48 protein-coding genes (2 of these 48 running past the window's edge) are annotated in these 57,671 nt (G+C 44.8%); 26 read left to right on the plus strand and 22 right to left on the minus strand.

Features of this window, described 5'->3' with window-relative positions:
* From FDF36_RS14570 to FDF36_RS14590, 5 genes are all read right to left on the minus strand, one after another.
* A protein-coding gene (locus tag FDF36_RS14570; RefSeq protein WP_475647111.1) for a glycoside hydrolase family 2 TIM barrel-domain containing protein crosses the window boundary here: on the minus strand, positions 1 to 800 show its 5' portion. The gene continues 2,755 nt to the left of window position 1, outside the view; the window shows 800 of its 3,555 coding nt (coding positions 1–800); the start codon lies at positions 798 to 800; its stop codon lies off the left edge, out of view.
* Positions 801 to 917: 117 nt separating this feature from the next.
* The gene (locus tag FDF36_RS14575) at positions 918 to 2,369 is read right to left on the minus strand and encodes an alpha-L-fucosidase (protein ID WP_220391826.1); all 1,452 of its coding nucleotides are present in this window, start codon (positions 2,367 to 2,369) and stop codon (positions 918 to 920) included.
* Between the two features lie 28 nt (positions 2,370 to 2,397).
* Positions 2,398 to 3,351 (minus strand): discoidin domain-containing protein, encoded by a 954-nt coding sequence (locus tag FDF36_RS14580; protein WP_220391827.1) that lies wholly within the window; start codon positions 3,349 to 3,351, stop codon positions 2,398 to 2,400.
* A 21-nt stretch (positions 3,352 to 3,372) separates the two neighbouring features.
* Positions 3,373 to 5,055: a RagB/SusD family nutrient uptake outer membrane protein gene (locus FDF36_RS14585; RefSeq protein WP_220391828.1), complete on the minus strand. Its 1,683-nt coding sequence runs from the start codon at positions 5,053 to 5,055 to the stop codon at positions 3,373 to 3,375.
* Positions 5,056 to 5,068: 13 nt separating this feature from the next.
* Positions 5,069 to 8,254 carry a SusC/RagA family TonB-linked outer membrane protein gene (locus FDF36_RS14590; RefSeq protein ID WP_220391829.1) on the minus strand — a complete coding sequence of 1,062 codons (3,186 nt, stop codon included), beginning with the start codon at positions 8,252 to 8,254 and terminating at the stop codon, positions 5,069 to 5,071.
* A gap of 466 nt (positions 8,255 to 8,720) precedes the next feature.
* On the opposite strand from FDF36_RS14590, the gene FDF36_RS14595 reads away from it, so the two are divergent.
* Positions 8,721 to 8,903 (plus strand): hypothetical protein, encoded by a 183-nt coding sequence (locus FDF36_RS14595; protein ID WP_147346474.1) that lies wholly within the window; start codon positions 8,721 to 8,723, stop codon positions 8,901 to 8,903.
* Positions 8,904 to 9,034: 131 nt separating this feature from the next.
* Here the strand turns inward: FDF36_RS14595 and FDF36_RS14600 are convergent, their stop codons facing one another.
* The 4 genes from FDF36_RS14600 to FDF36_RS14615 all read right to left on the minus strand — a co-directional run bounded on the left by FDF36_RS14600 (position 9,035) and on the right by FDF36_RS14615 (position 16,359).
* Positions 9,035 to 11,701, minus strand: coding sequence for a Kelch repeat-containing protein (locus tag FDF36_RS14600; RefSeq protein ID WP_220391830.1), 2,667 nt, complete (start codon positions 11,699 to 11,701; stop codon positions 9,035 to 9,037).
* Positions 11,702 to 11,741: 40 nt separating this feature from the next.
* Positions 11,742 to 14,027, minus strand: a complete 2,286-nt coding sequence (locus FDF36_RS14605; protein WP_220391831.1) for a GH92 family glycosyl hydrolase — start codon at positions 14,025 to 14,027, stop codon at positions 11,742 to 11,744.
* Positions 14,028 to 14,177: 150 nt separating this feature from the next.
* The gene (locus tag FDF36_RS14610) at positions 14,178 to 15,350 is read right to left on the minus strand and encodes a hypothetical protein (RefSeq protein WP_220391832.1); all 1,173 of its coding nucleotides are present in this window, start codon (positions 15,348 to 15,350) and stop codon (positions 14,178 to 14,180) included.
* A gap of 7 nt (positions 15,351 to 15,357) precedes the next feature.
* Entirely contained in the window at positions 15,358 to 16,359 is a 1,002-nt protein-coding gene (locus FDF36_RS14615) for a M28 family metallopeptidase (RefSeq protein ID WP_220391833.1), read from the minus strand.
* 102 nt (positions 16,360 to 16,461) lie between these two features.
* Between FDF36_RS14615 and FDF36_RS14620 the strand changes: the two genes are divergently transcribed.
* The 4 genes from FDF36_RS14620 to FDF36_RS14635 are packed head-to-tail and all read left to right on the plus strand — an operon-like array spanning position 16,462 to position 18,402.
* On the plus strand, positions 16,462 to 16,884 hold the full coding sequence (locus FDF36_RS14620; protein WP_220391834.1) for a phospholipase: 423 nt from the start codon (positions 16,462 to 16,464) through the stop codon (positions 16,882 to 16,884).
* 38 nt (positions 16,885 to 16,922) lie between these two features.
* Positions 16,923 to 17,732: a metal ABC transporter permease gene (locus tag FDF36_RS14625; RefSeq protein ID WP_005784764.1), complete on the plus strand. Its 810-nt coding sequence runs from the start codon at positions 16,923 to 16,925 to the stop codon at positions 17,730 to 17,732.
* Between the two features lie 14 nt (positions 17,733 to 17,746).
* Positions 17,747 to 18,166 carry a tRNA (adenosine(37)-N6)-threonylcarbamoyltransferase complex ATPase subunit type 1 TsaE gene (tsaE, locus tag FDF36_RS14630; RefSeq protein WP_220391835.1) on the plus strand — a complete coding sequence of 140 codons (420 nt, stop codon included), beginning with the start codon at positions 17,747 to 17,749 and terminating at the stop codon, positions 18,164 to 18,166.
* A gap of 11 nt (positions 18,167 to 18,177) precedes the next feature.
* Positions 18,178 to 18,402 (plus strand): immunity 17 family protein, encoded by a 225-nt coding sequence (locus tag FDF36_RS14635; RefSeq protein ID WP_005796270.1) that lies wholly within the window; start codon positions 18,178 to 18,180, stop codon positions 18,400 to 18,402.
* Here FDF36_RS14635 and FDF36_RS14640 read toward each other — a convergent pair.
* The 6 genes from FDF36_RS14640 to FDF36_RS14665 form a co-directional block, all read right to left on the minus strand.
* Entirely contained in the window at positions 18,394 to 19,704 is a 1,311-nt protein-coding gene (locus FDF36_RS14640) for a DUF58 domain-containing protein (protein WP_220391836.1), read from the minus strand. The two genes, FDF36_RS14635 and FDF36_RS14640, sit on opposite strands and share 9 nt — an antisense overlap.
* A 2-nt stretch (positions 19,705 to 19,706) precedes the next feature.
* Positions 19,707 to 20,702, minus strand: coding sequence for an AAA family ATPase (locus tag FDF36_RS14645; RefSeq protein WP_005784757.1), 996 nt, complete (start codon positions 20,700 to 20,702; stop codon positions 19,707 to 19,709).
* A 63-nt stretch (positions 20,703 to 20,765) separates the two neighbouring features.
* On the minus strand, positions 20,766 to 22,013 hold the full coding sequence (locus FDF36_RS14650; protein WP_220391837.1) for a DUF4350 domain-containing protein: 1,248 nt from the start codon (positions 22,011 to 22,013) through the stop codon (positions 20,766 to 20,768).
* Entirely contained in the window at positions 22,010 to 22,633 is a 624-nt protein-coding gene (locus FDF36_RS14655) for a DUF4129 domain-containing protein (protein ID WP_220391838.1), read from the minus strand. The genes FDF36_RS14650 and FDF36_RS14655 overlap by 4 nt, the downstream gene beginning before the upstream one ends.
* A 10-nt stretch (positions 22,634 to 22,643) precedes the next feature.
* A complete protein-coding gene (locus FDF36_RS14660; RefSeq protein WP_220391839.1) occupies positions 22,644 to 23,576 on the minus strand; it encodes a hypothetical protein in 933 nt (310 codons plus the stop codon).
* Positions 23,557 to 24,519, minus strand: coding sequence for a stage II sporulation protein M (locus FDF36_RS14665; RefSeq protein ID WP_008658488.1), 963 nt, complete (start codon positions 24,517 to 24,519; stop codon positions 23,557 to 23,559). Before FDF36_RS14665 ends, FDF36_RS14660 begins: the two co-directional genes overlap by 20 nt.
* A 920-nt stretch (positions 24,520 to 25,439) precedes the next feature.
* Here FDF36_RS14665 and FDF36_RS14670 point away from each other — a divergent pair.
* A complete protein-coding gene (locus FDF36_RS14670; RefSeq protein WP_220391840.1) occupies positions 25,440 to 26,171 on the plus strand; it encodes an RDD family protein in 732 nt (243 codons plus the stop codon).
* A 231-nt stretch (positions 26,172 to 26,402) separates the two neighbouring features.
* Here FDF36_RS14670 and FDF36_RS14675 read toward each other — a convergent pair whose 3' ends face one another.
* The 3 genes from FDF36_RS14675 to dnaE are packed head-to-tail and all read right to left on the minus strand — an operon-like array spanning position 26,403 to position 30,934.
* The gene (locus tag FDF36_RS14675; protein ID WP_005784743.1) at positions 26,403 to 26,738 is read right to left on the minus strand and encodes a hypothetical protein; all 336 of its coding nucleotides are present in this window, start codon (positions 26,736 to 26,738) and stop codon (positions 26,403 to 26,405) included.
* Positions 26,739 to 26,764: 26 nt separating this feature from the next.
* Complete coding sequence (trxA, locus tag FDF36_RS14680) at positions 26,765 to 27,079, minus strand: thioredoxin (RefSeq protein WP_005784741.1); 315 nt, start codon at positions 27,077 to 27,079, stop codon at positions 26,765 to 26,767.
* 60 nt (positions 27,080 to 27,139) lie between these two features.
* Positions 27,140 to 30,934 (minus strand): DNA polymerase III subunit alpha, encoded by a 3,795-nt coding sequence (gene dnaE / locus FDF36_RS14685; RefSeq protein ID WP_220391869.1) that lies wholly within the window; start codon positions 30,932 to 30,934, stop codon positions 27,140 to 27,142.
* Positions 30,935 to 31,097: 163 nt separating this feature from the next.
* Here dnaE and FDF36_RS14690 point away from each other — a divergent pair, with 163 nt between their 5' ends.
* The 3 genes from FDF36_RS14690 (at position 31,098) to FDF36_RS14700 (ending at position 32,854) form a co-directional block, all read left to right on the plus strand.
* Positions 31,098 to 31,784: a phosphatidylserine decarboxylase family protein gene (locus FDF36_RS14690; protein ID WP_005784739.1), complete on the plus strand. Its 687-nt coding sequence runs from the start codon at positions 31,098 to 31,100 to the stop codon at positions 31,782 to 31,784.
* Between the two features lie 9 nt (positions 31,785 to 31,793).
* On the plus strand, positions 31,794 to 32,504 hold the full coding sequence (pssA, locus tag FDF36_RS14695; RefSeq protein ID WP_220391841.1) for a CDP-diacylglycerol--serine O-phosphatidyltransferase: 711 nt from the start codon (positions 31,794 to 31,796) through the stop codon (positions 32,502 to 32,504).
* 62 nt (positions 32,505 to 32,566) lie between these two features.
* Complete coding sequence (locus FDF36_RS14700) at positions 32,567 to 32,854, plus strand: DUF4834 family protein (protein ID WP_220391842.1); 288 nt, start codon at positions 32,567 to 32,569, stop codon at positions 32,852 to 32,854.
* Positions 32,855 to 32,870: 16 nt separating this feature from the next.
* Here the strand turns inward: FDF36_RS14700 and FDF36_RS14705 are convergent, their stop codons facing one another.
* Both FDF36_RS14705 and FDF36_RS14710 read right to left on the minus strand, forming a co-directional pair.
* Positions 32,871 to 33,308: a nucleoside deaminase gene (locus FDF36_RS14705; RefSeq protein ID WP_220391843.1), complete on the minus strand. Its 438-nt coding sequence runs from the start codon at positions 33,306 to 33,308 to the stop codon at positions 32,871 to 32,873.
* Positions 33,309 to 33,312: 4 nt separating this feature from the next.
* Positions 33,313 to 33,546 (minus strand): hypothetical protein, encoded by a 234-nt coding sequence (locus tag FDF36_RS14710; protein WP_005784731.1) that lies wholly within the window; start codon positions 33,544 to 33,546, stop codon positions 33,313 to 33,315.
* Between the two features lie 82 nt (positions 33,547 to 33,628).
* On the opposite strand from FDF36_RS14710, the gene FDF36_RS14715 reads away from it, so the two are divergent.
* From FDF36_RS14715 to FDF36_RS14730, 4 genes are all read left to right on the plus strand, one after another.
* Complete coding sequence (locus tag FDF36_RS14715; protein WP_005810543.1) at positions 33,629 to 33,994, plus strand: YraN family protein; 366 nt, start codon at positions 33,629 to 33,631, stop codon at positions 33,992 to 33,994.
* A 5-nt stretch (positions 33,995 to 33,999) separates the two neighbouring features.
* On the plus strand, positions 34,000 to 34,356 hold the full coding sequence (locus FDF36_RS14720; protein ID WP_220391844.1) for an MmcQ/YjbR family DNA-binding protein: 357 nt from the start codon (positions 34,000 to 34,002) through the stop codon (positions 34,354 to 34,356).
* Positions 34,340 to 35,095, plus strand: a complete 756-nt coding sequence (locus FDF36_RS14725) for a biotin--[acetyl-CoA-carboxylase] ligase (protein WP_220391845.1) — start codon at positions 34,340 to 34,342, stop codon at positions 35,093 to 35,095. The genes FDF36_RS14720 and FDF36_RS14725 overlap by 17 nt, the downstream gene beginning before the upstream one ends.
* Positions 35,096 to 35,164: 69 nt before the next feature.
* A complete protein-coding gene (locus tag FDF36_RS14730; RefSeq protein ID WP_220391846.1) occupies positions 35,165 to 36,478 on the plus strand; it encodes a zinc-dependent metalloproteinase lipoprotein in 1,314 nt (437 codons plus the stop codon).
* 23 nt (positions 36,479 to 36,501) lie between these two features.
* Here FDF36_RS14730 and FDF36_RS14735 read toward each other — a convergent pair whose 3' ends face one another.
* Positions 36,502 to 37,185: a tetratricopeptide repeat protein gene (locus FDF36_RS14735; RefSeq protein ID WP_220391870.1), complete on the minus strand. Its 684-nt coding sequence runs from the start codon at positions 37,183 to 37,185 to the stop codon at positions 36,502 to 36,504.
* 137 nt (positions 37,186 to 37,322) lie between these two features.
* Here FDF36_RS14735 and FDF36_RS14740 point away from each other — a divergent pair, with 137 nt between their 5' ends.
* The 13 genes from FDF36_RS14740 to FDF36_RS14800 all read left to right on the plus strand — a co-directional run bounded on the left by FDF36_RS14740 (position 37,323) and on the right by FDF36_RS14800 (position 56,983).
* Positions 37,323 to 38,642, plus strand: a complete 1,320-nt coding sequence (locus FDF36_RS14740; protein WP_220391847.1) for an MATE family efflux transporter — start codon at positions 37,323 to 37,325, stop codon at positions 38,640 to 38,642.
* A 73-nt stretch (positions 38,643 to 38,715) separates the two neighbouring features.
* A complete protein-coding gene (gene pyrH / locus FDF36_RS14745) occupies positions 38,716 to 39,426 on the plus strand; it encodes a UMP kinase (RefSeq protein WP_220391848.1) in 711 nt (236 codons plus the stop codon).
* An 817-nt stretch (positions 39,427 to 40,243) separates the two neighbouring features.
* The gene (gene grpE, locus FDF36_RS14750; RefSeq protein ID WP_220391849.1) at positions 40,244 to 41,092 is read left to right on the plus strand and encodes a nucleotide exchange factor GrpE; all 849 of its coding nucleotides are present in this window, start codon (positions 40,244 to 40,246) and stop codon (positions 41,090 to 41,092) included.
* Between the two features lie 37 nt (positions 41,093 to 41,129).
* Entirely contained in the window at positions 41,130 to 42,719 is a 1,590-nt protein-coding gene (locus FDF36_RS14755) for an Hsp70 family protein (protein ID WP_220391850.1), read from the plus strand.
* A gap of 27 nt (positions 42,720 to 42,746) precedes the next feature.
* Positions 42,747 to 45,542 carry an SH3 domain-containing protein gene (locus tag FDF36_RS14760; protein ID WP_220391851.1) on the plus strand — a complete coding sequence of 932 codons (2,796 nt, stop codon included), beginning with the start codon at positions 42,747 to 42,749 and terminating at the stop codon, positions 45,540 to 45,542.
* A 10-nt stretch (positions 45,543 to 45,552) separates the two neighbouring features.
* On the plus strand, positions 45,553 to 46,107 hold the full coding sequence (locus tag FDF36_RS14765; protein WP_220391852.1) for a L,D-transpeptidase: 555 nt from the start codon (positions 45,553 to 45,555) through the stop codon (positions 46,105 to 46,107).
* A gap of 7 nt (positions 46,108 to 46,114) precedes the next feature.
* A complete protein-coding gene (locus tag FDF36_RS14770) occupies positions 46,115 to 47,173 on the plus strand; it encodes an SH3 domain-containing protein (RefSeq protein ID WP_220391853.1) in 1,059 nt (352 codons plus the stop codon).
* A gap of 126 nt (positions 47,174 to 47,299) precedes the next feature.
* Positions 47,300 to 47,860, plus strand: a complete 561-nt coding sequence (gene frr / locus FDF36_RS14775) for a ribosome recycling factor (protein ID WP_005775374.1) — start codon at positions 47,300 to 47,302, stop codon at positions 47,858 to 47,860.
* Positions 47,861 to 47,955: 95 nt separating this feature from the next.
* The gene (gene rsgA / locus FDF36_RS14780) at positions 47,956 to 48,888 is read left to right on the plus strand and encodes a ribosome small subunit-dependent GTPase A (RefSeq protein ID WP_220391854.1); all 933 of its coding nucleotides are present in this window, start codon (positions 47,956 to 47,958) and stop codon (positions 48,886 to 48,888) included.
* Between the two features lie 727 nt (positions 48,889 to 49,615).
* On the plus strand, positions 49,616 to 50,698 hold the full coding sequence (locus tag FDF36_RS14785; RefSeq protein WP_220391855.1) for an efflux RND transporter periplasmic adaptor subunit: 1,083 nt from the start codon (positions 49,616 to 49,618) through the stop codon (positions 50,696 to 50,698).
* A 14-nt stretch (positions 50,699 to 50,712) separates the two neighbouring features.
* The gene (locus FDF36_RS14790) at positions 50,713 to 53,748 is read left to right on the plus strand and encodes an efflux RND transporter permease subunit (RefSeq protein WP_220391856.1); all 3,036 of its coding nucleotides are present in this window, start codon (positions 50,713 to 50,715) and stop codon (positions 53,746 to 53,748) included.
* Positions 53,745 to 55,070 (plus strand): TolC family protein, encoded by a 1,326-nt coding sequence (locus FDF36_RS14795; protein WP_220391857.1) that lies wholly within the window; start codon positions 53,745 to 53,747, stop codon positions 55,068 to 55,070. Before FDF36_RS14790 ends, FDF36_RS14795 begins: the two co-directional genes overlap by 4 nt.
* A gap of 257 nt (positions 55,071 to 55,327) precedes the next feature.
* Complete coding sequence (locus FDF36_RS14800) at positions 55,328 to 56,983, plus strand: amino acid permease (RefSeq protein ID WP_005775365.1); 1,656 nt, start codon at positions 55,328 to 55,330, stop codon at positions 56,981 to 56,983.
* Between the two features lie 83 nt (positions 56,984 to 57,066).
* Here the strand turns inward: FDF36_RS14800 and FDF36_RS14805 are convergent, their stop codons facing one another.
* A protein-coding gene (locus tag FDF36_RS14805) for an alpha-N-acetylglucosaminidase (protein ID WP_220391858.1) crosses the window boundary here: on the minus strand, positions 57,067 to 57,671 show its 3' end. Its footprint extends 1,552 nt past the window's final position; 605 of the gene's 2,157 nt are visible here — the last part of the coding sequence; its start codon lies off the right edge, out of view; it ends in the stop codon at positions 57,067 to 57,069.

A 57,671-nucleotide genomic window follows, 5' to 3' on the forward strand; every position in this document is an offset into this window, starting at 1 on the left:
GAAGGAACCGGAATCTCTTTCCAGGCAGACACGTCATAGCCCGGTTTATAGAAATCCACCGGACGTTCAGAAGGTTGCTTTACCCAATGAAACTTCCAGTCACCATTGAGCAACAGATAACGGGAAGAGTGATTGCGTATCCAAGGACGGGTGTACGAAGGATCGCCCTTCATCTCTTCCGTATCGGCAAAGGGGACAAACGTGGAACGCCCTTCTTCTTTGTTAACGGCAAATATCCGTTCATTCTCCCAGTCATTATCACTTCGGGTTTTAAAAGCCTCAGCCACCACTTTCAGATTCGATTTCACGATTTTCCATTGCTGGCTTATTTTCTGCGCATCCGGTTTGAGCTGGTAAACCGGCTCGGCCACAAGGCCGGCATCCGGGAAGCCCAGATTATAACCACTCGCTACACTGGTGAACAAATAATTCCCATTGGGTAAAGCCGTGATACGCCATTGCTGATTGGGATTTTCTTTATTTGGGTCCCATTGGATGACCGGACACTCCTTGCTCCCATTGCCGCTATTGTCGATTCCCAGTTCAGTGAGCGGACTGACAATGGAATAGCAGCCATTACCGCAAGGAATCAGATTCCAGACCTGCGACTCTTTATGGGGTTCCTTTTTAGAAATAAATATCTTACCACCTAAATCCAGACTCTCCTGATTGTCCAGGACAAGCCCGTTCTGGGTATGGATCTCGTAGCTTTGCTTCGGATCGAACTCCTGGGCACGAACCATTCCTACTGTCGACCACAGAGCAACGCTTACCAGAAACAGATGTTTAAAATTTAGCATACTATTGATATTAAGAAAAGGCAGGGAAGAAAACCAAGGGCTGTATCCGCCAACAAAACGTATGTCTGCCTGTGTGATACAGCCCAAACCTATATTCAACCCAACTACCTATTGTTTTTACTGAAATAAAGCCGATTGTTTGTACACTCCGAATGTATGGATAGCAGGACAGGCAAATCCGTCGAGGATACGAAGACGTACCTGTTTGGCTTTTACCGGTTCGAAACGTACGATCCATTTATACCCCACCGTCTGCTTATCGGTTGCTTCCGGTATCGGGGTCCAGTTACGGCCATCATTAGAGTACTCCACACTCCACTTCGTCGTGCGGTGTCCCAATTCGATCACTTCCTGAATCATCAGGCAGTCAAACTCTGTCTGCCGGGAAAGGGTGAAAACGATGTCCGAGGTCTTGGCTCCGTCCCGGCCGGCAAAATAAGTTTCCTTATTGTTGTCCGTCAGGAACTCCGGACGGAATTTACCTCCGCGTCCGTTCGTTGCTTTCACCTTGGCCTTAGCCAGCAGATTGTTCCCGAAGGTTTCGTCCAATCCCTGCTTCAGCAAGGCAGCATGAAGTGAATCGGTAGGATGAATCAATCCGCGACGATCAGGTGGGAAGTTGAGCAGCAACACGCTGTTGTGACCGACAGAAGTGCAATAAATGTCCCAAAGTTCCTTTACGCTTTTCACGCGGCTGTCTTCCTCTGCATGATAAAACCAACTGGGACGAATGGATACATCGGTCTCGGCCGGGATATAAGCGTCGCCGCCTTTTACTCCCTCGTTCAGTCCTTCGTAATTTTTCCACTCATCTTTGATGCATACAGAGTCGGTAGTCGACCAGCAAGGATCACCGGCTTTGCCCGATTCGTTCCCCATCCAGCGCACATCTGCAAAAGGATACGAGTTCTTGGTCCCGAAAATGACACAGTCCGGTTGCTTCTCTCGCACAATCTTATACCAATGAGTATAGACGGGAGTAGTCAGTTCGTCTGCTCCGGCACCGTCCCACCAAGTTTCCCAGACTTTTCCATAGTCACCCATCAGCTCTTCCAACTGGTGACCATAATACTGCTTGTACTTCTCCGTAGTATAAAGAGGAGAAAGATGTTCGTGCCGGTCGTGCGGACCCAGATAGATGCCCGCTTTGATGCCATACTCCTCGCAAGCATCCACAAACTCGCGCACAACGTCTCCCTTTCCATTCTTCCAGGCAGAGTTCTTCACCCCATAATCCGTATATTTACTGGGCCAGAGGCAAAACCCATCGGCATGTTTGGCTGTAATGATGGCACTGGGGATACCGGCCGACTGAAGGGTACGCATCCACTGCCCGCAATCGAGGGCCGTAGGATTGAATATAGCTGCCGGAGCACGTCCGTCCCCCTCGTTTACATACTCCTCAAAGGTATTGATCCCGAAGTGAAAGAAAGCGATCATCTCACGGTTATACCACTCTACCTGTCGCGCACTGGGAGTCAGTCCGTAGGGTTCGGGAGCTTTTTGCCCCCATACAGGTCCCGCTACAGCAGCGATTCCCGCCGCTAAAAAGAAATTTCTTAGATTCATGTGTTCGTCTATTTTACAGTTTTGTATATCAGAATAAATTAAGTTCGCTGACCGTCACATGTGGTCCGCCGTTCACGGCCGTAATGGTCACTTTCAGGTAGCGTCCATCTACAGCAGCGGGCAGGAAGGATCGGAACTCACCCTGTGCCGGAATATCTTTAAACTTAGCGGCTACCGTCCAGGTGGCATTATCATCGCTCACTTCCACAGTCACCTCTTTCGGCCCGTCATATCCCTCTTCACGTGCCTGGCAAGCAAATCCCTGGATATGGGTTGTTTTCTTCAGGTCAATAACAATCCAGTGAGGTGGTTGCGGATGCTGAGTGCTCCAGTCGGTACCCCAGAAAGTATTCAGATCGCCATCCAGACAAGCTTCTTTCAGTCCGCTGTGTCCCCAATCGCCCTCTTTCGGTTCTTCGGACGAAGCACTCAATGCTTCCCATCCGGTGCGGTCGAGCAACTCCATATTGCTGGCATCCATCGATCCTCTGAAGATGAAGTAGATGGTCTGGCAACAATGATCGGCTGCCGCTCCCTCCACCGAAGTAATGCTTATGGGCAACAGATACTCCTTGAACGCCTCGATGTTACCTTTTGCATGAACCGTGATTGCGGCGTCCTCAGACTTCGGTGTCCCGGCTTTTACCAATACTTCTTCAGTCAGGTCGTAAGCGGCTTCCGGCAGCAGTTCATATTCGGTTCCGTTCTTCGCGTTATACTCGTCTACCTTACCCGGATCGGCTTGCAGATGTACCACAGCATCATTAGGCAGCCCGTATTCGGTCAGTTGCGGATAGGTTTCGGGAGTAACGGCCACATTAAAGATCTGCACATACGGCTCGTCTTCAATGTAGAAATTGGCTTTCACGGCAGTTCCCGCATCGGGTATGTAGATGGTCAGGTCGCTGTCATTGTCACTGCATCCCACTGTGCAGCAGAATCCGGCAGCCAGAATGGCTGCCTTCAGTATGTTCTGTTTCATGATTCTTCTCATTTTAAATGTTTATTCCCATCCGGGATTATTGGGTAACAAATTCGGATTCATCGTTGTCTCGTCGATAGGCAACGGATGCAGATAAAGTTTATCGTCCCATTTGCGGGTTGTCCTGTCCGGATAAACAATCAGCAGATTGTCCTGCGTCAATTCACGAGAGAAGGAGTCATACTGCTCTTTCAGCTTATCCGATACTTTCATTCCAAGCATACTCTTCGGTGCTTCCAGCAGCTTGCCGGCTTTCCAGCGTACAATGTCATCCCAGCGGAAACCTTCGCCTACCAACTCGACTGCACGCTCGCGACGGATTTCATAAAGCAACGGAGAGAGTTCATAACCATAATCCGGCCAGTTCGGATCGGTGAAGCCGACATTTACTTTCAGATGCGGCATCTCCACACGGTCTCTCAGCTCATTGACAGTCAGGTCCAATACCTCCTGCGTGCATTCACCCAGTTCGGCTTTCGCTTCGGCATAGTTCAACAGCACCTCGGCATAACGGAAGATAAACACATCCAGTGTAGACTGCCCGATGTTCCACTGTTCGGGATCGGTAGAGTGATACTTCATCACGTAATATCCGGTAGTACAATATTTGGTATCTATTATGGGAAGGGCATTGAACTGCTCCGTACCGTCGCTCAGCACCTTAAAAGGAAGTTCCGGATTATCGATCGTCTGGCGCAGGCGCGGATCACGCTGCATCAACTCCTCCATCGGCATGTCGGCCTCCTTGTATCCCGGACTGACTGCGGTGGGCAGACCATCGGCACACAGGTATTGTTCGAACATGGCACGACTCAAGCCTGTATACGACTCTTCCATCTGGCGGGTGTTGTTGTGCATCAATAGCTTGGTGATATAAACCCTGGGCATGATACACTCGCTATTGGAGGTCAAATCTTCCTGTACAAACAGGTTGTAATAATCCTGTAAGGGCTTATCGGTCTTATAAATGGAGTAACCTCCCTCTTCGATCACCTGTGCGGCTGCATCAGCTGCTTCACGATACAACTCTTCGTAGTCGCCCAGTCCGTGATACTTACGGAAAGACGCTTCGTAAAGGCAAGCTCTCGACTTGAAAGCCAGCGCAGCATACTTGTGCATATTGCCGGTTTTGGTTTCATTAGGCTTCGGAAGGTGTTCGATGGCAAAATCGAGATCTTCCAGGATGTGTGTGAACACAACTTTTCTGGAGTCACGTCCCTTGTACAGTTCTTCGGAGTCCATCTGTAACTCGGTTTCATACCAGGGCACATCGCCAAAGCGTTTCACTTTGTATACATACTCCCAGGCACGGAAGAAGCGGACCACGGCCACCGAACGGTTAATCTGGATTTCATCCCCTTTCACCTGTTTGTAACGAGCCAAAAAATAGTTGCAGGAACGGATGTTTCCCCAGTCTCCATTTCCCCATCCGCCGCCGGAAGTAGGAATCGTTTCAAGATTGAAGATCCAGGTCTTCGGTTTCTCGTTGACGTAACAGTCCGATTCATCATCGGCACCGGGTCCCTGTGCCCCCGGTAAAATACCGTAAAAGCCGTTGGCATAAAGTTCAAGGTCTTGTACACTTGTCCAGAATTTCGGATCCGAGAGAGAATCTTCGGGATACAAGTCCAGTAAATCGGAGCAGGAAGAGAACATGGAAGTACATGCCACTGCCGCTATCAGTAATATCTTATTCTTTTTCATAATGGTTATCGTATTAGAGGGTAATGTTTAATCCGAATGAAACAGACTTGGTCAGCGGATAAGTGCTGAGACTCACTGTCTCGGGGTCGTATATGTCAAACAGGTGATCGAACGTCAGCAGGTTTTGTCCGCTTACGTAGAAACGCACATGATCTATCTTCCACTTAGCCAGGAGCGCTTTCGGTAAAGAATATCCCAATGTGATAGACTTCAGGCGCAGATAAGCGGCATTCTGGAGATAACGGGTCTGCGTTTCACGGTTACCGGTCACGTTGTCGTAGGTAGACCGGGGGAAGTAAGCATTGCGGTTATCTTCGGTCCATGAGTCGAGTGCATGTTTGAAAGGTACATGCCATTCGTTGCCGAAGCCCCAGAACTGGTTGCCTCCCAACACTACATCTTTCTTGCCGATGCCTTGGAAGAATACATCGAAGTCAAAGTCGCGCCACTGCAATCCGCCTTTAATACCATAACTGTAACGCGGTTCGCTGTTACCGATGATCTTCTGGTCACCCGGATCGTCAAGCGTATTTTTTCCCTTGTTTATCTTGCCGTCACCGTTCAGGTCTTTGTACTTCACATCACCCGGATACCAGCCACCGCCATAGATCTCCGACTGATCGGCATGGGCACTTACCTCTTCTGCCGACTGGAAAAGTCCTTCGGTTACCAATCCCCAGATCTCACCCCACTTTTTGCCTACATAATGGGTAGAGAGCAAATTCTGCGGATTATTGAACTTCGTGATTTCTGCCTGATAGTCGGACAATACGAAACTTACATCATACGAAAAGTCTTTGTTCACCCGGTCTCTCCATCCCATTGAAAGTTCCCAACCGGTTGTTTTCAGGTCGGCGGTATTGGCCTGCGGAGCTCCTGTACCCAGTACGGCAGGAAGCGGGGTACCGTTGGTCACCATATCGAGTGTCTTCCGCATATACCAGTCGAAGGTTCCATACAGGCGACTATTCAGCAACGCCCAGTCGAGCCCCAGGTCAATCTGGCGTACAGTCTCCCAAGTCAGGTAAGGGCTGACAATACCGCCGGGACTCACGCTGGCTATTTTCTTTCCGTCCACCAGATATCCCATCTCGCCATTGGTGCCCATGGTAGCGATATAAGGATAGTCGCCGCCAACCGACTGATTGCCCAACGAACCATAAGAGGCTCTGAGCTTGAGTTCATCTACAATCTTCTTGGCCGGTTCGAAGAAAGCCTCGCTCGAGATTCTCCAGGCAGCCGATACAGAGGGGAAGAATACGAACCGCTTGTCCTTGGGAAACTTGGAAGAACCGTCATAACGTCCGTTCAACTCCAGGAGATAGCGTTCATCGTAGTTGTAATTGATACGGGCAAAATATCCCATAGTGGCCCAAGAGTGCTGACCGCTCCCGTTGTACTTTTCTCCATAAGCCTGTCCCAGACTGGCAAGGTCGTTACTGATCAGGTTCTCGCGTTCGGCATTGAACCAACGATAGCTCTTGGTTTCGTAATTATATCCTAACAACAGCTTAATGTTGTGTTTACCCAAAGACTTGGAATAGTCGGTATAGGCATTGAACGTCTGGTAATAGTTGTCGTCGGTGGTAAACTTCACGCGGCTTGGAGTGGTATGCGGGAATACGGTTACGATGTCCGGATTGGCCGTATGTTCCAATATCTCTTTACCATGCTGCTTTTTCGAGAGGATATACATATTATAGGTATAGTCCACATTGATGTTCCAGTCTTTTAGCGGAGTAATTTTTAAACCGCCGGTCAGCCAAAGGTCGTTCTCCTTATTCTTGCGCTCGCCTGAAATGGACTGGGTAGCCACCATATTCGTCCAACTGCCCTGACCGGAAAAGTTTCCGTCCGGATGGTATACCGGCATCATCGGGCGAAGATCGGCACCGTAGAAAGCGCTGTTGATCTGTGCTGTCTCGTCACTGTTGTTACTTCCGTAAGGAGCATCCCGGAAAGTATTGTTATAGACGGTTTTTAACCGAACCTGTAACCAACTGGTAACGTCCGAAGTCAGGTTCAGGTTGACATTGAAACGACGGTACTTATCGTCGTAATGCTTCAGTGTTCCCCCTTGGTCGAGGAAACCTATCGAACCGTAATAGGCCGTCTTACCCGAACCTCCGTTGAGAGACAGGGTGTACTGTTGCATCAGGGTGTTGTCTTTGATGGTTTCATCTATCCAGTCGGTGTTGCCGCAATACAGATACTTATTGGGATTGGACGGATCGATGAATACCGGCAGATTGTGCTTCGGATCGGTATAATAGGCATAAATATGATCCATATAGTTCTTATCGTAGTAATCGCCTCCGCCCGAGTTGCGGTTGGTCAGATTATGGAAATTGGCAAATGTCCACGAATCCATGTACTCCGGTTTGCGTGTAGGCGAATTGACAGACCAGTTGGACGAGAACGAGATCTTGGCTTTTTCGTCTTTACCTTTCTTGGTGGTAATCAACACGACACCATAGGCTGCCTGTGTTCCGTAAATAGAAGCCGAAGCCGCATCCTTCAATACCGATACGCTTTCCACATCGGCCGGATTAATCATGTTGGGATCCATCTGCACGCCATCGACCAGTACCAAGGGTCCGGAAGAGTTTATAGATGTAGTACCACGGACGTTGAACCCGTATCCTTTGCCCGGCGCACCGTTGTCAGCGGAAATGTTCAGGTTACCGATCATACCCTGCAGTCCCTGGCTAAGATTGGTGATAGGGCGACTCTCCAATGCCTCTGCCGAAACACTGGCTACAGCTCCGGTGAGGTTGGCTTTCTTTTGTGTACCATAACCCACCACCACGACTTCGTCCAAAGTTTTATTGTCTTCTTTCAAGGTGATTTGCAGACGGGTCTTTGCGGAAACGGTCACGACTTGTGTTTCCATTCCAATAAAAGAGATTTCAAGTTGCTCTCCCTGTTCCGCTTCAACCGAGAAGTTACCATCCATATCGGTGATCGCTCCACGTCCGGGAGCACCCTTTACCAATACAGAAGCCCCGGGAAGCGGAGAACCCGTGACGTCAAGAACACAACCGGTTATTTTCTGTTTCTGCTGTTCTACCTGCACCACTCCGGCAGATGCTGCATTGTAGTCGTGAGAAGCAAGGCAAGGTTGAAGTCCCATACCCGAAAGAAGGACAAACATCCCTGAAATCCTTACGGCTCTTTCTACTAATTTTCGTTCTCTCATAATAATAATGAATTAAAATTAACATTAGGAATCAAGCAAGGCGTTGCTGACTCTTTTTAACTAAAGACGAAAGCAAAGGTATCTTCATGGTCTTAAGAGAGGGATTAAATAAGGGTTAACGGAGTAATTAACCTCCCATATTTCTTGTTAACCCGGCACTACAGTCCACCGAACACAGAATTCTGTAAGTTAAAATATGCACAAAGATAGTATAAAGAAATACTAAGCTATCAGAAAGACAGCAAACAGCCTTTTTCGCTGACTGCACCCTTTACAAAAAAGGAGCAACCGGAAGAAACGAGCACCCCCAACCGGGCAAATGGAGGTGAAAAACCGGACTTTTTCTCCTCAAGAGCCTTGGTCGGGGGTGAAAAGAGCCGGGCTTTTCCGAAAAAGAAGTAAGCATTTGATCGAAAAGAAGTAAGCATTTCCGGAAAATGCTTACTTCTTTTTCAAATATCTCTATATGTTTTGGCCGATAGCATATATTGTTACGGAAACAGAGAGCCTGCGGGCGCTATTTTACTTCTGGTTGGATGACCGGGAGAAGGCTTCCCGAAGTATCGAAAGGACAGGTATTCCGCCATTAAGCGGACAGGCGACACGGAATGGTTTCACATCTGGTTCCCCATTGACTGAAAACAGGTAGAATTACTGTCGGAAAGATAAACGGATAAACAAAATGACGGCGTTTTTTCGCCTTTGCTTTATCCAGTGGTCGAAATAACGAAAGCTAAGAGGCTTTCGTTAGCATTTTGACAAATTGACAACCGGACCGGATTAAACTTTGATATCTGCGAGAGCTATGCCATACTCCTCATTCATCACCCGCTTATAGTCTTTTGTAAACGCAGCATAACGCCTGATGGCTTCCTCCTGATTGTTCTGCTTCCGAAAGGCACAAATGGTATAGGCAAGCGCCATATCCGACAAAGGATCGGCTATAAAGAGGATATTACAAAGACGGATGACGATACTGAACCGGGCATCCCGGTAAGCAAGTTCCAGTTGCTCGGGCAAAAGAGAATAAATCAGCGTTTCCACTTTTTGTTTATAATAGTCGAAGAATCCGGATTCGGCAGTAGGTATAAACTTTCCTCGTAAAAGTATCTCCAACCACTCTGCACGTATGGCACCGGGAGTCTCTTTCTTTTTTTTATCCGGAGAAGTAAGATTCATCAGACGGATGTAATCACAATAAAATTCTTCGCCAAACACCATACAGAAGTATCCGTTGCGGAATACGAGTTCAATACCATCTACATCCTGCAATATCTTCCTCACATGATTCATGGAAACTCCTTTGAGGTTCTTCACATTGCTACCGGATTTATCGGGCCAGAATATCTGATTCATATCAGACGAAAGAACTCCCCTCTTACCTACACTGTTCAGCAGAATATACAAAAAGATAGTACGCAGCTTGGGGCTGAGCATATAGGTAATATCACGTCCGGCATTATCGAGTATGGTAAACATGCCGAAAAGGAAAACAGCATTCTTGTCGGGTGGCAATACGGCCGGCAATTCTTCCCAGTCGGAAGTTTCTTTTCCACCTCCTTCTTCTTTCACTTCAGGCGATTCCATAACCGGAACTTCCGGGATAGCAGATTCTCCCTCCGGAAGTACTTCGGCAAATGTAGTTTCTGCAGATGCCTTATCGCGTTTCCGCCTATAGCGCATAATGCCCCATATACAAGCCGCCAACAGTAATATCCCACCCATTACGCCTCCCAGAATCCTGGTATTCAAGGCATTCCTCATCCGGCTGTAATATTCCACATCGTCCAATGTAACCGGCGGAGCAGACAGAGAATACAAACGGGTAGTCACTTGACCATGCTTCTCAAACTCTTGGATAGAGCAATAGAATTCATCTAATTCTTCATTGAAATAAAGATTAGCGTTGGTAGCAATCTCTTCCGAAACAATCGGGATGCTGTCTCCTACCGCTTCGCATTCTCCGTCACGTACAGACAACCTATATAATTGCAAAGTGGAATTGGGCAGATATTCCGGATATCCCAGAAGAAACAGATATTTTTCATCCGCAGAGAGTATCATGTTACGGGACACCACCCGGTTGACCGCCGGCGCTTTCGTTTCCCAGAGTTTCTGTACCGAACGGGTTTGCATATCTATCCGGTATAAATCATACAGATAATTGCGCCCTACATTCTGATCACCTGCCTCGTTGCCCATGCCTCCGTAGAGGTATATCCGCTTGTAATCATTGCTCACAGCCATGCCCGAGAAGTAACGGGGAATCACCCGGTCACCGGAGAAGACCAGTGTATCCCAACGACAGGTATTCAAATCGTATGCCAGAAATGTATTGCTGTACCTACGGCTTCCGTAACCGCCAAACAAGAAGAACTTTCTTTCGCCCGGATGAAAGAATCCGCAATGATGATGGAGCTGCTGGCAAAGATAGTCGGAACTGGCCGGACGCCACTCTTTGGTAGTAAGATCCAGCGCCGCCACCATGGCATCACCATGCGAATCGGCCACTTCATAAGTATACAGCTCGCGGGATGCCTCATCCAGAAAGTTCATCCCCAGACGAAGCTGAACCGGAAGAGGAGTCTTATAAGATATCTTCGATAATTCGTGCGTGTAAAGGTCGAACGCGGACAGAGAATCCTGATTAAAGAAGAGGATATTCTGGTGTGTCTTGTCAAAGTTAAGACCGGAAGGTGTGGAAGAATAGGCCGTAAAGAGTTCTTTCCAGTAGTATGACTGATTAATCAGCCACACAGGATTGGTGACCTGTCCCACAACATGTCCCCGGCTGTCGTGCACATCTTCTCCGCTGCTCTCGTTCAAAGGAAATATCATGATCTCTTCACCATCGGTAAGAGACAAGTTACGGATGGCATACGAAGCCACATCCAGGATGTATTCGCATTTGCCAAAATAAATATGCGGTGAGAATCCTGTCGGATCCAGTCCCAGGTTGGAGATCTCCTTACTCCGCTTGCCAATCGTAATCCGGGCACAATCTCCGGGTATATCCAAAGCTATGGAAACAGGCAACCACCGGTGGTCATAGTCTTCCTTATCCAGTTCGAAAGTACAAAAGATACGTTTGCCGTCTTCGTTGAAGGAGAAAGAACAGCGGTCGCCGGGCTTGTGCAGATACGTAAAACTATAAGTTTTCCCGGCATCCCGGTCTTCCAGATAAAGGATATAACCGGGACTCTCCACATTCCGGACCAGATAATCGAAGGAGATACGGAAGGTGTTGGTGAAAGTGCGCTCATGCCCTTCACGCAAAACAGAATAGGTGGCACGCTCGCTAATCCGCTTTTCGTTCCCATAGAAAAGAAGTCCCTGCGAGAAACAATCGACTATGCAAAGCCACATCATTCCGATAGCAAACAAACATCCCAACCTTCTCATATACTGTTCTTCGATAAATGCGTCATCCGTTTCATAGTGCAACAAAAATACGAAAAATTATAGAATTGGCAAACGTATGCGCCGATTAGTGCCCGTTGGAGTAAGAGTAAGGTAAGTCCTCCTCCTGAGTGCCGCGCCGGGAATCGGGCACGCTGTCCATCCATAACACCAGCTCTCCTCCGGAAGTAAGCTCACGGTGCGTCAGGTAGTTACGGGTAAATTCACTTTCATTGAGCAGGGCTTTCCCGATATACCGGTTCGCCGGGCTGTTGCCTTCCGCCTTCACAGTGAAGTTCTTTCCGCCGGGCAAGTGCAAGGTCAGTTTCGGGAAGAGCGGAGATCCCATGGCATACTCCGGAACACCGGGACAAACCGGATAGAATCCCATAGCGGAAAAGACATACCAGGCGGAAGTCTGCCCATTATCTTCGTCACCACAGTAGCCTTTGCTACCGGAGTGATAAAGCTTATCCATCACTTCGCGGACGTGCTTCTGGGTCTTCCAGGGCCGGCCGATATAGTCATATAAATAGATGGCATGTTGCACAGGTTGGTTGCCATGTGCATATTGCCCCATGTCAAGAGCCACCATCTCGGCTATCTCGTGGATAACAAAACCGTAAGTACCGTAATTATAGGTATTGGGAGCTGTAAACATGGAGTCAAGACGGGCTTCCATCGCTGTATGTCCTCCCATCAATCGAGACAAGCCTTCGGGATCATGAAGAACACTCCACGTCCAATGCCAGGAACTGCCCTCCGTGAAAGGACCTCCCCATTCCGTTGCGTCAAAAGCGTCTCTCCATTTCCCATTGGCATCTTTTGCCCACATGAACCCATAGTCGGGATAGTAAAGGTTCCGGTAGTTGAGGGATTTCCGGTAATAGGTATCGGCAATCTCTTTCCGGCCAATGGAGTCGGCAAAACGTGCGACACACCAGTCAGCGTAAGCATATTCAAGGGTCTTGGCCGTAGCCTCGTGCACTTCGGGATAGGGAACATAGCCTAAACGATCATAGTACTCGAATCCGTCACGTCCCACCGAACTGATTCCGGGATGCCGGGCCTCGGTCTGATGAATCATTGCTTCAAGAGCTTTCTCCGGACAGATGGTACGAATGCCTTTCATCCATGCGTCTGTCAACAAGGAGATGGAATTATTACCAATCATACATTCCCGGTGACCGGGACTCGCCCACTCGGGCATAAACCCACTTTCATCGTAAGCATTGAGGATGGATTGGGTAACCCGCTCGGAAACTTCCGGATATAATAAGGTAAACAAGGGATGGACGGCACGGAACGTATCCCAGAATCCGTTGTCGGTATACATATAGCCATCCTGTATCTTCCCATTGTAAGGACTGTAATAAACAGGTTTCCCCTGAGCGTCGAACTCATAAAATTCGCGGGGAAAGAGCAGGGTACGGTAGAGGCAAGAGTAAAAAGTACGCAGCTGCTCCTCGTTACCCCCCTCCGCTTCAATTCGTCCCAGATAACTGTTCCATTGTTTCCGGGCTTCTTCTCTCACCTGGGCAAGGCTCTTGCCTCCCACTTCGCGACTGAAATTGACAAGCGCCTGTGCAGGACTTATAAACGAGGAGGCGGTACGGACGGTTAATTTCTCTCCCGCCGGCACATTAAACCTGAGGTAGGCACAAGTATAATCACTCTCCAACGTCGGCCGATGGCGCATCAGTGTATCTCCGTCATATACGCCTTCTTCTGCAATGGGATGGCTGAACTCTATTCGGAAATAGTTGGCAAAGTTATCCGGTACCCCGCCATTGTGATTACGCGCCACACCGGTCACGCACTGATTCTCCCGGTCAATCGTCAACGCACTTCCACCGTTGTAGGCATCCACAACGATATACTGGGCAGAGTCCTGCGGAAAGGTGACTTCGAATACCGCTCCGCGTGAAGTGGCGGAAAGTTCTGTCCGGAGTCCGTCGGCAAACGTAACGCTGTAACTGTAGGGAGCTGCCTCCTCTTGAGTATGTGAGAAAAGTACTCCCCGTTCTTTATGATTCATCTTCAGTACACCGGACAGCGGCATAATAGAGAAAGTACCGTAATCGTTGATCCACGGACTGGGCTGATGGGTCTGGCGAAAGCCCCGTATCAGGCTGTCGGTATACGTGTACATCCAGCCACTACCGTTCTCTCCGGTCTGCGGACTCCAGAAATTCATTCCCCAGGGAACCGCCACCGCAGGATAAGTATTCCCATGTGAAAAAGCATAAGTAGACTCCGTACCCATCAGAGGATTCACATAGTCTACAGGGCTGAAAGACTCTTTTTGTTGTACACACGAAGCCAGTAAAAGAGCTGCACCGACAATTAGGATAGTTGAAAAATTCTTCCTCATAGCTTAATTTTATTTTCTAACAGAGGCTGTGGTGAAAAGAGTTTCGACACATCCCCCTTGCATTTTATTTAGGACGCAAAGCTAATGTGGAAGGGTTAGGAGGAGGGTTAATTCCCGGTTAACCCTCTTGCGAAAAGTCATTAACCGGGACTATTTTCTTCTTGCGACCTGCAAATTGGATTGCCGTGCATAGCCAATCCTGAAATTAAGGGGTTTCGGATCACCCAGTTGATAGGCATCGCGCAATTCCGGCTGAAAATACTGAGAGAAAGTGGAGATCGGCTTGTAAAAGGTACCATACAAAGTGACCGACCACACCTCCGGATCAAAACAGGACAGCGGAATGGAAGAGTCATCTTGTACTACAGCAGATGATTTCTGAAGAATCGTCTCGCGTATGCTCGAAAAAGCAGGTTCGTGCATCAGATAGGAAGCCGACTTGACAAATGTCGCTGTAGTCTCCGCATCAAAACGGTCCATAAACGCCTGTAACGGTCGGTTGGCTTGCAACCCCTCGTTACTGATATCTGTGCAAAAATAATAGAGGGTCTGCAATCGGGAAGCGCCCGGACGGAAAAACCGGACTTCCATCCCTGCACTGCATGTGTTCCGGATGCTATCCCCCTCTTTTCTTTCGAAAAGATCCCCGGTTTCCGATAGCCACACTTCCTTAATGCTGACTATCTTACGGTTCCCCCGGGCCATCAATAACGAATAGATGGGGACAACCCCGTCGATGGTATCATTGGCCAGTTCCTTATCCATATCGTTAAAGAAACTCAGATTGAGTACGTTGGACACAGCATTCTGATACAACCGGTAAGTTTCGGCAGAAGGATGCTTCACTTTCGGAGCAGTGCCGGCAGGTTCCAACCCGATCAGCACATAGGTGTCCATCTCGGGGAAAAATGCATTGGCAAACAGAAAGTCAGGACCGCCGAAAGGATAAAACAGGGTATGGCAACGAGCATTGATGTCTTCCAGTTCCGTCTGTGAGAAAGCTACCAGCCGGGGAGCTGTCTGCCGGAAAACATTCCATATCTGATCCATGTAACGGGCATGGTTCTTCCATTCCTTGGTCTGGGTCAATGCGTAAAGCTTTCCGCTTGCTTTATCAACCGACAAACCGGCAAGTACGCAAGACGCATCATTCAGGGCTTTATCAGGAATCAGCTTCGCAGAGTCATTGGACGCAATTCTCACCCGTGAAGCACTTTTTCCTGCATTGCCGGAAGAGGCCGCCCCCTGACAACAAACAAACAACACTCCCAGTATAAAAGAAAGTAATACGGTTTTTACACAATTAGTTAGTTTAGTTTTCATTTCGTTCTTAATAATCCTTTTCGTTAGCCAGGTTCCAGACGTTAAGGAAAGAGGCCTTAGATATTTCAACCACTTTATCCCAATTCAAACGGTCAGCATGGTCAGAAGGCTGATGGTAATCGGGATGACCGTCGGTATGATACCAAATGATGGGAATACCGGCTTTGGCAAATGAGCCGTTATCACTTCCGCCCACCGGCTTGTCCCAAGGGCGGTAGTTGGGTTCTAACTGCAAGCCGTACTTTTTAATGTCTTCTTTCAACCAACGCCCGAAAGCCGGATTGGCTTCTGTATAGAAATAAACCACATGCTTGGGATTTTGCGGCTGATTGTTGCGGCCAATCATATCAAAGTTCAAATATCCTTTGATCTGATTGATGAACGGACACTCCTGCACAAAGTATTTCGATCCGAGAAGCCCTTTCTCTTCTCCGTCCCAAAAAGCAAAAATTACATTCCGCTCCGGTTGCTGTCCGCTTACCACAAAGGCCTTGGCTATTTGCAACACCGCCGATACTCCGGAAGCATTATCATCGGCACCATTATAAATCTGGTCGCCATCCAAAGCGGGATCAATGCCCAGATGGTCGAAATGTGCACCTACTATCACGTATTCATTCGTCTTCTTTCCGGGAATCATGCCCAATACGTTGTTCATAGACAACTTCTGATGCACCACTTGTTTCAGTTTGGCAATGGAGTCAGGGTGCACTTCCAAACGTCCTTTCTGCTGGCGTTCTTTCCGGTAAGCATCAAACGGCTGATAATAGCTTTCACCCAACGGACGGATGCCCATTTCCTTCAATAACGAAGCGATATACCGGGCAGCTACACGTGAACCGTGAAATCCGGCTTCACGTCCTTGAAGTTCATCATCGGCCAAAAATCCGATATAAGCCTCGGCAGCCTGGCGGTTAATACTTTTAAGCCCCTTTTCGACCGGGGTCTGGGCACATAAGGTAGTGGCAACACACCACATAAGGACAGTAATCAGGTGTTTTCTTTTCATGATCGGGATGTTTCTGTTTTAGTTCATTTAGCACATTGCAAGGACAAATATACGGAATAATACAAATTAATAAGTACCTTTGCGAAAATTTGATTCGTAATTATGTGGATACTTATAGTTGGTCTGGTGTTGCTCGCCATCGTGGCAATGATTGCCGGGTATATCCGCAACAAAAGACTGCAGAAGAAAATAGATAACGGAGAACTGGACAGTTTTCCGGAGGTAAAGGAAGTCGACGTAGAGTGCTGCGGACAGCACGAAGTTTGCGAACGTGACAGCCTGCTGGCTGCCGTCAGTAAACGGATAGAGTATTATGACGACGAAGAACTGGATACATTTATCGGCCGGGCACCCGAAGATTATACACCGGAAGAGGCGGATAAATTCCGCGATGTCTTTTATACAATGCAGGACACCGATGTAGCCGGATGGGTACGTAGCCTGCAACTGAGGGGGATCAGCCTTCCTGATGAAATAAAAGACGAAGTGTTTCTGGTAGTCGGCGAACGGAGAATCCATCCCTGATCCGTCTGTTCCCTCCACACTCCTAACTGCTGAACCGTATGAATTTACTACAATATACATTTTTTCAACACGCTCTCCTGGGGAGTCTTCTGGCAAGCATTGCCTGTGGCATTATCGGCACGTATATCGTGACTCGCCGGTTGGTGTTCATCAGCGGCGGTATCACCCATGCCTCTTTCGGCGGCATCGGACTGGGATTGTATGCAGGCATATCTCCCATTCTATCGGCAGCTGTCTTCTCTGTTTTGTCGGCTTTCGGGGTAGAGTGGCTCAGTAAACGGAAAGACATGCGCGAAGATTCGGCCATAGCGATGTTCTGGACGCTGGGTATGGCACTGGGAATCATGTTCAGCTTTTTGTCACCGGGATTCGCACCCGATCTTTCAGCCTATCTGTTTGGCAATATCCTCACGATCACACAGACGGACTTACTCATGCTGGGCATTCTTGCCATCCTGCTGATCCTGTTCTTTACCCTGTTTATCCACCCGATCATATACGTGGCTTTCGATCGTGAATTTGCCCGTTCGCAAGGCATTCCGGTCGTAGTGCTGGAATATATCCTGATGATGTTCATTGCCCTAACCATCGTTTCCTGTCTGCGCATGGTGGGGATTGTACTGGCAATCTCGTTACTGACCATTCCGCAAATGACAGCCAACCTGTTTACGAACAAATTTAAACGCATCATCTGGTTATCGATTGCCATCGGCTATCTGAGTTGCCTGGGAGGTCTGCTGATCTCTTACCGCCTGAATGTTCCTTCGGGAGCATCCATCATTTTCTTTTCTATTCTTATCTATATTGCCTGTAAGATAGGAAAGAGCCTTTTCAGAAAGAAACAATAAAACAACATATAAGTATGGAAATCAAAATTCAATCACTGGAACAGATTCACGAAGCTGCCCACGAGTTCATCTCAGCCATGGGCGATAACACGGTCTTTGCACTCTACGGAAAGATGGGAGCAGGCAAAACGACTTTTGTCAAGGCACTTTGCGAAGAGCTCGGAGTATCGGATGTCATCACTTCACCGACTTTTGCCATTGTAAACGAATACCGTTCGGACGAGAACGGAGAACTGATCTATCATTTTGACTTCTACCGGATCAAGAAGCTGAGCGAAGTATACGATATGGGATACGAAGACTACTTCTATAGCGGTGCACTTTGTTTCATCGAATGGCCGGAGCTGGTAGAAGAATTATTGCCGGGAGACGCCGTGAAAGTAACCATTGAGGAACTGGAGGACGGAACAAGAAAAATAGTGATCAACGACTAATCATCCGAAGAATGGCCCCTCAATATTTTGTACAGGGAATATTTGCCACCGCAGGGCTCATAGCCCTGCTGGCATCTATACTCAACTGGAACTGGTTCTTCACCGCTCAAAATGCACAACTGATCGTACGGAATGTCGGCAGAGGGCGTGCCCGGCTGTTCTATGGACTACTGGGAGTCATTATGATAGGTATGGCTGTCTTCTTCTTCCTCAATACGCAACCCGTATCAGAGTAACTGGCGCGATTTCATTTCCAGATATTTATTGATCACATCAATCGACAGCTTATCAGGAGTTGTCAGCAGCGAGTAAATGCCATGCTGTTTCAAAGTTGACACAATCAGCCTCTTCTCAAACGCAAACTTCTCTGCGATCACATGACGGTAATAGCCTTCGGTGGTCACCGCCTTGCCCGCTATATACTCTTTCAGATCGGCATCCTCAAAGAATACAACCAATACTCTGTGTTGCCGGGCCAATTGTTGCAGGTAAACTAATTGCCGGTTCAGGCTGGTCATATTACTAAAATTGGTATAAAGCACCAGAAAGCTACGTTTATTCACATGCTTGCCCAAGTGCCCACATAAGGCAGAAAAGTCCGTTTCACCAAATGTTGTTTCCTGTTTATAGAGGTTCTCAAGCAAAGTCTGCATCTGACCGACTTGCTTGGAAGCAGGAACAAACGTATCGAAATACTCGTTAAACGTAACCAGCCCGGCTTTATCGTCCTTCCGCATAGCTACATACGAAAGCACCAACGAGGCATTGATGGCATAGTCCAGCAATGTCATGCCACGAAAAGCCTGCTGCATCACACGCCCTTTATCGATCACGCTGTATATCTGTTGACTGCGCTCGTCCTGATAGACATTGACCATCAACTGATGACGGCGTGCACTGGCCTTCCAGTTTATGGTGCGATAATCGTCTCCCTTTACATACTCTTTGATTTGTTCAAACTCTGTCTGATGTCCAGCCCGACGAATACGCTTGATACCAAGTTCGGTCAGGTTATCGCTCATGGCCAGCAGCTCGTACTGATGGAGCATCAGGTAAGAAGGGTATACCTTAACGGTTTCAGGCTTGCCACAGGTAGCCCTGCGGGATATTAATCCGATTCGGGTAGTCGTAAAAACACGGATGAATCCGAAGCCGTATTCTCCCCTGCGAGTCGGCCTCAACCGATAGGTAAGCGTCTTTCCCTCATTAGGTAAAAGCGACAGCTCGAAGTGTACATTCCTTTGCTGAAATATGACCGGCACTTCATCTATCACGATCAAACTGACGGGATAGGAATAACGGCTCTCTATACGCAGGCTGACTTCGTTATCATCACCGTTAGAAAAACGTCCGGCACACTGACGGAAAGCCTGGATACCCTTGGTGCGATACAACAGATATCCATCGAAAGCCAGAGCAAGCAGCAGAGCAAGCAGCCCTAACTGTCCGATGATAAACAGAGAACCGAACAGGTATCCGCCACCTAACAAGAGGATGACGACAAGGACGAGTATATAGAAACGTTTGGTCAGGAACATAATTATTTGGGTACTTCCACTTTATCAATCAACCGCTGAGTCACCTTGACAGGCGAATAACCTTCCATCTCTGCTTCCGCAGTCAGTATCAGGCGATGCTGCAACACATAAGGTGCTACAAACTTAATATCTTCCGGCGTTACGAAGTCACGTCCCTGTAAGAGAGCATAGGCTTTGGATGCCTGCAACATAGCCACCGAAGCACGGGGAGAAGCTCCCAGATACACAGCTTTGCTGGTACGGGTTTGTTGGGCAATCAAGGCAATGTACTGAAGCAGAGTACGGTCAACAAATACCTTTTCCGTCAATCGACGAAGAGAAAGCAGTTCTTCACGGGTAATCACCGGTTGTATCTCTTCCAGTTTTACCAAGGCAGCATTGGTGTGATGGCGTTCCAGGATATTGATTTCTTCATCAAGTGACGGATAGTCCATGGTAATCTTCATCAAGAAACGGTCGAGCTGGGCCTCAGGCAACTTATAAGTTCCCTCCTGCTCCACCGGATTCTGGGTTGCCAGAATGGTATATAGTTCTCCCATCCGGTAAGTTGTTCCGTCGATACTGGCCTGACGTTCTTCCATGACTTCGAAAAGAGCGGACTGCGTCTTGGCGGGTGCACGGTTAATTTCGTCTACCAATATGATATTGGCAAAGACAGGTCCCCGGTGGAAATCAAATTCATTGGTTTTCATATTGAAAACAGTCGTACCCAGGACGTCACTCGGCATCAGGTCGGGTGTAAACTGTACACGGCTGAAGTCGGCATCTATCAAACGGGCTGTCAGGCGGGCAAGTAAAGTCTTGGCTACTCCCGGCACTCCTTCTATCAAGACGTGGCCGTTAGCCAAAATAGCTGTCAACACCAAATCGACAGTACGTTCCTGCCCCACAATAACGGAAGCGATCCGGCTTTTCAGTTCCTGCATCTTCTCTGAAAAAAGAGTCAAATCGGTACGCGGAGTTTCTTCCCCATGCATATCATTCATATTTTCTTCCATATTCTTTTTATTTATCAAATTCATATTTCATTCTTCCCGCAGCTTTCTTCTTCCGAAAAAAGGTCAGGGTAGAGGCTTTTCTATCTCGTTCATCCCGTCAATCAGATCTTTCATCAACGTCTCGCCGACTTCTTGCTGCCCGCGAATCACGGGACGGAGCTTACGGAACAGATTCCGGACTTTTTCTTCATCAATCCCTGTTTTCCGGGAAATCCGCCTAGACAAGGCATTGTCATCACTGTCATCTTCTACATCCACCTGGATATTCCTCCGCAGGCTCTCGGCAAAGTAAATAAACTTTTTGCGCACAAGATCAGCATGATTCTTCTTTTGATAATATAGAGTACCGATCAACTCGGTAAACTCAAGATTACGGTTTGCAGGCTCACGAATCACCGGAATAGCCCTTTGCCTTCTACGGGCGGTAAATACCATAAAGAGCACCAATACCAGCATCGTCAGGTAAAGCGCCCACCTCAGAGGACGCTGGGAAAGGAAGTAACGAAAAGGAGATACCTCAACCTGTGCTCCCACCCCATAGGCTTCGGTACGGACTACCGGTAAGCCTTTCAGATGAGAAAGCAGACGAAAAAGGTAGGCTGCATTGTCGCCATCAAGCATTCCATAGTTGGTAAACAATAACGGAGTAGTAACCAAAACAATCTCTCCGCTCCCTACCGGACGACTAAGGGCCACAGGCGGAAAACAATCCGGCAAACTGTCATTGAACATTTGCATCGAATCAATCCGGCTGGTAGCTAACGGTAGAGACAACGAATCGTATTTCGTAAAGTAAATGCCACATAAATGAGGATAAAAACGAAAAGTACGCTTATCATACACTGCTGAATCCCCAATCCAGCAGACACTGTCACGCTCCAATAAATTGCCCGCATACTCTTTCATCCGTCTCGGATTAAAATAAGCATACGAATTGTCGAATCCCAACGTATCAGTCAGCGAAGTACTGAAAGAGGAAGCGGCTATCAATATCTTATTTCCCCTTTGGACTAAATCGAGCAAAGCATTGAGATCCGCCTCCACCAGATTTACATGTTGAGTAATGACAAGAATACTCTGGCAGGAGTCACTGTCAGCAGCAAACTGATAGAACGTCTTGCGCGAAAGAGAATATCCATCCGGAAGAGAGGACTTCAAGACATCATCAAACACAGCACACCCCAGTGGCTGGTGATCGTGTTGTGCAAAGGTGGGATTCCAGACGAATTTCTTCGGCAGATGAGATTCTACCACAAACATAATCAACAAAAAGAGAACGATCCCGATAATAAACCAACGACTGCTTCTCATACACCCCCTCCTTTCCTGATTTGAGCTTGCAGAGTTGCCAACTCTTCAAAAAGAGACTCGGAAGCGGGAAAATTACCATAACGTACCCGTAAAAAGCCGTTGGTCAGATTCCTGAAAGGAGTACGAAGCATCTCCTGCTTTACCTCATAAATATATTCTGTAGGAGTCTTATAAAGTTGCCAATCTATCCGGCCGTCATCGCTCAACAGTTTAAGGGTCTGCAAATAAAGCAGACGGATGGCCTCCCGGTAATCCTTGCGGCCTATGGCACGCCTGATCTCTGCATCAAAATCGACTCCGTAAATGGTATCTTCGTGGACACTATAGTTTACAGGACCTCTACGTGAGCGCATAAAAAGCTCGGGACGCTTTTTATAAAGAAACCAGAGGATCAGCAACAGGATGAGAATAGCAATAATAATCAGGATAATGCCGGAATACTCCTCGGCAAAACGACTTCCGAAAATGGCACGAAGTAATTTAGAGAGCTGCATACTGAGCCACCCGTAGATATCAATCTCAGGAGTCATCAGTTCACGGTTATAGTCATAGTCCGGATTGGATTGCCAAAAAGCAACCCTTGCGGTATCGCAGACCAATGTATCAGCTTGCAACGTCATTTAAAATCGATCATAATTGCTCAAATTTATCTATCTCGCTTTCTACCGAAATGCTATCTACCACCTCACTGGCATGACCGTATTGATATACCATACCAATCAAAGAAAATATCATCGAAAGATAGGCACCAAAAGTCTGGACGATAGCCAACAGGTAGACCATGAAACTATATCCGGCAGAGATGGTCAGTTCATTCTGTGTATCGCTCAGCATAAAGAAGTATTTTACGATAGTGGCAATGTACCACGGAGTCGTAGTAACCCCCTGCAATACACTGGATATCAAACCCATGACCAGAGAAACTAAAAAGACACCGCCCCATGTGGCAAATCCCAGACGGAAAGTTTTCCGGAAAGCTGCAAGAATGCCGATCTCCTCGAACAAGTAAATCGGAGTAAACAAGGCTAACGGTACTGCACAGGCTATCAGCAACGGAATAGTAAGCAAAAGCGTGAACGGAGAAGCTACAACCAGAATCCCCATAACAATGCCCACCACTATAGTAAGGCCTATACAGAACAGTACCATAACCAGCAGCCGTCTTATATTCTTGAACAGAAAAGGTTTCAAGTCGGCAAACGTCACACCGGCCAACCGTTCTTCGCGCTGATTATAAATCTGCATCAGTCCGTAAATAATAGAAGTCAGCAATATAGAACCTACCAGATAGCAAAGAAACATCAGTCCGTAATTTACCCAGAATTGCATTCCGATGGCCGCTAAAGAATTGGTCCCGGCCTCTTTGGCAGCTGCAATTCCCATTGCTCCTCCCATAATTCCATTCATGCTGATGGCTTGAATCAGACATAACGGCAGAATCAAATAGGTACAGAACTTCAACATCGGTTTCCAGTTCTCTTTTATAAAGTCCATGGTCGCATTCAGTTTATCACCAAAAGGACGCTTCACATATAAAGCAATTTTAGGTTTTTGTGATTCCATGAGTTTTTCTGTTTGGTAAATAAATATAGTAATAGATAATAAATGACAGTGACAATAGAATAATGCCCAACCGCAAAACATCGGGTAATTCGGTATGACGCGTGATAAAACCTTCGATAAATCCGGCCATTATAAAGATAGGAACTGTACCTACTATAATTTTCAGCCCTTTCTTGGCTCCCCTCATAAAAGACTCTTTACGGGAATAAGTTCCGGGGAACAGCCACCCGTTTCCTAAAGCCAACCCTGCAGCACCGGCTACGATAATGGCCCATATTTCCAAAGTCCCATGCAACCAGATCGCAAGCATGGATTCGCCCAACAAACCATGTTTAAAGAAAAAGGTCTGAAAAGCACCGAGCATCACTCCGTTATTAAACAGTAACCATCCTGTTCCAAAGCTGGTGAGCAACCCCATTGCAAAGACATTGAAAGAAACCATGATATTGTTTAAAGTAATGCCCAGAAACATAGGTACCTCTTCCGAACCGTTGTACACAGCCATCGGCTCACCACGTGCTATGTTATCGAGTGTCATATCCACATAGCCATTGCCCAGAATCAGACGGACGAAGTTATCATCATTCGCTGCTGAAACAATGCCCACCAATACACTGGCCCAAAAAATCAGAACCGAAACCAACAGCTCTTTACGAGCGTGGTACATCGTTTGCGGAACCTCTTGCGTCCAGAAAGTAAAGATACGGGTCCATTTCTCCTTCTTATTGCGATAAATCACATTATGAAGAGCCGAAGCCAGATTATTCAGATAAATAGTAATGCGGGAAGACGGATAATGAGTTTGTGCAAACGCCAGATCTGCCGTAAGTTCCGTATAAGCGTCGGCAAGACGGTCAGGAGTCAGCTTATCTGCCTGCTCCACCACCTTCTCAGTCTCTTTCCATTTTTCAATATTCCGACGTATAAACGTTACCTCTTTCATCCAACCGGTTCGGCTCCGGATAAGTTTTGTCCGAAACCGGAAGCAAAAGTAAGAGAATTATGATATATTTGCAACCGAAACTAAAAAATGTTTAGCCGGAAATGACAGAATCGACTATGATTGTCACACTTTAGAAGAAATCGGATTAACTCTGCTTAAAAACAAATAGAATGACCATCATCACCGATGGAGAATCTTACATTCTGATAGTTGTAATCCATAATGACATTTTGTATTTCTGATGGAACTATACGCATCTATTTCCGATCTAGGTTGCGAGTAGTACCAAAAGAAGCCCTTATTTTGCCATTAGGCAAAACCGGAATGCCAGTCATTTCACCTTAGCTCGATCACAGAACCTGGGAACCACCATATGACACAAACACTTTGCTTTAATACTTTTCATTTTACATACACAAAGACAGATTACTAATATCCATGCCAAAGTACCAATTAGCATTGAAAAACATAACTTTCCTCTCTGTCTTTTACGAAATTAACTCCTTACGGACAAAACATTAACTTCTTACGGACAAAAGACTAACTTCTTATCATTAAAACATTAACTTCTTTCGGGAAAAGAAGTTAATGTTTTAATGATAGAACCGGAATATTTACCCGAAAAGGCAAGAAAATTCGTATACAAATACTCTATTTATGTACATTACTTCTCTATCAGGAAGATTTTGAGAATAGCGACTGTCACCAAAAGAGAGATAAAGATATCTTTTTCATGCAAAAACGCGAAAAAAAATCTATTTGCGCGATTCCTTCTCTCTGAACGTACCAGAAATAAAACAACCAGCATCCTTTCACATCTGCTTGGTTCAAGTTCCGGATAAGTTTTGTCCGAAACCAGAAGCAAAAGTAAGAGAATTATGATATATTTGCAACCGGAACCCAAATGTGTTTAATCAGAAATGGCAGAATCGACTATCATCACAGGACAATTCGTACGAATCAGTCAGGTACCCGCCAGCCTTGGCGAACGGATACTGGCTCGTATTATTGACTATTTTCTGCTGTTTATCTACATTCTTGCCACTTCTTATGTATTGGGGAAACTCAATATACATGCTTTTTCCGGAAGTACTTTTTTCCTGTTGTTCCTGTTCATCTATCTGCCTGTACTGTGTTACTCGTTACTTTGCGAAGTTTTTAACCAAGGACAGAGTGCCGGAAAGAAGCTTATGAATATCCGTGTGGTAAAAGCAGACGGTACGACACCCAGCCTGAGCGCATATTTGCTAAGGTGGTTGCTCTATGGGATAGACGTAACTATTACCGGAGGATTGGGCGTACTGGTCATACTATTAACCAAAAACAGCCAACGTTTGGGAGATCTGGCTGCCGGTACAATGGTAATTAAAGAAAAGAACTATCGCAAAATACAGGTAAGTCTTGACGAGTTCGATTATCTGACTAAAGGATATCATCCCAGTTTTCCATCAGCCGCCGACCTGTCTTTGGAACAGATAAACGTAATCAGTAAAGCATTAGAATTACATCATAAGGATCGGACAAGACATATCGCACAATTGGCACCCAAAGTTCGTGCCCTGCTATCTGTAGACCAAACAAATATCAACGATGAAAAATTTCTTCAGACCGTTGTAAGAGACTACCAATACTATGCATTGGAAGAGATTTAGTAGATCTTATTTCGTAAAAACAGAGTAAACCGAACTTTTATTCATCCTATTTTCAGGCAGATATCCGGACTCCTATACACATCCGGTACTTCCGAGAGCCGAAAAAACAAAATGCATTTTTAGTAGGAGGAGAAGAATCAAGACGAAGTAAACTATCACACATACATGCAACAAAAAAGCGTGCAGAAGTGTTTCTACACGCTTTTTATCTCTTGGTTTACGAAGACTGGCTTATTCCACCTGTCCCAGAGAGTTGCCGTATTCCATTTCTCCCTGCACCACAAATAAGATATCTTCCGGGTCATATTCACCCACTTCATCTTTTTTGGCTTCTTTCACGATGAATTCTACTACCTGCTCCAAGTCGATGTCAACATAACCGTCAGCATCGGGCTGAACATCCAGGATTCCGCTTTCAGAGTAGTACTCATCAATCAAATCGAGGAAATAGTACAACTCATCTTCCGAAAACTTTTCCTTCAATTCCTGAGGCAAATAGTTCCGGATGAACTCGATGGTCTTTTCATCATCGGCATCATTTAACAAAAAATCGTCTTCCAGTCCCATAAACAAATATTTTTAATGAAAGTATATTATAATAATTTCTCAACTTTCTCTACGAATGCAGGTTTACCTACGGCACCGACTTGCTTGTCTACCAATTCTCCATTCTTAAAAAATAGAACAGTAGGAATATTCCGGATACCAAATTCTGCAGGAAGATCACTGTTTTCGTCTACATCACACTTACCCATGATCACTTTTCCTTCATATTCTTTAGCCAGTTCATCGATAATAGGACCTACCATCTTACAAGGACCACACCAAGGAGCCCAAAAGTCAATAACAACCGGCGATCCTTCTGCAAGGATTTCCTTAAAGTTGTTGTCAGTAATCTCTAAAGCCATTTTCTATAATTATTAATTGTTAGTTATTAAGTATCTATCACTGTTATGCGGCAAAGATAATCAATTTATATGAAACGCAAGTTCGGGACGTTCCTTTAAATAGGAAATTAATTCTCTGCCAACCGAAAGTTTCACAGGGCGGGAAATCAAGTCTACATACATCTTCCCCTCCGTATCCGTTACTTTAAAATAAAGTTCCGTATTTCCCGGATGTTCTTTCGTTAAAGAAGCAAGCTCGGTTACCAAAGCCGAATTAAGTTCGGCAAGCGGAATCAGAATCGTAATCTTCTCTATCAGTTGTTCCTTGACATCGGGCAGCAATTCCATCGAAGTAATCTTAATATCAAGTTCATCGGGACGCCATTGTTTAGGCTGGCAACGGGCTTTGATAAACAAGAAGGTACCTTCACCTAAATAACCTTGGAAAGTAACCCAGTCATTCCCAAAGAAAGGAATCTCCGCCGAACCGGAATAATCTTCTATTTTAGCTATACCATAAGGATTTCCATTCTTACTGATACCCCGGCGAACACTGGTAACAATGCCTCCCATCGTAATCTCTCTTCCTGCCAAAGCCGATTTATCATCAAGTTCGCTCATATGTGTATTGCAAACATGTTCCAACACAATGGCATACTCATCAAGCGGATGCGCCGACAAATAAATACCTACCAGTTCGCGTTCCTTATTCAGTCTTTCCAAATCGTTCCAACGTTCCGCCGGTAAAATTTCGGGAGTCGCTATATCGATAACGTTATCTCCGCCGAACAAAGAATTAACAGCAGCAGCCTTATCGGCTTGGTAACGGTTGCCATAACGCATCAATGTCTCAAGAAAGGTCTCCCCTCTGCTGTTCACAGCAAAATACTGTTCACGCTTCAGTTCAGAAAAGCTATCGAATCCACCGGCAAGCGCCAGGCATTCCATATTTTTCTTGTTACAAGCATTCAGGTTGACACGCTGCACAAAGTCGAAGATACCTTTAAAAGGACCATTCTCTTTTCGCTCGTCCATGATGCTTTGTACGGCAGCCTCACCTACACCTTTTACAGCGCCCAATCCGAAACGGATATTTCCATTCCGGTTTGCGGTAAACTTCAGGTTACTTTCATTCACATCCGGTCCTAACGTCTGTACTCCCATCATTTTACACTCGTCCATCAGTTTGGTAATATCAGTGATATTCGACAAACTTCGGCTCATGACAGCTGCCATATATTCAGCCGGATAATTAGCCTTCAGGTATGCTGTCTGGTATGCAACCCAGGAATAACAGGTAGCATGTGATTTATTGAACGCATACGAAGCAAACTTCTCCCAGTCCGCCCAGATTTTCTCTAATACCTTGGGATCATGCCCGTTTTTCCTTCCACCTTCAACAAACTTAGGTTTCATGTGGTCCAGCTTATCACGCAGCTTCTTACCCATCGCTTTACGGAGGGCATCCGATTCACCACGCGTAAAGTCGGCCAGCAGACGCGACAAGAGCATGACCTGCTCCTGATAAACCGTAATACCGTATGTATCCTTCAGGTATTTCTCCATGACAGGAATGTCATATTCAATAGGCTTACGTCCATGTTTACGGTCAATGAAGTCAGGAATATAATCCATCGGACCCGGACGGTAAAGGGCATTCATCGCAATCAGATCCTCAAACGTAGAAGGCTGCAACTCACGCAGGTATTTCTGCATACCAGCAGATTCAAACTGGAAAGTACCGATCGTTCGTCCGTCACTGTAAAGCTTATAAGTAGCCGGATCTTCGATTGAAATCGAATCGATATCCAGTTCCATTCCTTTACTCAAACGAATGTTTTCGACAGCCTCCTTTATAATAGACAATGTTTTCAGTCCCAGAAAGTCCATCTTGATCAATCCGGTATCTTCGATCACCGAACCCTCATATTGGGTAACCAGCATCTTTTCGCCGGTCTCTTTATCATCAGCCGTGCTGACCGGTACCCAATCCGTGATATCATCACGACAAATAATAGTACCACAGGCATGTACACCCGTTCCACGCACATTCCCCTCAAGCATCTTGGCATATTTCATCGTATCCCTCACCAAAGGATCGGGTGATGCTTCAGCCGCCTGCAATTCGGGCACATATTCTATGGCATTCTTCAGATTCAGCTTTTTATCCGGAATTTTATCCGGAACCAATTTGGCTAAGCGATCCGATTCGGCAAGCGGAAGTTTCTGAACACGGGCAACATCTTTGATAGCCAGTTTCGTAGCCATAGTACCATAGGTAATGATATGCGCCACCTTTTCCTGTCCATATTTCTCCGTCACCCAACGTAGCACTTCGCCACGACCATCATCATCGAAGTCAATATCGATATCGGGTAATGAAATACGATCGGGATTCAAGAAACGCTCAAACAGCAAATCGTATTTGATCGGGTCTATTTTAGTGATCTGCAAACAATAGGCTACAGCAGAACCGGCAGCGGAACCACGTCCCGGACCAATGGAGACTCCCATATTACGCCCGGCGGCAATAAAATCTTGTACAATAAGAAAGTATCCCGGGAAACCCATGGTCTTCATTATATGTAATTCAAAGACCAGCCGTTCTTTGACCTCCGGTGACAACGGATCACCATAAAACTTTTTAGCTCCGTCGAAAGTCAGCTTTTTCAGATAGTCGGCTTCCAGTTTGATACGGTACAGTTTATCATAGCCTCCCAAACGTTTTATTTTATCTTTGGCAGCTTCCTCACTCAACACCACGTTACCGTTTTCGTCTTGGGTGAACTCATCAAAAAGGTCCTTTTCCGTATATTTTTGCCGATATCCTTCTTCTGTTCCAAAGTCCTCGGGAATTGCAAAAGTAGGCATAATCGGCGCGTGATCGATTGAATAATACTCTACTTTGTCCAGAATCTCAAGCGTATTACTTAATGCTTCGGGCACATCGGCAAAGAGCTCATTCATCTCTGCCTTCGTCTTCATCCACTCTTGTTTCGTATAATACATCCGGTTCGGATCGTCGAGATCCTTTCCCGTACTCAAACAGATCAGCCGATCGTGTGCCTCAGCATGTTCTTCGTTGACAAAGTGAACATCATTCGTACAGATTAACTTGACATTATACTTTTTGGAGTATTCAATCAAATGTTTATTTACATTCACCTGCAACGGATAAGCTTCATGATTTGCTTTAGGCACTGTCGCTTTATGGCGCTGCATTTCCAGATAATAATCGTCTCCAAACAGGTTCTTATACCATTGGATAGCTTCTTCTGCTTCTGCCAACAATCCCTGAGTTATCTTTTTAGGCACTTCACCGCCCAAGCACGCGGAACAGATAATTAAACCTTCGTGATACTTCTCCAACTCGTTCCGGTCTGTACGGGGACGCATATAGTAACCTTTGGTCCATGCCCGCGAAACCAATTTTATCAGGTTATGATACCCCTTCTCGTTTTTGGCGAGCACAATCAGGTGATACCCACTCTGGTCAGGCTTTCCCTCCTTTTTATCCATTGTACGACGGGCCACATACATCTCACAGCCTATGATAGGCTTGAACAATCGCCCTTCCGCATCCGCTATTTTAGCTTTACAGTCAGCAATCTCGGCATCTTTATCCGCACACTCCACTTCACCGGCTTCAATAGCTGCAATCCGCTTCTTCAGGTCCTTTATTTCTCCTTTCGGGCCCCCGTTTTTCTTATTAACATAGTTCGTAAACTCTTTGATGGCGAACATGTTTCCATGGTCCGTAACGGCAATACCTTTCATCCCGTCTTTCATAGCCTTATCGACCAATGCACTGACACTGGCCTGACCATCCAGAAGAGAATATTGCGTATGGACGTGTAAATGAACGAAATCCTGCATAGTTATAGGTTGATAATTTGAAGCCATAAAATTACAATCTCTATAGCTACTAACAAAGATAAACCTCAAAAAGTTATCAACATAAGTCATTTCTATCTGTAAATGCTTGCTGGATTTTTAAAATAAGTATACTTTTGCGGATAATTATCATTAAATAGCGCAAATGGGTCGACTTAAGAAATTAAAAAAGATAAGAATTCACCGTGAAGGAACACATATTTTATGGGGTAGCTTTTTTCTGCTACTGATCATAAATCTGGCTCTTTACTGGGGAATTGATTGTAAAATACCATTCTATCTGGTGGCTTTGGTAAGTATCGTTGTCTATCTGTTGATGGTTAACTTTTTCCGTTGTCCCATCCGGCTTTTCGGACAGGATACAGAAAAGATTGTAGTTGCACCGGCAGATGGAAAAATCGTAGTCATCGAAGAAGTAGATGAACATGAATACTTCCACGATCGCCGCATTATGGTATCCATTTTCATGAGCATACTAAATGTACACGCCAACTGGTATCCGGTAGACGGAGTTGTCAAGAAAGTCACTCACGATAATGGCAAATTCATGAAAGCATGGCTTCCGAAAGCCAGTACAGAGAATGAACGTTCAATGATCGTCATCGAAACTCCTGAGGGAGTAGAGGTAATGGCACGCCAAATAGCCGGTGCAATGGCAAGACGTATTGTTACATATGCCGAACCGGGAGAAGAATGCTATATCGATGAGCATTTGGGATTCATAAAATTCGGTTCACGTGTAGATGTATATCTCCCGTTAGGCACAGAAATCTGTGTCAGCATGGGACAATTGACTACCGGTAACCAAACAGTTATCGCCAAATTAAAATAAGAAACAATAATGGCAAATGCTATAATCCGCCACATACCCAATACAGTAACCTGCCTGAACCTTTTTTCAGGTTGCATTGCCAGTGTGATGGCCTTTGAAGCTAAGTATGAACTAGCTTTTATCTTTATTATATTAAGTGCTGTCTTCGACTTTTTCGACGGCATGCTGGCACGACTGCTTCATGCATATTCTCCGATAGGGAAAGAACTTGACTCACTGGCCGATGACATCAGTTTTGGCGTGGCCCCTTCTTTACTTGTTTTTTCGTTTTTAAAAGAACCCGGATTAATATACCCCGACTTTCTGGCAGGATTAAGAGATTATATCCCTTATCTGGCATTCCTTATCTCTATTTTTTCTGCTTTACGTTTAGCTAATTTTAATGTAGACGAGCGGCAAACCAGTTCTTTCATTGGGCTTCCGGTCCCGGCCAATGCACTCTATTGGGGAGCGTTAATCGTAGGTGGCAAAGATTTTCTGCTGGCACATTGCAACGTTATATACCTTATTATAATGGTAATACTCTTTTCATGGTTACTTGTGGCTGAAATTCCCATGTTCTCTCTGAAATTCAAAAATCTTTCTTGGAAAGATAATAAGGTAAGCTTCATATTTCTGATTGTCTGCATTCCATTACTACTGTTTTTGGGTATCAGCGGATTCTCAGCAGTTATTGTGTGGTATATCATTCTTTCACTTTTAACAAGAAAAAATAAATAAACAATCCTTCTGGCACGTTTGTTGTACTACAAATTTTAAACAATGCATAAAACAAATAGCCCATGTTCCACATTTTAGGATTTTTATTCATTATTGTCATAGCCGTTATAATCATCGGATTGGCCCTTGTAGGTAGCGTATTGAGAGCCATTTTCGGACTTGGAAAACGCTCGCCCTCGTCAAGTTCAGATCGTAACGGACCCAATAATAATTCAGGAAGCAGAAGATACTACCACCAAACTCAGGCTAATGATAAAGAAGAAATCATCACTGAGACAGGAACCAAGCACAAAAAACTGTTTGATGATAACGAAGGAGAATACGTAGACTACGAAGAAATAAAAGAATAAGGGTAACGATAAATTATCACCTCCTCTTAGCAGCAAAAAAGTCTTTCATCAGCCCGGCACACTCTTCTGCCAATATTCCTTTGACAACGACTGTTTTAGGATGGAGCGCTTGCGGAGCATATCGCTGATAGCCTCTTTTATCGTCTTCGGCACCAAACACCAGTTTTCCCGTTTGAGCCCAGGCAATAGCACCGGCACACATTACACAAGGTTCCACTGTGACATATAAAGTACATTCATTCAGATATTTCCCACCAAGAACATTGGCGGCGGCAGTAATGGCCTGCATTTCAGCATGGGCAGTCACGTCATTCAACGTTTCAGTCAGGTTGTGTGCACGAGCAATGATCCTCTCTTTACAGACCACTACGGCACCAACAGGGACTTCCCCTCTTTCTCCTGCTTTAACAGCCTCTATCAAGGCCTGCTTCATAAAATAAGAATCATCCAGCATACGTCTAACGCCTCATATCGTGTTCACCAAAAAGAGTAGGATAATCCTCCTCCATATTTTTATGTATAAACATGAGAATCGTCTCACGAAGCCAGCGTGATTTATTCGTTATCTTATACTTATCCAGATAACGATCTACAATCTGCTGCTCATCTTCGCTCAGCAATATGCTCATCCGTCGTTCCCGCTTAGGTTCGTCCGGAGTTGCCTTATTACACTTTTTATCTCTCTTTCTCATATTCTTTGCAAATTTACTTTTACTTCTGTAATTTCAAAGAATAAAAAGAGTAAATTTGCAGAAAATAGTATGCTAAAAGTATATGGCAGAACATAATCTGTTAGGAAAGGCCGGAGAGGATGCTGCCGTTCAATATCTGGAGCAGCACGAATATACCATTCGTCATCGGAATTGGCGCAAAGGACATCTGGAACTGGACATTGTGGCAGCCAAAAACGGTGAACTGATAATTGTGGAAGTAAAGACACGTACCGATACGGACTTTGCATTACCTCAGGATGCTGTTACTCCACAGAAAATCAGGCGAACCGTAATCGCAGCCGATACATATATTAAGCTTTTCCAAATAGACGCATCTGTAAGATTTGATATTATTACTGTCGTAGGTAAAGTAGGAAATTTCAGAATTGAACATATAAAAGAGGCGTTTTACCCGCCATTATTTTAAATCGTATGAATATAGAATCAGCCAGAGAATACTGTCTTCAGAAAAAAGCAGTCACCGAATGCCTCCCATTCGATGAATACTCACTTGTACTGAAAGTGATGGATAAAATGTTCGCACTTATCGATTTGGAAGGAGCCAATATGATTGCTTTGAAATGTAATCCTGATTATGCCATCGAACTACGTGAACATTATTCAGCCATCGAAGGTGCTTATCATTTCAACAAGAAATACTGGAATCAGATTTTCTTTGACCAGGATGCCGATGATAAATTGATAAAACAGCTGATTGACCATTCTTACGAAGAAGTATTGAAGAAATTCACTAAAAAACTACGTGCCGAATATGATGCCCTTCCCTGAATCTTTTCCTGTACCTTTGATTTATATCGAAGAGACAGACTCCACCAATCATTATTTAAACGATCTGTGCAATAAGCAAGATGTCAGTGAACTAACCACAGTAGTAGCTAACTTTCAAACCTTGGGCAGAGGACAGCGAGGAAACAGTTGGGAATCGGAGAAAGGTAAGAATCTGATGTTTAGCTTCGTACTTTATCCCACTTCTTTAGAAGTCCGCAGACAATTTCTTCTATCTCAAATCATCTCTTTATCCATTAAGGAAGAACTCGACACATACGTTAAAGACATCTCTATTAAATGGCCGAACGATATCTACTGGAAAGAAAGAAAAATCTGCGGAATATTGATTGAAAATGATTTGATGGGAGTACATATCAGCCAAAGCATTGCAGGGATTGGCGTCAATATTAACCAGGAAGAGTTTTTCAGCCCCGCCCCCAATCCTGTATCACTTAAACAAATCACCGGCCAAACTTATGAACTCTCCGGAATATTGGCAGGAGTTATGCAACGAATTATAGAATACTACAGCCTGCTTCAAAAAGGGGAGCACACTTACATAACCCACCAGTATCAGAAGGCGCTTTTCCGAAAAGAAGGTATGCATAAGTATTCCGATACGAACGGAGAGTTTATAGCCAGAACCATAGAAGTTGAAGCCGACGGTCATCTTGTTTTGCAAGACGATACAGGAAAAATACGCCGATATTTATTTAAAGAGGTACAGCACATTTTATAATACTTCTTCTTTTTTAGTTTAAAACATTACCTTTGCAATATTGTTTTTAAATATAAAAACGTTTAATTTATGAAAATCAGATGCCTACTGTTAATATCTATATTAACACTACTGTTTGTCAGTTGCGAAGACTCCAATACCGAAAATAATTCAAAACTTGAATTGTCGGAGTCATCTTTTCAAGATATTGACAGCGAGGGAGTTACTCTAACCGTAAATATCACCAGCAGCGATTCGTGGGTAGCAGCAAGTTCTTCAACTTGGTGCAAGCTCGTACCCAATAAGGGAGCAAGCAATCAGCCACTCGGCATTATTGTAGAGACTAACCTTGAAACGACTGAAAGAAGTGCAACGATTTCGGTAACTTCCAGTGGAATAAAAAAGGTCATAACCGTCACACAATTGGCAGCCGGACATTCAACCAATCCCGAAGCGTACCACTATGAACTTCCCATAATCTTCCACGTGCTATATAAGAATAGTTCCGACCCCAAACAGTACATTAGCCCAAACCGTTTAACTGACATATTAAAAACGGTCAACAAACTATATAAAAATAAGATTGGAAGCGTAGATATGAACCTGACTTTTACACTTGCTTCTACGGGCCCTGACGGAAAAGATTTAACTACTCCGGGAGTGGAATACACTCTTTGGCCGGAAAGTTATCCCATCGACTGCGATGCATTTATGTCCGACAATACGGGAAAATATGTAAGTTACCTTTGGGATCCTAACCAGTATATCAATGTGATGATTTACAACTTTACCAATGACAATTCCGGCTCTACAACATTAGGTATTGCCCACCTTCCTTTTTCTACCAAAGGCAGCACCTTTTTGGAAGGGCTCAATTCGGTAGAAAGTTCCTATTTGACGCTAAACAATTTAAAGTTTCCCTATTGTGTATCGATTAACAGTCTTTACATAAATGAACAATCATCGGGAAATACATATAACTCAGCAGATGTAACCGTAACTATAGCTCACGAATTAGGTCATTATTTAGGTCTGCACCATGTATTTTCGGAAGATGATAACGGCACGTATAACGGATGTATTGATTCGGATTATTGCAAAGATACTCCAACATACAATAAAGAATATTACGATCAGTGGTCAAACACTCAATTAGCTTTAGGAGTACGTGACTTGTCTACCCTCGCATTAAGAGAGAACTGCATGACCAATCAGACATTTACGTCCCACAACATCATGGACTATGCATTTAGCTATTCTGACCAATTCAGCAATGACCAACACGACCGTATCCGCCACGTCCTGACCTACAGCCCATTAATTCCGGGACCGAAAAAAGGACAGACACAAACCCGCACAGCAGCCGAAGGTCCTTTGGATTTGCCAATACTTATAAGAAAATAAGAAAAAAGAGGTGAACAGCATTACTATCTGTTCACCTCTTTTTCTATCAGTTTTATTCTATCTAATGTCTTCTTTGCTTCAGTAGAAGGAAACTGACTGACCACCCTCTCTAAATATCCTTTTGCCTTTATATATCCGGTAGTAAGTATCTGGCTGAGTCCCTCCCGGTAACGGGCATACTGCATCCGGGTAGGAGTGTTTATTTTCTTATAATCATTTTCTATCTTCCGCTTTTCCTGTTCGGCCTTCAGATAATAGTAGTTACCGACAAAGATATTAGCAGCCAGATTATCTGCATCCAGCGTCAATATCTTCTCGTAAGTCTTCAAAGCTTCCGCTTCCTTACCCCTGTAAACCTCCATTTCACCACAAGAAGCTAAACAGTTCACATCGTTCGGTGATTTTTGCAGCAATTCTTTATAAAACAGATATGCCTTATCATAGCTACGTGACTTCTTATAGAATGAAGCCAGCTCATTAGCAAACCTCGAGGCTACATCTGTATTCTTATCCACCCCGGTCCAGTAAAACATTTCAGCCTTTTCCACATTCGTATTTACAGCCTGACGGAACAGACTAATAGCTTGTTCCCACTGTTTATTATCAATGGCGACTGATACCCTCTGCAGCATTTCTCCTGCCGATTGTGCTGAAAGCGCAAACGGAAGCGAAAGCAACAAGGAAAGAAATAAAGTAAAAGACTTCATCTTATTCATATTTATTTAGTTAGGTCCCTACAAAGATAGAAATTATTCCGACTCACCGGTCGCTAAAAACCAATTAAATAACGTTATTGTTCTCTTCATTTTCAGATTCACCTTTTTTCGTGTAACTTTGCCCGTCCATGGATAAAATCTTTCATCTCAGCAGTGGTAACAGACGGATTCTGCAAATAGCCGTCCCTTCCATCATCTCCAATATAACCGTTCCGTTATTGGGGCTGATCGATGTTACTATTGTAGGTCATCTCGGGTCAGCAGCCTACATTGGCGCCATTGCCGTGGGAGGTATGCTGTTTAATATCATTTATTGGATATTCGGTTTTCTGCGGATGGGCACCAGCGGAATGACTTCTCAGGCATACGGCAAGCGCGATCTTGACGAAGTGACCCGACTCCTATTACGGTCGGTCGGTGTAGGACTGTTCATTGCTCTCTGCTTGATGCTTCTGCAATATCCCATACTAAAAACAGCATTTACTTTTATCCAAACCTCCGATGAAGTGAAACGCCTTGCTACACTTTATTTCTATATCTGCATTTGGGGTGCTCCCGCCATGTTAGGGCTTTATGGCTTTGCCGGATGGTTTATCGGTATGCAAAACTCCCGTTTCCCGATGTACATCGCCATCACTCAAAATATAGTCAACATCGCAGCCAGTCTATGCTTTGTCTATCTGTTGGGCATGAAAGTAGAAGGCGTTGCGCTGGGTACTCTGATTGCTCAATATGCAGGCTTTTTCATGGCATTCCTGTTATGGCACCGATATTATGGACAACTACGAAAACGCATTCAGTGGAAAGCCCTGCTGCAAAGACAGGCCATGTATCGTTTCTTTCAGGTAAATCGTGATATCTTTCTCCGTACTTTATGCCTGGTAGCGGTAACAATGTATTTTACCTCTGCCGGAGCAGCACAAGGAGAAGTTGTTCTGGCCGTAAACACACTACTTATGCAACTTTTTACTCTGTTCTCATATATCATGGATGGTTTTGCTTACGCAGGCGAAGCATTGGCAGGACGCTATATAGGCGCCGATAACCGGACGGAACTTCACCGCACTGTCCGCAGATTATTTGCCTGGGGTACCGGTCTTTCAATCGCTTTCACCCTACTTTATGGCATAGGAGGACAATCATTTCTCGGCTTACTCACCAACGAAGCATCTGTTATCAATGAAGCAGAAACCTATTTCTATTGGGTATTGGCTATTCCTCTTGCCGGATTCTCGGCATTCCTTTGGGACGGCATCTTCATTGGTGCGACTGCAACACGCCAAATGCTCTATTCCATGTTTATAGCTTCGGCCAGTTTCTTCATTATCTATTACACATTTCATAACTCAATGGGTAACCATGCTCTATGGATGGCATTTATCGTCTATCTCTCTTCACGGGGATTCATACAAGCACTGCTTGCCAGAAAAATAATGCAACAAAAATAACTCTCAAAAGAATCTCGCTTTAAAACTATTCGTTTATCTTTGCAAAAAAAGAAATCATTAACAACCAACTCGTATGGCAAAATACAAAAGAATCCTGTTGAAGCTCAGCGGTGAGAGCCTGATGGGAGAAAAGCAATATGGCATCGATGAAAAACGATTGGCCGAATATGCCGCACAAATCAAAGAGATTCACGAACAAGGCGTACAAATAGGCATCGTCATCGGTGGTGGCAACATCTTCCGCGGACTGAGCGGAGCCAATAAAGGTTTCGATCGGGTAAAAGGCGACCAGATGGGTATGCTGGCCACAGTAATTAACAGCCTTGCACTCAGTTCGGCATTAGTTGCGGCCGGTGTGAAAGCACGTGTACTCACAGCCGTACGCATGGAACCTATCGGTGAATTCTACAGTAAATGGAAAGCTATTGAATGCATGGAAAATGGTGAAATCGTCATCATGTCGGCAGGAACCGGAAATCCGTTCTTTACTACCGACACCGGCTCATCGCTTCGTGGTATCGAGATAGAAGCAGACGTCATGTTGAAAGGTACTCGCGTAGACGGTATCTATACTGCCGACCCGGAGAAAGATCCTACGGCAACAAAGTTCCACGACATCACTTACGATGAAGTGCTGAAACGAGGACTGAAAGTGATGGATCTGACAGCCACTTGTATGTGTAAGGAGAATAATCTGCCGATCGTAGTATTCGATATGGATACAGTAGGTAACCTGAAAAAAGTGATTACCGGAGAAGAGATTGGTACATTGGTACACAATTAGTCAATTCTCTAATCTGAAGATATATGAATGGGTTAATAAGTGGACAGGATACGTTCACTTATTAACCTATTCTTCATTTATTCTCCAATTTCCATTTCATCAGAAAATTTCCCATCCTTCTCCAACAGTTCACGAGTCAGCAACTCTTCCGGAAAATAGTAACGAAAAGGTATCCCCTATGACAGTGTTCTTTTTTTAGCCTCTTATTCAGCTTCCGGTCTGCCACGAAATACATGCGTGATACACTCACTTTCTCCGGTGTCACTTCCTCGGGATATTGACAGCCTTTATGGTGAGTGCTGTCTGAAGATAGCATATGATTCTTAAAACTCCATGTATTCAACCCGTTTCTTTCATTAAAAGAGACAGATCTCCGGACATGCATCCGGGTATATTCCGCACATACATACAGGATATACCCGGATATACGTCCGGAAAGACACTTGAATAAATCAAAGAAAACCTATTGTTTTATGAATACCAAGTGAAATATACTTCTCATTATTTTGCCTTAATAGCATATTAAAGATATTCAATATAGAATATTAAATTAATGTACTAAAAACATGATTGATCATCAATATAAATCAAAGAGGTTCTTTACTAATTCCAATTTTGTACCGGTTATCCGGTACAAAATCATTTTACAACAATTTTATAAAGCAATATGTTTGATTTTCACAACTACAAACTATATATTTGCGAGACAAGATTGAAAAAGACACAGTTATTCATTATCTAATCTAATAAAAAGTATTCATACTTTATGTAAAACTAGAAATAAAAATCTATATATTAATCTATAAATATACACAACATGGAATGGCCCAAAAGTAAAAATAACAAAATGGAAGAGCTATTGGAAAGAATGAGCCAGTTTGAAGCTAATCTTGCTCAATTAATCTCAACCGGAATGCCCAATCACACTCCCTCTCCAACTACCGATGAAGCGACATCCTCCCCCAATGAACAGGAACAACTTTCTCCCGAACAAGAAGAAGAAATGAAATTAAAAATCCAGGAGCTTCAACAAAAAGAAGAAGAGTTGAATCTACGTGCTGAAAAGTTGGATAAATTAGCAAAAGAACTTGAAGAACGGCAGCAGAACCTGGAGAATAGGAATCCAAACGATGAACGCTCCATAGAGCCTGCGACGCATCCCGATCACTCGTTCCCTTCTCAAATCGGAGATCAAATAAATGCATTAAAAAAACTATTGGAAGATTCTTCTTACAAAGATAAAATCATTAAGGATCTTCATGAAGAACTACAAAGTCATAACCGAGATCTTCATGCGGAAATCGTAAAACCTCTTCTGAAAAGCATGATAAAAATGCATGAACGACTCACGAAAACTTATAAGTTTTATGAAAATACGGAAGCTAAGAATTCCCCTGAAACTTATACGAGATTATTAAGAGAAGTGGAAAATTGTAAACTGCATATTCAAGATATTCTGGAAGACGAATACGACTTAGAGTATTTTGAACCGACAATAGGCAGCGCATATTCACCTAAAGAGCAAACAGCCATCCGGACAGTGATCACTGATACTCCGGAACAGGCCGGCACTATTAAAGAATTTCATTACGGAGGCTTCCGAAATACTACCACAAACAAAATATTTCAACCCTCAACGGTCACTGTATATAAAAAATCAGAATAATCAACTCATCTAAAAAACTCTAAAAAGATAAATAACTATGGACAATACCAGAAGTGTATATGGTATCGATTTAGGTACCACCTACAGTTGCATTGCACAAGTAGATAAATTCGACCAAGCCATTGTTCTCCGCAATTTCGAAGGAGATGCCACTACTCCATCCGCTGTATATTTTGAGGATATGGACCATGTTGTCGTGGGAAAAGAAGCCAAAGGAATGTTGGCCACTGAACCTACCAAAACGGCAGTATTCATAAAACGCCATATAGGTGTAGATGGCAGCTTCGATAAAAACACAAACGAATTTCCCTATCATTACGACCCAACAGAAATTTCGGCTTTCATCTTAAAAAAGCTGGTTAAAGATGCCAACGATTTGGGAGACAATCCAGAACCGATCAAAGATGTCGTTATCACTTGTCCGGCCTATTTTGGAACCAAAGAACGTATGCAAACCAAGCAGGCCGGAGAAATAGCCGGCTTAAATGTACTTTCTATCATCAATGAGCCTACGGCTGCCGCGATCTCTTACGGTGTAAAGACAGATCAGAAAAAAACGGTTTTAGTATACGACCTCGGAGGCGGAACATTTGACGTTACCCTGATTAATGTGAACGGTGGTGCTATTAAAGTAATAGCCACAGGTGGAGACCATCATTTAGGAGGAGTAGACTGGGATACCGCATTAGCTGAATATATGCTGGCAGCTTTTAACGAACAAAATAACACTTCTTATTCGTTCGAAGACCGATTAGACCTAAAATATGAGTTGTTATTACTTGCAGAAGACAAGAAAAAAGTATTGACAGCCAAGCAGACAGCGAAAGCAACTTACCAATATGAAGGCAATTCCGCACGTATAGAGATTAGCCGTGAGTTATTCAATTCGCTGACAGAAAGGAAACTGGACGAAACGATTGATGCCACCAAAAAGGTCATTGCTATTGCCAAAGAAAAAGGTTACAATAATATTGATGAAATACTGTTAGTGGGAGGTAGCAGCCGCATGCCACAAATAAAGGAACGGGTAGATAAAGAATTCAATTGTGATGCCAAACTAACCGACCCGGATGAATGTGTAGCCAAAGGAGCGGCAATTTATGCTATGAATGCCGCCTATTCACAAGCAGTTCGCGACTATGAAGAAGGAGAAAGTAATGATAAACCGGCTCCTCTCCGTGGAGATCGTACCACAGTGGTCAATGTCACCAGTAAAACATATGGTACCGACGTAATCATTGAAGGGCAAAGCATGGTGCAAAACCTCATTTTTGCAAATAGTTCGTTACCCACAAAACGAATTGAAACCTTTACTACTTCTATTCCTAACCAACGAGGTGTATCTGTAAAGGTATTTGAAAGTGATTTCACAAATATGGAAACAGAAAGTATCGTGGAAGAAAGATTCTGCACATTAATTGATGACCATACGCTTAAACTAAGCAAAGACTGGCCTCAAGGTACCCAGATTTCAGTTACATATCAGATTGACCAGGAAGGTATCTTGCACGGATTAGCTTATGTAGAAAATGATAAACTTGAATTCGATCTCAAAATCACCGGTGTAAAATGTGAAGAAGAACTCAGAAAATCAAAAGCAATCATCGACAAAGCATCAGTAGAGTAAAAAACAGAACAAAGCAGAACCCTATAAATGGATAAGACTTTATTAAAACTGGAAATCGGCAAGTGGAACGAAGCTTGTCGATTTCTTAAAAGCAAACAAACAGAACTCTCTACAGCAGAATGGACTGCTATAGAGACACTGGCCGACTATTGGCGAAAAAAATTTGATCCGGATGCTACCAGCGAATGCATGGACCTGATAAGCACTCTTGAACAATCGGATAAATTACACAGCAATAATAAAGAAATTATTGTATGGAGTAAGGAGTTTCGTACCATCGCCAGGAAGTATTACACTAAAAACGAAACTACATTTTTAGTATTCCAAAATGCGTTAAAGGAATTATATCAGAGTTCTGCGCTCCGCTCTTCGGCTCCTCTTCAGACACCTGTCAACAGTGAATCTCAAAATATCATATTAAAACAAAATGCAAAAAAATGGGCAAGCACTTATTCGCAGTTATACGAGAATCAGAATGAACTGGACCGAGATGAATGGGATGCTGTCCGTTTCTTAGCCAATTTCTGGAAAAACGGTACATTTAACGAAACGTCCCGAAAAGAATGTGAGCAGTATATCTCCATTCTAATCGCATCAGACAAATTGCATAGCAATAACAAAAACATCATTACCTGGAGCAAAGATTTTCGTGGAATAGCCAAAACATATTATACAAAAGATTCTAAAACTTTTGAGGACTTCAAAAAGTTCATGACGAAATATACCCGCGAAAACCCGATACAAGAAAGGACCCCTCAGGAAAGAATACCACAAACTCCTCCCCGGCAAACATCCCCTTCCATTGAAATAACCGGATTGGTAATTGCCAATACTGACGAAAAAGGTGATCCCATTCCTTCGAATCAGGCCGAGCTCGATACTCGTAGCTGCTATTTACAGCCTCGAATTGATTATCGAGTATTAAGAGGAGGGAGCAGTGTAGATATATGGTACAAATTATACGCTCCCGACAGGACACTCATGACGGCCAGCAACAGCAAGTCCGGTTATACGTGGTATGGTAATGTCCCTCTCACAGGTTCCCGATCCGCATATCCCTTGAATGGCTTCGGAAGTATGTCTGGAAATGTATTCTCCGCTGGCCAATGGATTATTGAGTTCTTTGAGAATGATCTGCAAATTGCAACTTACACATTCACAATCAAACAATACCGGGCCTCTACCCCGCCCCCGCAGTCACGGGTAACGCCGCCACCTCCTCCAAGAACCCCATCTAACCGACGAACATCTACAGTTCCGCCTAAAAAGGGGCACGGAGGTTTGTGGTCGTTCCTGATTATCACCGCTATCATAGGCTTTTGCGGCTATCAATATTGGTATAAACCTATGGCCATTGATCGGGACGCAGAGCGTACCTATGTATACGTATCCAGCTTGCTGCAACGTTCCGATAAAAATGCAAATGTAGAATATAATCGTATCCAATCTCTGCCCTATGGTTCGGAGCTCATCACTTACCAAAAAGAAGGAGATGGATGGTCATACATTAAAGCCAATGAGAAAAAAGGATATGTATCTACCAATTACACCCTAAGTAAGGCTGATTTTGAATTGTTGAATAACTTATGGGGAAGCAAAGAAGCTATGGAAGGAGCACCGACAGCAAAATGTCGGCTGGCACTCGTAGACTTTATAAAGAAAAACAACTATAAAACAGGTACGGGACAATGGCAGTTGTTTGCACAGCCTATAGAAGTCAAACCTAACGCAGTACTTTACCCCCGACTGGCTAACGGATATACGAAGTTTACAGAATTTGCGTTTATCTTATCCAACACCTCCACACACGAAGGCGTACTGGCTATTTATTCGTTTGCAGATGACGAAACTCCCGTTTTTATATATCAAGAGCAAACAACAGAAAATGCCCAAATAAAAGATATTAAATATTATCCATGGAAAACAGATAAATATAAAGTTATCTATGCTACTCCAAATGCTACGGTTAGTCGCTCGCCTCAACTCCCAACCAACCAGCAGCCGTCAAAAACAAAAAGCGAGAACGGACTAAAAATAACGAAGGCACTTTTTGGAAACACTGATAAAAGTTACAATGTTCTTACTCAATTTGGGACACAGCTCCCCACCACCACTCAGTACTTGTCTCCACGTATTTTCTATGAAAATCCTGCGGGGAAGAGTTCAGCGGTCATCAAATATAAAATTATCACTCCACAGGGGAACTTAATGACTGGAACAGGATCACCCTCCGGATATACTAATGAACAAAAAGTAACTCTAAACAGATCCGGATATATTAATTTAGCCGGTTGGGGAAATACGACCGGAGATGCGTACACTTCTGGAACTTACCGGATAGAATTCTGGTCCGAAGGACAATTATTGTATTCAACCGGAGTGCAAATTCAGGGCAATTCAGAAAAGGCTGTAACCGTTTCTTCAAAACCAGTTGAGTGTCCCATCAAGATCCGAACAATGTTATTTGCCAACTCAAACGATAAAGGGACTATTTTAGAAGATTATGGGAAGCCGCTTTACGGAAATAAATTACAATACCTGAAACCAAAGATTATTTATTCAAGTCTAAACGGGGCCAGAAACATTACATTGTATGCCAAAATCTATCGTCCCAATGGTGTACTCATTGCCAACAAGAACTCGCCGAACGGATACACTTACAAGCATAGTATATATACACCTGCTGTCGGAGCTGATAACAATGTTTCTTATTTAACAAGCTGGGGAAGTCCAGAGTGTGACGTGTATTCTCCAGGTACTTATCAGTACGAGATATGGTACGAGGGAAGTAAAATCTTCTCCTGCCAAGTAATTGTACACTAAGCATAATACAATGAAAAAGAAAATTATACGATATCTAATTATATCGCATCTAACATTTATCCTTTCTATAGGCGGTATGGCAGTAGCTTTCTACTACTACCATACTGCCCAAATGGCACAAATTAAGAATGCGAACATTCTTCTCATCTCAAAAGATGAAATGAAATTACGCTTAATAGACTATAAGGGCCAAGAATTATTCACTGCCGACATAGCTTGTGGAAAGAATTATGGCAATAAGGAAAAACAAGGAGATTTAAAAACTCCTGAAGGAACTTTTAAAGTAATCGATATCCAAGATGCTTCTAAATGGAAACACGATTTTGGAGATGGGAAAGGTGAAATAGAGGGTGCATACGGTAATCATTTCATCCGGTTAGAAACACCCGGACATAAAGGAATTGGGATTCATGGCACCCACGACCCATTATCTATTGGGACCCGAGCGACCGAAGGATGCATTCGAATCAAAAATTCAGAATTAGAGCAATTAGTATCTTTAATCCAAGTGCCGACAACTGTTATCATCACGCCTTCTGTAAAAGACATAAAACCCAGTAAATAACAAACTGATGAAAACATTCAAACGATTCCTGTTCATTTGTATCGGACTATTCATTATAGTCCTCTCTACCCAAGCTTTGGAAAAGTATGAAGTGACCGCCAATACTTTTCTAAACATACGTAGTCATGGAAGCACAAATGCTCCTGTCATCGGAACAATAAATCATGGGGGAATCGTAAATGTAGAATCAATAGATGGCGAATGGGCAAAGATATCCTTCAATGGCGGATATGGATACGTAAGTACGGCCTACATACGACCTGTTACTCCAACACCTCCCGCAAAAGCTCCAACAAATACATTCAGCGACTGGTTTCGACAAACAAATTATGATTGCCGCCCTTTAGTTTATATCATATTAGGACTTTCTATTGTGCTATTCATCCTTAGAATGCGTCGTGGAGAAAGTACTCCGCTGGAAGACACCGAACATACGATAAACCTCAGTTTATTCATTACCGTCTGTTTGTTAGAACTATTTTATGTGTTTTCAATGGGCGCAAATAGTATTTGGTTTTGCACTCCCGATAAAATAGGATGGCTATGGACCATTATTAATTTCTTTATATTCGGGGCAGTTGTATTTAATCAATGGATGTGTTTTTTCAATACCTTGAATGATGTGCAATACAATTCCTACGCAACTTTCAATTGGACATGGGGAATATATACTTGGGGCATCTGTATCATAGGCGCTATCATTTGTGGCTTTTTCTTTGCAGGCTTTTTGCCTGTGATAGGAATTGGATTTCTTGTCGGACAATCTGTGCAAACAGGTATTATTTTCAATAAAGTACTTCCCAAAGGTGGATGGAAACATGCGTGTATCTGTACATTGACTTATTTAATTGGTTCAACAGCCACTGTCTTAATTGTAGCTCATTTCCTCATCCTTTTACTAATTGTACTAATTGCTCTCTTTCTGCTTTCACTTTTAGGAAAATCATCTTCTTCATCCGGCGGTAAAAGATGCTCCAATTGTAGTCACCTCAGTGGCTCCAGTTGTAACTTAAGCGGACGTTATATCAGCAGCCCGTCTACCACCTATTGCGATAATTTCCAATAATACTATTTAGAAAGAGAAACGTCAGGCAACGCATTTCTCTCTATAGATAGTTGCAGATAATCAAAAAATAATCTACTTTTGTTTTCAAAATGAATCAAAGTGCCAATTTTATAAATACTTAATAAGATGGTAGACGTAAAAACGATTATCGAAGAATCACAAGAGAAGATGGATATGGCAGTGATGTATCTGGAAGAAGCACTGGCACACATCCGCGCCGGAAAAGCAAGCACACGCTTGCTGGATGGTATCCGCGTAGACTCTTACGGAAGCATGGTGCCCATCAGCAACGTAGCTGCCGTAACCACTCCCGATGCACGCAGCATCACGATTAAACCTTGGGATAAAAGCATGTTCCGGGTTATTGAAAAAGCCATTATCGACTCCGATCTCGGCATTATGCCGGAGAATAACGGTGAAATTATCCGCATCGGCATCCCCCCTCTTACCGAGGAACGCCGTAAACAACTTGCCAAACAGTGTAAAGCTGAAGGCGAGACGGCTAAAGTAAGCATCCGTAACGCGCGCCGCGACGGTATAGATGCACTGAAAAAAGCTGTAAAAGACGGTTTGGCTGAAGATGAACAAAAGAATGCAGAAGCTAAACTGCAGAAGGTTCATGATAAATACATTGCCAAGATTGAAGAAATGCTGGCTGAAAAGGACAAAGAAATTATGACCGTATAATTTAAATACAAGTTACGGGCTACCATACACATCCGTGTATAACGTCTCAAAGCTTTCTTAATTGCCCGTAACTTGTAACTCGCTGCTTATAAAACATGAAGGGATTAGTAATAAAGAATACAGGTAGCTGGTATCAGGTAAAAACCGATGACGGGCAGCTGGTTGAATGTAAGATAAAAGGTAATTTTCGGCTGAAAGGCATACGGAGTACAAATCCCGTTGCCGTAGGTGACCGTGTACAAATCATACTCAACCAGGAAGGAACGGCCTTTATCAATGAGATAGAAGACCGGAAAAATTACATCATCCGCCGTTCATCGAACCTCTCCAAACAATCACATATTCTTGCAGCCAACCTCGACCAATGTATGCTGGTGGTGACTGTTAACTATCCCGAAACTTCAACCACCTTCATCGACCGTTTTTTGGCGTCGGCAGAAGCCTACCGTGTACCGGTGAAGATTCTTTTCAACAAAGTGGATGCTTATGATAAAGACGAACTGCATTATCTGGACAGCCTCATCACCCTCTATACCCAAATAGGTTACCCTTGTTTTAAAATATCCGCACTGAGCGGCGAAGGAGTCGATGCCATACGCGAGGAATTGAAAGGCCGGGTAACCCTCTTCTCCGGACATTCGGGAGTGGGCAAGTCAACCCTCATCAATGCCCTTGTCCCGGGGCTGGAAGTCAAGACCGCAAAGATATCAGCTTATCACAACAAAGGAATGCACACCACCACTTTCTCCGAAATGTTCCCTGTACCGGGAGACGGATACATTATCGATACTCCGGGTATCAAAGGTTTCGGCACTTTCGATATGGAAGAGGAAGAGATAGGTCATTACTTCCCTGAAATATTCAAGACTTCGGCAAACTGCAAATATGGAAACTGCACACACCGCCAAGAACCCGGTTGTGCTGTTCGAAAGGCAGTAGAAGAGCACTACATCAGCGAATCACGCTACACTTCTTATCTGAGTATGCTTGAGGATAAGGAGGAAGGAAAATACCGTGCGGCATACTGAATCTCTGCTATTTTTCAGAGAATATTCTTTATTCTATTTTATGCTTCACTTGGCAGAGCAACTGCTTCTCCTACAAAAAATACGTTTCGATCTTCCATCTTTCACCTTTTTCCACTTACTCCATTAATAATCAATGCAATGACACGGTGGAAGATCGCATTTTCAGCCTGTTTATCTTCCACCCGCATCTTCCACCCGTTAACTTGAGCGCCATCCAATCGTTAAGACACTGATAGGCAACACTAAGGAACGTATTTATTAACTGAATACATTGTTTAAAGCATTGTGCTTTCCTTTACTGTTTAGTCGAAAATGATCCGTTCTTCATCCCATCCCCGCTACCCGGGCCCATGAGCCCGTATACTCGGGCTTATAAGCCCGTATACCAAGGCCCATGAGCCCGCATACCGGGGCCGGAATAAACAAGCGGAGATTCATCATAATAATTTTGGATACAAGCCTTTAAGACCAAAAACAAATACCGTTGGTTAGTTCGTAATCCGCGAAGAAGAAAAGAACCGTCGCACTTTATCAGGAGGATGATTCGATGGCTGTTACAATAAGTCCTCACCCTTTTACTGAAAGGATATTGGGGCTTTCATATACTGAAAACATAATCAATAAGACACCTTAACACAAAAAATAAATCTATATTTTAATTTCCCGATTAAACCTTTTCCCACCCTCTTAGTCTAACCTTAGAACGGACATATACTAATACTAAGACATGGATAAAAAGGTTAAATGGGGCATCATCACATTGATTGGTGCCGGACTGATAGGCTGGGGTATCTACTCTCAACTTCCTAAAGCAAATGAAGAGTTGGCAGCAGCCGACAAAGTGATGGCTGGCAAACAGATCAACAAAAGAGTTCTGAATGTAAATGCCAAGATCATAAAGCCACAATTGCTGACAGATCAGATTCAAATTAGCGGCAGCTTGATGCCTGATGAAGAAGTGGATCTTTCTTTCGAGACTTCGGGAAAGATCGTTGAAATCAACTTTGACGAAGGCAGTGCCGTAAAAAAAGGACAGCTATTGGCGAAAGTAAACGACCGTCAGTTGCAGGCTCAGTTGCAACGCCTCGTAGCTCAGTTAAAGCTTGCCGAAGATCGTGTATTCCGTCAGAACGCTCTGCTTGAACGGGACGCTGTCAGTAAAGAAGCCTACGAACAAGTAAAAACGGAACTGGCTACCCTCAATGCGGACATCGACCTGGTCAAAGCTAATATTGCCATGACCGAACTTCGTGCTCCTTTTGACGGAGTAATCGGGCTCCGGCAAGTAAGTGTCGGTTCATATGCCTCACCAACCACTATCGTAGCCAAACTGACGAAAATTATTCCTTTGAAAATAGAATTTTCCGTACCAGAACGTTATGCAAGCCAGGTAAAGAAGGGCACCAACCTCAACTTCGAACTGGAAGGTAAATTAAGTTCTTTCCCGGCAAAAGTGTACGCAACCGAGTCAAGAATCGACCAGTCTACCCGTACGCTGACCGTTCGTGCCCTATATGCCAACAGTAACGGAGCACTGCTCCCGGGACGCTACGCCAGCATTCAGCTGAAAAAAGAAGAAATCCCGAATGCCATTGCCATCCCATCCGAAGCGATTGTACCGGAAATGGGTAAGGATAAAGTATTCCTCTATAAATCGGGCAAGGCTGAACCGGTAGAAATAACCGCAGGCATTCGTACCGAAGCTGAAGTGCAGGTAATAAAAGGTCTGCAAATGGGTGATACCATCATCACTTCGGGAACCCTGCAACTTCGTACGGGTCTGCCTGTCATATTGGATCACATCGATTAACTCCCGACCGCCTTATGAATATATCCGAATTAAGTATACGACGACCGGTACTCTCAACGGTACTGACCATCATCATTTTACTCTTTGGACTGATCGGGTACAACTACCTGGGTGTCCGGGAGTATCCATCTGTAGATAACCCTATTATTTCGGTGTCCTGCTCCTATCCGGGTGCAAATGCCGATGTAATCGAGAATCAGATCACCGAACCCCTGGAACAGAACATCAATGGTATTCCGGGCATCCGTTCGCTCTCCAGTGTCAGTCAACAGGGACAAAGCCGTATCACGGTAGAGTTTGAGCTTTCCGTCGACCTGGAAACAGCTGCCAATGACGTGCGTGACAAGGTGTCGCGGGCCCAGCGCTATCTGCCGCGCGACTGTGACCCTCCCACCGTATCGAAAGCTGACGCCGATGCCATGCCTATCCTTATGGTGGCTTTGCAAAGCGACAAACGTTCTTTGCTGGAACTCAGTGAAATTGCCGACTTGACTGTAAAGGAACAGTTACAAACGATCTCTGACGTAAGTAGTGTCTCCATTTGGGGAGAGAAACGGTACTCCATGCGTTTATGGCTCGACCCCATCAAGATGTCCGGTTACGGGATCACTCCCATCGACGTGAAGAATGCGGTAGACAAAGAGAACGTGGAACTCCCTTCCGGCAGTATCGAAGGAAATACGACAGAGCTCACCATCCGTACCTTGGGGTTGATGCACACCGCAGAAGAATTCAACAACCTGATCATCAAAGAAGAGAACGACCGCATCATCCGTTTCAGTGACATCGGGCGAGCTGAACTGGGCCCTGCCGACATCAAAAGTTACATGAAGATGAATGGCGTACCCATGGTGGGCATCGTTGTGATCCCCCAGCCCGGTGCCAACCATATAAAAATAGCCGATGCGGTATACGAACGTATGGAGAAGATGCAGAAAGACCTTCCGGAAGACGTGAAGTATTCTTACGGATTCGATAATACCAAATTTATCCGTGCATCTATCAATGAAGTGAAAGAAACCGTTTACGTGGCTTTCATCCTGGTTATCATTATTATTTTCCTCTTCCTGCGAGACTGGCGTGTCACACTGGTTCCCTGCATTGTGATCCCGGTATCGCTGATCGGTGCTTTCTTCGTCATGTATCTGGCGGACTTCTCCATCAACGTGCTCTCCATGCTGGCCGTTGTGCTGGCGGTGGGTTTGGTGGTAGACGACGCCATCGTAATGACGGAGAACATCTATGTACGCATCGAGAAAGGTATGCCTCCGAAAGAGGCTGGCATCGAAGGTGCGAAAGAGATTTTCTTTGCCGTCATCTCCACCACCATTACACTGGTGGCCGTGTTCTTCCCCATCGTCTTTATGGAGGGTATGACAGGACGTCTGTTCCGTGAATTCAGTATTGTAGTTTCCGGATCGGTGATTATCTCTTCATTCGCAGCCCTGACCTTTACTCCGATGCTTGCCACCAAACTGTTGGTAAAACGGGAAAAACAAAACTGGTTCTATATGAAAACAGAACCCTTCTTCGAAGGAATGAACCGTTTGTACAGTCGTTCACTGGCTGCTTTCCTCAACAAGCGCTGGATTTCCTTACCTTTTGTAGCCATCACAATCGGTATTATCGCTTTCTTATGGAACCACATTCCTGCAGAAATGGCTCCGCTGGAAGACCGCTCGCAAATAAGTATCAATACCCGTGGGGCCGAAGGTGTGACGTATGAATACATCCGGGACTATACGGAAGACATCAATGATCTGGTAGACTCGATCGTACCGGATGCCGAATCGGTAACCGCCCGTGTATCGAGTGGTAGCGGTAATGTGCGCATCACGCTGAAAGACATGAAAGACCGTGACTACACCCAGATGGATGTGGCCGAAAAACTATCGGCAGCAGTACAGAAAAAGACGATGGCGCGTTCATTCGTCCAGCAGTCATCTTCTTTTGGCGGACGGCGTGGCGGTATGCCCGTCCAGTACGTATTGCAGGCCACTAATATCGAAAAGCTACAGGAAGTACTGCCCAAGTTCATGGCGAAGGTTTACGAGAACCCGGTATTCCAGATGGCAGACGTAGACCTGAAGTTCAGCAAGCCAGAGGCACGCATTAATATCAACCGCGACAAAGCCAGCATCATGGGGGTAAGTACACGTAACATCGCACAGACCCTGCAATACGGTCTGAGCGGACAGCGAATGGGCTACTTCTATATGAACGGCAAGCAATATGAGATCTTAGGAGAGATCAACCGCCAGCAACGTAACACACCCGCCAATCTGAAATCAATCTACATCCGTAGTGACAAAGGCGATATGGTGCAATTGGACAACCTGATTGAACTGACCGGTGGCATCGCCCCCCCGAAACTGTATCGTTACAATCGTTTTGTTTCGGCTACTGTTTCTGCCGGACTGGCCGAGGGAAAAACCATCGGACAGGGATTGGAAGAAATGGATAAGATAGCCAAAGAGACACTGGACGACACGTTCCGCACAGCATTAACCGGTGATTCGAAAGAGTACCGTGAAAGTTCTTCAAGCCTGATGTTTGCCTTTATTCTGGCCATTGTACTGATTTACCTGATCCTGGCAGCACAGTTCGAAAGTTTCAAAGACCCGCTGATTATCATGCTGACCGTGCCTCTGGCCATTGCTGGTGCATTGGTATTCATGTACTTTGGAGGTATTACAATGAACATCTTCAGCCAGATCGGCATTATTATGCTGATCGGCCTGGTAGCGAAGAACGGCATCCTGATCGTAGAGTTCGCCAATCAGAAACAGGAAACAGGTGAGGATAAGATGACAGCCATCAAGGATGCGGCGTTGCAACGCCTACGTCCTATCCTGATGACAAGTGCTTCTACTATCTTAGGACTAATCCCGCTGGCTTTCGCCTCGGGTGAAGGGTGCAACCAACGTATCGCAATGGGTACGGCTGTAGTGGGAGGTATGTTGGTATCTACCCTGCTGACCATGTACATCGTACCTGCCATTTATAGTTATATTTCGACGAACCGAAGTAATAAATTAAAGCAAGAATGAAACAGATCGTCTTATTTATTATAGCATTGTGCTGTGCTCCTTTTGCCATGCAGGCACAGCAGCCACGAATATATACCCTGAAGTCCTGCCTGGAGTATGGACTTCAGAATAACTACTCCCTGCAAATAGTCCGCAATGAAGAGCAAGTGAGCAGGAACAACGCCACCCCGGGCAACGCGGGCTACCTGCCGACACTCGATTTTACGGCAGGCTACAAGGGGACAGTGGACAACACCAATACCAAGGTCCGGGCTACCGGAGAATCGATAAAAGAAAACGGTGTCTTCGACCAAACCTTGAATGTGGGGCTGAACTTGAACTGGACCATCTTCGACGGCTTTAACATCACAGCCAATTACCAGATACTGAAAGAGCTGCAACTACAGGGAGAAACCAATACCCGTATCGCCATCGAGGACCTGATAGCCAATCTGGCAGCCGAATATTACAACTATGTTCAGCAAAAAATCCGCTTGCAGAATTTCCGTTATGCGGTATCTTTGTCGAAAGAGCGCCTGCGAATCGTAGAAGAGCGTTACCACATCGGGAACTTCTCCCGCCTGGACTATCAACAGGCAAAAGTAGACTTCAACGCCGATAGTGCCAAATACATGAAACAACAGGAATTGCTGCATACCTCGCGCATCCAGTTAAACGAACTGATGGCCAACGAAGATGTGGATCAACCGCTCGTGATAGAAGACAGCATTATAAAAGTGAATGCCGGACTTCGATTCGAAGAGTTGTGGAATGCTACCTTACTGACCAACGCATCACTGTTGAAAGCTGAACAAAACAACACGCTCGCCATGCTGGACTATAAGAAGGTAAACTCGCGCAACTACCCTTACCTGAAGATGAATACCGGATACGGATATACCTTCAATAAGTACGACGTTGCCGCTAATAGCCAAAGAGGTAATCTGGGAGCCAATTTTGGAGTAACGGTAGGCTTCAACATCTTCGATGGAAATCGCCGACGCGAAAAGAACAATGCACGCATTGCCATAAAAAATGCCCGCCTTCAACGCGAACAACTGGAACAAGGGCTGAAAGCGGACCTTAGCAATCTGTGGCAAGCCTACCAGAACAATCTGCAAATGCTGAAACTGGAACGACAAAATCTCGTAGCCGCCAAAGAGAATCACGAGATAGCCATGGAACGCTACATGCTGGGGAACCTTTCGGGCATCGAAATGCGGGAAGCGCAGAAAAGTCTACTGGATGCCGAAGAACGAATTCTGTCTGCCGAATATGACACTAAGTTATGCGAAATCTCCCTGCTACAGATCAGTGGGAAAATAACAAAATATCTGGACTAAACGTACACTTTGCCCTTCTCCTTACAACATTCGGGGGTGTGTCAAAACTTACCACAGAGGGAAAGACTTTTGACACGCCCCCACCTTTTAAGTCGACGGAACCGTTTGTTTTAATACAAAAGAAGCCTTGTATCGCCCGTTCAGATTGCTTATCTTTGCAGCCAATCCAATCACAAGAGTACGGCGGGCAAACCAAGCGATATTTCCCACGACTCTTTGTGTACCACGTACAACTAAGTAAAAAAAGAAACAGAAAGATGGGATTATTCATAAAGAAACCCTTTGAAGCCCTGTTGGCAGAGGCCAATGCGTCAGGAAGTAAATCATTGAAACGAGTATTAGGTCCCTGGAGTCTGGTAGCACTGGGTGTCGGTGTCATTATCGGAGCAGGACTCTTCTCAATCACCGGAACCGTAGCAGCAGGCTATACAGGACCGGCCATTACACTTTCATTTGCCATTGCCGCACTGGGATGCTGTTTTGCAGGACTCTGCTATGCGGAATTTGCTTCCATGATTCCGGTTGCCGGAAGTGCCTATACCTATTCATATGCCACCATGGGCGAACTGATTGCCTGGATCATCGGTTGGGACCTTGTCCTTGAATATACAGTAGCGGCTACCACTGTCAGTATCAGTTGGAGCAGATACCTCGTGGTCTTCCTTGAAGGGCTCAACATACATCTTCCGCAAGCACTAACCGCCTGCCCGTGGGATGGAGGAATCGTCAATATCCCTGCATTCCTGATCGTGGTACTGATGAGTATCTTCCTGATTCGCGGTACGGAAGGCAGCTCCATCTTTAACGGTATCGTAGTATTCCTCAAAGTATCGGTGATCGCTATTTTTGTCGTATTGGGCTGGAAATATATCAATGCGGATAACTATACTCCATACATTCCCGCCAATACAGGCACACTTGGAGAGTATGGGATTTCGGGTGTCTTACGCGGGGCAGCTATTGTCTTTTTTGCTTTTTTAGGATTCGATGCTGTCAGTACGGCCGCCCAGGAAACAAAGAACCCGAAACGAAATATGCCGATCGGTATCCTGGTATCACTCCTTGTTTGTACTGTGCTCTATATGCTGTTTGCCCACGTAATGACGGGAGTTGCCCACTACACCGAGTTTAGCGGACAACAGGGCATTGCACCGGTAGCTATTGCCATCGAACATATGGGGCATACCGATGCGGCAGGCATCATCCATCCGGACTATCCCTGGTTGAACCGTGCTATCGTTCTTGCCATCCTGTTCGGTTACTGTTCTGTAATTATGGTCACTCTATTGGGACAAAGCCGCGTCTTCCTGAGTATGAGCCATGACGGTCTGCTCCCTCCATTCTTCTCGCACATCAATGAAAAGTTTCGCACACCGGCACGCAGCAATCTCCTGTTCATGCTGATAGTAGGTTTATTGGCTGCATTCGTCCCGGCACGCCTTGCAGGAGAGATGACCAGCATCGGCACACTGATGGCTTTCACACTGGTATGTGCCGCCGTATTGGTAGTACGAAAGACCATGCCGGATATCCCCCGTTCTTTTAAAACTCCGTTTGTGCCACTCGTCCCGATTTTAGGAATACTCACCTGCCTGTGCATGATGCTTTTCCTTCCCGCCGATACTTGGATACGTCTGGTATTGTGGATGCTCATCGGGTTGGATATTTACGTTGGCTATGGTATGAAGCACAGCAAACTGGAACAAGGCGTGAAAAACCGCCGGGGACAATCGGCACTGAACATGATCGGTATCGCACTGTCTGTGCTTTGTGTCATCACCGGGCTATGGCACCAGCAGACGGTGGGTTGGGACGAAAGTAAAGTATTGCTGATAATCTCATTCGTTTTCGCATTCACGCATTGTGCATATTATATGATGCGTATCTGGAAAGGGACAGCGAAGCAAAAATAGTCTAAAAACGAGTTCACCACAGATTACACAGATTATTTATTACGTAGATAATCTGTGTAATCTGTGGTGAACTTTGCGATATACTATTCCACCGCTTGCATCACCCGCTTCGCTGTTTCAATGCAATCTCCTTCAGCCTCCGCCGAATAGGGATTAGTGGCTTTGGTCCAAGGTTCTTCCACTGCATAGAAATCAATTTTCTCCGGGGTTTTACCTTCCAGTTTCTGAGAGAGAGAATCGAAATAAAGCTTCCAACGCATATAATAGAAATCCTTCAGTAATCCGTTCCACTCTTTGTGAGCATAATCACGAAGTCCGCCATAATCGGCTGCATTCCGGTTGCCCCAGGTCGTAATCTGCACACGGGCATTCCACTCATACAAAGCCTTTTCTTCGGATGTACCACCCAACGTCCGCGCCTCTTCAATCCACTTTCCTACGCGAAACTCCGGGCGGGTACCCAACAACTGATCCTGCAACAGAATCAGGTTCAGGAACTTCTGAGAAGCCATTCCGAAGAGTTCTTTATCACCACTCCGGTAAGCAGCAGTAACCGCCTTCTGCATCAGCCTGCCCTTCTCTGCGAGTGCCTGCCGAACGATATCCACCAGATCGTACTCAAAATTATTGTTTCCTTTATAACGATCGGCCACAGATACCATCAGGCGTGCAGCCTCAATCACATCTT

Origin of the sequence: Bacteroides fragilis (genome assembly GCF_019583405.1) — a bacterium.
GTDB classification, from domain to species: Bacteria; Bacteroidota; Bacteroidia; order Bacteroidales; family Bacteroidaceae; genus Bacteroides; species Bacteroides fragilis_B.

Bases quoted from the DNA above. Each gene is read 5' to 3' on its own strand.
- FDF36_RS14575 (WP_220391826.1), bottom strand. From the start codon at position 2,369: ATGAATCTAAGAAATTTCTTTTTAGCGGCGGGAATCGCTGCTGTAGCG.
- FDF36_RS14580 (WP_220391827.1), bottom strand. From the start codon at position 3,351: ATGAAACAGAACATACTGAAGGCAGCCATTCTGGCTGCCGGATTCTGC.
- FDF36_RS14585 (WP_220391828.1), bottom strand. From the start codon at position 5,055: ATGAAAAAGAATAAGATATTACTGATAGCGGCAGTGGCATGTACTTCC.
- FDF36_RS14590 (WP_220391829.1), bottom strand. From the start codon at position 8,254: ATGAGAGAACGAAAATTAGTAGAAAGAGCCGTAAGGATTTCAGGGATG.
- FDF36_RS14595 (WP_147346474.1), top strand. From the start codon at position 8,721: ATGTTTTGGCCGATAGCATATATTGTTACGGAAACAGAGAGCCTGCGG.
- FDF36_RS14605 (WP_220391831.1), bottom strand. From the start codon at position 14,027: ATGAGGAAGAATTTTTCAACTATCCTAATTGTCGGTGCAGCTCTTTTA.
- FDF36_RS14610 (WP_220391832.1), bottom strand. From the start codon at position 15,350: ATGAAAACTAAACTAACTAATTGTGTAAAAACCGTATTACTTTCTTTT.
- FDF36_RS14615 (WP_220391833.1), bottom strand. From the start codon at position 16,359: ATGAAAAGAAAACACCTGATTACTGTCCTTATGTGGTGTGTTGCCACT.
- FDF36_RS14620 (WP_220391834.1), top strand. From the start codon at position 16,462: ATGTGGATACTTATAGTTGGTCTGGTGTTGCTCGCCATCGTGGCAATG.
- FDF36_RS14625 (WP_005784764.1), top strand. From the start codon at position 16,923: ATGAATTTACTACAATATACATTTTTTCAACACGCTCTCCTGGGGAGT.
- tsaE (WP_220391835.1), top strand. From the start codon at position 17,747: ATGGAAATCAAAATTCAATCACTGGAACAGATTCACGAAGCTGCCCAC.
- FDF36_RS14635 (WP_005796270.1), top strand. From the start codon at position 18,178: ATGGCCCCTCAATATTTTGTACAGGGAATATTTGCCACCGCAGGGCTC.
- FDF36_RS14640 (WP_220391836.1), bottom strand. From the start codon at position 19,704: ATGTTCCTGACCAAACGTTTCTATATACTCGTCCTTGTCGTCATCCTC.
- FDF36_RS14645 (WP_005784757.1), bottom strand. From the start codon at position 20,702: ATGGAAGAAAATATGAATGATATGCATGGGGAAGAAACTCCGCGTACC.
- FDF36_RS14650 (WP_220391837.1), bottom strand. From the start codon at position 22,013: ATGAGAAGCAGTCGTTGGTTTATTATCGGGATCGTTCTCTTTTTGTTG.
- FDF36_RS14655 (WP_220391838.1), bottom strand. From the start codon at position 22,633: ATGACGTTGCAAGCTGATACATTGGTCTGCGATACCGCAAGGGTTGCT.
- FDF36_RS14660 (WP_220391839.1), bottom strand. From the start codon at position 23,576: ATGGAATCACAAAAACCTAAAATTGCTTTATATGTGAAGCGTCCTTTT.
- FDF36_RS14665 (WP_008658488.1), bottom strand. From the start codon at position 24,519: ATGAAAGAGGTAACGTTTATACGTCGGAATATTGAAAAATGGAAAGAG.
- FDF36_RS14670 (WP_220391840.1), top strand. From the start codon at position 25,440: ATGGCAGAATCGACTATCATCACAGGACAATTCGTACGAATCAGTCAG.
- FDF36_RS14675 (WP_005784743.1), bottom strand. From the start codon at position 26,738: ATGGGACTGGAAGACGATTTTTTGTTAAATGATGCCGATGATGAAAAG.
- trxA (WP_005784741.1), bottom strand. From the start codon at position 27,079: ATGGCTTTAGAGATTACTGACAACAACTTTAAGGAAATCCTTGCAGAA.
- dnaE (WP_220391869.1), bottom strand. From the start codon at position 30,934: ATGCAGGATTTCGTTCATTTACACGTCCATACGCAATATTCTCTTCTG.
- FDF36_RS14690 (WP_005784739.1), top strand. From the start codon at position 31,098: ATGGGTCGACTTAAGAAATTAAAAAAGATAAGAATTCACCGTGAAGGA.
- pssA (WP_220391841.1), top strand. From the start codon at position 31,794: ATGGCAAATGCTATAATCCGCCACATACCCAATACAGTAACCTGCCTG.
- FDF36_RS14700 (WP_220391842.1), top strand. From the start codon at position 32,567: ATGTTCCACATTTTAGGATTTTTATTCATTATTGTCATAGCCGTTATA.
- FDF36_RS14705 (WP_220391843.1), bottom strand. From the start codon at position 33,308: ATGCTGGATGATTCTTATTTTATGAAGCAGGCCTTGATAGAGGCTGTT.
- FDF36_RS14710 (WP_005784731.1), bottom strand. From the start codon at position 33,546: ATGAGAAAGAGAGATAAAAAGTGTAATAAGGCAACTCCGGACGAACCT.
- FDF36_RS14715 (WP_005810543.1), top strand. From the start codon at position 33,629: ATGGCAGAACATAATCTGTTAGGAAAGGCCGGAGAGGATGCTGCCGTT.
- FDF36_RS14720 (WP_220391844.1), top strand. From the start codon at position 34,000: ATGAATATAGAATCAGCCAGAGAATACTGTCTTCAGAAAAAAGCAGTC.
- FDF36_RS14725 (WP_220391845.1), top strand. From the start codon at position 34,340: ATGATGCCCTTCCCTGAATCTTTTCCTGTACCTTTGATTTATATCGAA.
- FDF36_RS14730 (WP_220391846.1), top strand. From the start codon at position 35,165: ATGAAAATCAGATGCCTACTGTTAATATCTATATTAACACTACTGTTT.
- FDF36_RS14735 (WP_220391870.1), bottom strand. From the start codon at position 37,185: ATGAAGTCTTTTACTTTATTTCTTTCCTTGTTGCTTTCGCTTCCGTTT.
- FDF36_RS14740 (WP_220391847.1), top strand. From the start codon at position 37,323: ATGGATAAAATCTTTCATCTCAGCAGTGGTAACAGACGGATTCTGCAA.
- pyrH (WP_220391848.1), top strand. From the start codon at position 38,716: ATGGCAAAATACAAAAGAATCCTGTTGAAGCTCAGCGGTGAGAGCCTG.
- grpE (WP_220391849.1), top strand. From the start codon at position 40,244: ATGGAATGGCCCAAAAGTAAAAATAACAAAATGGAAGAGCTATTGGAA.
- FDF36_RS14755 (WP_220391850.1), top strand. From the start codon at position 41,130: ATGGACAATACCAGAAGTGTATATGGTATCGATTTAGGTACCACCTAC.
- FDF36_RS14760 (WP_220391851.1), top strand. From the start codon at position 42,747: ATGGATAAGACTTTATTAAAACTGGAAATCGGCAAGTGGAACGAAGCT.
- FDF36_RS14765 (WP_220391852.1), top strand. From the start codon at position 45,553: ATGAAAAAGAAAATTATACGATATCTAATTATATCGCATCTAACATTT.
- FDF36_RS14770 (WP_220391853.1), top strand. From the start codon at position 46,115: ATGAAAACATTCAAACGATTCCTGTTCATTTGTATCGGACTATTCATT.
- frr (WP_005775374.1), top strand. From the start codon at position 47,300: ATGGTAGACGTAAAAACGATTATCGAAGAATCACAAGAGAAGATGGAT.
- rsgA (WP_220391854.1), top strand. From the start codon at position 47,956: ATGAAGGGATTAGTAATAAAGAATACAGGTAGCTGGTATCAGGTAAAA.
- FDF36_RS14785 (WP_220391855.1), top strand. From the start codon at position 49,616: ATGGATAAAAAGGTTAAATGGGGCATCATCACATTGATTGGTGCCGGA.
- FDF36_RS14790 (WP_220391856.1), top strand. From the start codon at position 50,713: ATGAATATATCCGAATTAAGTATACGACGACCGGTACTCTCAACGGTA.
- FDF36_RS14795 (WP_220391857.1), top strand. From the start codon at position 53,745: ATGAAACAGATCGTCTTATTTATTATAGCATTGTGCTGTGCTCCTTTT.
- FDF36_RS14800 (WP_005775365.1), top strand. From the start codon at position 55,328: ATGGGATTATTCATAAAGAAACCCTTTGAAGCCCTGTTGGCAGAGGCC.